Consider the following 56481-nt stretch of genomic DNA (forward strand, 5'->3'; position numbering starts at 1 on the left):
CCCGCACTCGGGCTCGGGGCGGTCCACCAGCTGGAGTCCCGGTCCGGCCTGCATCTTCGCCAGCGCTCGCATGCTTGTCATCATGGCAGCATGCCGTTCGTCGACGAACCCCTTCGCCTGCCCCCGCCCCTGCGCTGGGGGGTCAACATTTCAGAGCGGGTGACGGGGCGCCGGATGGTCCCGGCCCGGCTGCTGGCCCGGGTGCCACGCCTCGCAGTGGGCATGGGCGTGTTGGAGTCGCTCGTCGAGCACCGTCGCCCGTCGAAGCGCGTCCTGCGGTTGGTGCGACTGACCGCCTCCCTGACCGTCGGGTGCGCGTTCTGCCTCGACCTGAACTGGCACGACCACGACGCCGACGGCGTCACGGATGCCGACCTGGCGGTGCTGAGGTGGGTGGGTTCGCGGGGCGAGCCCATCACGGAGTCCGAGCTACCCGAGCGGGCGCGAGCGTGGACGCCCGGTGAGCGCCTGGCCGTCCTGTACGCGCACGGGCTGTCGGTGACGCCGGCGGCGGTGGCTCCCGAGGTCGTGACCGGGCTGCGGGGCCTGTTCGACGGCGACGACCTCGTGCGCCTGTCGGCCACGGTGGCGCAGGTGAACCTGTGGGCCCGGTTCAACATCGGACTGGGCATCCCGCCGGCGGGGTTCACCGACGTGTGTGCCGTACCGGGCACGTAGGCTCGGGGCGTGTCCATTCCCGACCCGACCCCCGCCCAGGTGGAAGCGGTGGCGTCCGCCCTGCGTGGACGCCGCTGGGTGGCCCTGACCGGCGCGGGCATCTCCACCGACTCGGGCATCCCGGACTACCGCGGACCCGACAGCAAGCCCTCGAACCCGATCCAGTACAAGGAGTTCGTCCGGCACGCCGACGCCCGTCGGCGCTACTGGTTCCGGTCGATGATGGGGTTTCGGAGCTTCGGCGCGGCCAACCCCAACGCGGGGCACCAGGCGCTCGCGGCGCTCGGAGTTCCGGTGATCACCCAGAACGTCGACCGGCTGCACTCCGAGGCGGGCTCGCGCGAGGTGATCGACCTGCACGGGCTGATCAACCGCGTCATCTGCCTCGACTGCGGCACGCTCTCCTCGCGCGCCACACTGCAGACGCGCCTGGAGCGCGCCAATCCGGGCGTGACCGCCCGCATCCCGGCGGGTGCGGCCGAGCTCCGGCCGGACGGCGACGCCGACATCGAGGATCCCGACGACTTCGTCGTGCCGCCCTGTGAGGTGTGCGGGGGCGTCCTGAAACCCGACGTGGTGTTCTTCGGGGAGCCGGTGCCCAAGCCGCGGGTCGAGGCGTCCTACCGGCTCGTCGACGAGGCGGACGCGCTGCTCGTGGCGGGCTCGTCGCTCAGCGTGATGTCCGGGCTCCGGTTCGCCCGGCACGTCGTCAAGCAGGGCAAGCCGCTCGTGATCATCAACCACGGCCCGACGCGGGCCGATGGGACCGCCCACGTCCGGGTGGACGCAGGGACCACGCCGACCCTGGTCGGGCTCGCCGCCGCGCTCTGACCCCCTTGTGCTGAGCCGCCGGGTGGGTGCATCCTGAGCGGCTGCCCACCCGGAGGAACCCCATGCAGATCCACCGCGTCCCCCGGCCCGCGAGCCGGGACGCCGAACCGCACCCCCTGACCCACGCCGCCGGGGCCGTCGACCGTGCCGGCGTCCTGGACGACTACGGCCACACCGACTTCGCCGACAGCGCCCGCCAGCTCACCGTGCGGCTCTTCGGCTCCGAACACGGCATCACCCGGGTCTGGGTCGCCCTGCCCGACGGGGTCGATCCCCAGACCTGCCGACCGGAGGACGCGCTCGGCACGGCCACGATCAGCCTGCCCCTGCGGGAGGACACCGAGAAGGCGCGGGTCTCCATCACGACGCACCCCGACCACCGCAGCCGGGGCGTCGCCCGCGCGCTGCTCCGGGCCGTCACCCCCCACCTCCTGGAGCAGGGACGCACGACCTGGCAGACCTACGCCTTCTCCCCGGAGGCGAGCGGCCCGCACGCCGTGGCCGCCCGGACGGGGGCCGGGGCCGTGGACGGACGACGTCCCGCCCACCGGTGGTTGCTGGCCGAGGGGTTCACCCTCGAGCAGTGCGAGCGTCCGTCCACGCTCGTGGTGGACGACGCGCTCGCGGCGCACACGGACGCGCTGGCCGAGGAGGCCCGGCGATCCGCGCCCGCGGCGTCCGACTTCGCGTTGCTGTGGTGGGCCGACCGGACGCCCGAGGAGCACCTGACCGAACTCGGCTGGCTCACGTCACGCATGAGCACGGACGTGCCGATGGGCGAGCTCGGCCTGGACGAACAGGTGTGGGACGCCGACCGCGTCCGTTCCGCCGAGGAGCGCATGGCGGCCGCCGGCCTGCACTGGGTGGTCACGGCCGCCCGCCACCTCCCGACCGGACGCCTCGCCGGGTTCACCCGCCTGGAATGGCCCGAGGAGAACCCCGCCGGCGTGTGGCAGGACGAGACCCTCGTCCTGCAGGAGCACCGCGGGCGACGACTGGGCATGCTGACCAAGACCGCCAACCTCGCGCGGCTGCGCGAGGTGAACCCGGCCGCCCGCCGTGTCCACACGTGGAACGCCGCCGAGAACCGGTGGATGCTGGCCATCAACGATGCGCTGGGGTTCGTGCCGGTCGGGCTCGAGGGGGCTTGGCAGAAGAAGTTCTGAGCCCCCTGGGAGGCCCCCGAATGCATTTCCGGGTGGCAGATCCCCAAGAATTCTTGGGGATCTGCCACCCGGAAGTGCGGTGGGGGCCTCGAGCGTGTCGGGTCAGCCTCGAGTGCTGAGGACGATGGTGGTCCCGGACTCCTTCGCGACCAAGGTGATCTGGCCGGCGTACTTCATGCTGGACTTCAGCAGCTTCGGCTTGATCGTGACCGCCACGTCGGAGACGCCGTCACGGACAGGAGCCGGGGTGGCGACACGCGCGGTCTTGATCGTCGCGGTTCCGATCTCCTGCCCACCCAGCTGAACGGAGAACTCGGTGTTGACCGGCGAGCCGAGGCTCGTCATGTCCACGCCCTCGATGCGAAGGACGGTCTCCTTGTTCGGGGTCACCTTGGTGGAGCCGATGACACCCACCCCACGCTTGGCGAAGTCCGGGGAGACGATGCCCTCACGGCCCATGAAGTTCATGAAGGCCTCGGTGTCGATCAGTCCGGTGTCGCGCGTGTTGGCGCCTTCCCGGAGTGCGGTGAAGTTGTCGCCACCGGCCATCAGGAACGAGCTGGAGGTGACGTTGTAGACCGCGGCCGGGTCGAGCGGCTTGCCGTCGACGGTGATCGACGTGATGCGGTCGCCCTGGGCGCGGTTCGGGTCGAAGGTGTAGCTCACGTTGTCGGAGAGGCCGAGGTTCAGGAACGCGCGCGACGCTCCGGCGGGCTGCCACTGCTGCTCCAGCGTCCTGGCGAACTGCTCACCGGTGATCTCCTTCACCACGAGCGTGTTGCCGAAGGGGTTGACCGATGAGGCCTCCTCCAGCGTGACGATGCCGTCACCCTCGCCCGCGGGGCTGGAACTGTAGAAGAGGTCCGCGCGCAGGCCACCGGGATTCATGATGCCGATGTCGGCACCCGCACGACCCGGGACGTTCAGTTCATCGAGCCAGGCCTGGGCGACCAGGTTGTTCAGGGTGGACTCGCGCATGCGGTCGTCACGGCTGGTGCCGGTGTAGAAGCCGTCGACCGGCTGGGCGTCGGAGTAGGCGGTGGTGATGTCGGCCGAGATCGTGCCGACCGGCTGGGCACCGAGCACCTTGGCCTGGGCCACGGCCTCGTCCACGACGGCCTTGGCGGCGAGGTAGCGGGGATCCGTCGTGCACTTGTTCGTGGCGTCGACCTTGACGGCCGGCACGAAGTCGTTCACGTACTCGACGAGCTGCTTGGTGGCGGGGTCGACACCGAGCTGCACGCGGGTCACGCCGGCACCGTAGGAGGCGGCCTGGCTGATGTTGCGGGTCCCGGTGCCGGTCGCGGCGTCCACCGTGTAGGTGAGGTGCGTGTGGCCGTTGAAGACCACGTCCACGTCGGCCGACAGGTCATTCACCATGCGGGTGTAGATCGGATTGGCGACCGGGACACCGTCCTTGAGCTCGCCAGCGCCGTCGTGGATCTCGGCGACGACGATGTCGGCTTCACCGTTGGCCTCGTTGCCGTCCGACAGCTGGGCGGCCACGCGGTTCACGGCGGCGATCGGGTCGCCGAAGTCGATGCCCTGGATGCCCTCGGGGCTGACCAGCGACGCGGTCTCCTGGGTGACCGCGCCCACGACGCCGATGCGGATGCCGTTGACGGTCTTGACCGCGAACTCCTGCAGGGCGGGCGTGGTGGTGCCGCGCTCGTAGACGTTGGCGCCGAGGTAGGGGAACTGGGCCTTCGTGCTCACGCGCCCGGTCAGGTCGGCGAAACCACGGTCGAACTCGTGGTTGCCGACGGCCGAGGCGTCCACCTCCAAGGCGTTCAGGTAGTCGAGCGTCGGGTCGTCCTGCTGGACGAACGAGACGAACAGGGAGCCGCCGATGCTGTCGCCTGCCGACATCAGGAGGGTCGAGTCCGCACCGAGTGCGGCCCGCTCGTTCGACACCAGGCACGCGAAGGACAGGCCCGCAGCCTGGTTGATGCGGCCGTGGAAGTCGTTGAAGTTGAGCAGGTTGACCTGCGTGAGCCCCGCGCTGATCGCGGACGGCGACGTGGCCGCCTGGGCCGTGGTGGCCAGCCCGGCTGAGGCCACGAGCCCCAGCGTGGCGATGGCCACTGTCACGCGCTTGCGTGCGTTCATGTGTTACCTCCGTGCGTCAGGGAGCGCCGTCGACCGGTCGCTGACAGCAGCCAAACACCGCGAGGTGAACGCACGGGAAACGTCATCGTCACGCGTGAGGTGTCACCTCAACAGCCTGCACCACTGCCGCATTCAGCCTGCCACCTTCGCGCGGGGAGTGGAACCCCCACGCCGGCCCTGCCACGAACGCCGGGCCGCCTTCGCGAGGACGACGAGCGGAGAGTGCTTCGAGAACAGCAGGAGGAACAGCGTCCACGCCCCGACGAGGGCGGGTACGGCCAGGCGAGCGTGGTGGGCGGCCCACCCCAGGACGCCCCACGGCTGCGACTGGCCGGACGCCGGGCCGACCTGGGCGCCGACCTGCAGCGCCGGCGTCCAGAGGTAGGCGCCGAGCAGGACGCCCAGCAGGGCCCCGGACCAGGCGACCACCCGGGCACCCCACGCCGGGCGCCCGTGGCCGGCCCTGCGCATGGCCCAGGTGAAGAACAGGTGGCTCACCCACGCGGCGGCGAGGCCGGCGAGGATCGCCCAGGGCTGGGGGAGCCGTCCGGTGTCCCATGCGAACTCGGAGTTCATCAGCATGCGACGCAGCACGTCCAGCGACCCCATCACGGACGCCGCCACCAGGACCCAGCTGGCGCCGACCGCCGCGTGCGCGAGCAGGGCGAGGAGGATGTCGATGCTCGTGCGGCCCCACGGCCTGCGGGCGGGGGTGCTCTCGGTGATCACGCACGCGATCCTAGTCGTCGGCCATCGTCCCTTCTCGACGCCACTTGGGCGAAAACCACTCGGGTCCGGCTCGGCAGGGTCAGAATGTGAGTCGTGCACATGAGTGATCCCCCCGACGAGGTCGAGGAGACGCTCTTCGACCGTGTCGGAGGGCACGACACGTTCCGCGCCATCATGAAGCGTTTCTTCGCCGAGGTCCGGGCCACGCCCGACGTGGCTGCCCTGTACTCGCACGACGACTGGGACGGCGCCGAGAGCCGGCTCCTGCTCTTCTTCGAGCAGTACTGGGGCGGGCCGATGACGTACTCCCGGACCCGGGGCGCACCCATGCTGAAGATGCGCCACATGCCGTACAAGATCACCGAGAGCGTCGCCCGCCAGTGGGCCAGCTGCATGCACACGGCGATCGGCGAGGCCACCCTCGGTGCGGAGGACGCCGCCCTCATGCACGACTACGTCGACCGTGCCTGCGTGTACCTGATCAACGCCGACTGACCCAAGGGCCTAATGGCTGGCGACCGCCCCGGCGGCCGTGGGGGTGGGAGCCGGTTCCGCGGGTGTACTCGTCGGCGCGGGCTCGGGTTGCGGCGAGGTCGTCGGCCGGGCCGCCGGATCAGCAGACACCGCGGCGGGGGTGGGCTCCGCCGAGGCCACCGGAGTGGGGGTGGCCGTCGGGGCCGCCGCGACGGCCGGGGCCGACACGGGCTCGGACGGCGTCTCCTTCTCCGTGCCCGACGGGCTCGTCCGGGCCTCGACCGCCCGGCCGACCGTGGTGCCCGGCTGGCCGCCCAGCGACGTCCCGGCTGCCTTCTCCATGCCGGTGATCGCCCCAACGGACACCACGAAGGCGACCAGCGCCGAGAGCAGCACCCCGCCGACCAACGTGGCCCGGCGCGGGGTCATCGCCGCCAGGGCGTGCCGCGTCCGCTCGAGTCCGAAGGTGTAGAGCGCGGTCGCCACGGCACCGATGGCCGAACCCACGGCGGCGCCGACCAGCGTCCCGCCGGTGCCGAGGTGCGACCCGACGACGGCCGACGTCACGGCGGCCAGGGAGCCCGAGGCGATCGCCGTCATCGACAACGAGAGGACGGGACGCTCGGCGACCGTGCTCCCGGTACCGGGCTCGGTGCCCGGCGCGGACGCGGGGGCGGTGGGAAGGGTGGAGTTGATCATCGTTCTTCCACGGTAGGTTCGTCGCCGCCGGATTGTCGCGCCGTTGCCTCGCACCGTGGTCCCTGATCAGGGCGAACGCGTACGACCGGGGTCTCGACCCCGGTCGCAGGAGCCCGCCCGACGGCCCCGGGTCTGCGTCAGCCCGCCCGCGGCTCCCCGCGGATCGCCGACGCCGGGGGGCGGTCACCGCGGATGGACGCCACCATGTCGACCACGCGCCTCGTGGCCCGGACGTCATGCGTCCGGAACACGGTGGCCCCCAGCCAGGCGGCCACGGCCGTCGCCGCGAGCGAGCCCTCCAGCCGCTCGTCGGCGGGCAGGTCGAGCGTCTCCCCCACGAAGTCCTTGCGGGAGATCGCCTGCAGCACCGGGTAGCCGAGCGCGGCTACGGACCCCGTCGCGCGCAACACGCGCAGCGAGTTCCGGGTCGTCTTGCCGAAGTCCAGGGTCGGGTCGACCAGCACACCGTCGGGCCGGACGCCGGCGTCCACCGCCCGCTGCGCCCCCTCGGCCAGCCCGCGCAGGACGGAGCGGACGACGTCGTCGGGATCGTCCCCGTACGAGATGTCGACCGGGTCCGTGCGGGGCGGGAGCCCGCCGGTGTGCGACACCACATAGCCGGCCCCGAGAGCGGCGGCGCCCCGGACGAGGTCGGGGTCGGCCCCGGCCCAGGTGTCGTTCACGAGGTCGATCCCGATGTCGGCGCAGGCCTCCAGGACCTCGGAGCGCCAGGTGTCCAGGCTGAGTGGCAGGTCGGGGAACCGCTCCCTGGCCGCTGCCAGGAAGGGCCGGACGCGCTGGACCTCGGCGGCGGCGTCCACCCACTCTCCCTGCTGACCGGCCCGGACTCCCCCGACGTCGACGATGTCGGCACCGGCCTCGACCGCGGCCGCGAGCACATCGAGGGCCGGCTCGAGGGCGCCTGCGCCCGCGGTGACCCAGAAGGAGTCCCGCGTCCGGTTCACGATCGCCATGATCGCCGGCCGCGAAGCATCGAAACGCTGCCCCCGGAGGACCAACGGCGGCGTGCGGGGCAGGTCCGGGGGGTGAACGTCGTCGATGGCCACGGCCCCCATTGTGCCCGGCGCCGTCCCACATCGGCACTGGCCACTTGTCACGACGGGTGCCGCCTTCCTACCGTGGTCTCCTGAGGCGAAGGAGACCCGACTTGCACGAGCGCCCACGCGCGTACGCACTGACCCGTGCGCAGGCCGAAGCTTGGCTCGACACCCGAGACACCACGCGCGCACGGCGTGCCGGAGCTCATGACCTCGCGCTGGTGGACGAACTGCACTCCGCCGAGTTCCCCGCGACGTACGCGACCGCACGGCACCTCGTCGAGGATCCGAACCGGTTCACGTTCGTGGTGGAACGCGACGGCGCCCCGATCGGGTACGCGTCGGGTCACCTCACCGCCGGCGGTGCCGGCCACCTGGACTACATGGCGATCACCCCGAGGGCCCGGGGGGTGGGAGACGGCAGCGTCCTGCTCGCGGCGGCCGTCAGGGCCCTGTTCGAACAGGCGCGGGTGGACGAACTGCGCCTGTTCGTGGAGGAGCATCGCACGCCGGCCATCCAGTTCTACGAGGCGCACGGCTTCACGCGCGTCCTGCCGACCGACTGACGTCGTGGGCCTCCCGGTCAGGCCGCGGGCCGGTCGACCTCGGCGATGACGACGATGTTGTAGTCGGTACGCCTGCCACCGCTGAGGTAACAGCTCACCAGGACGAGCCGTCCCGGGTTGACGTCCCACACCTCGCTGTCGTGGGCGAAGTCGTCCCTGAGGACCTTCCGTGCTTGGGTGATGGTGTAGCTCAGGGCCTCGGCGTCGGTCTGCACGAGGACCTTGCCACCCGTGGGGAGTTTCTCGAGCGCGAGACGGTTGCAGGGCACGGCCATCGCCGGCCGCGCCGCATCCGTGTGGCAGGCCAGATAGGTGGTGTCTGCGGCCCGGGAACCGGGCAGGACGCCGCGGTCCTCGATCCACCAGGCGCGGACGAAGTCGGGCGGGTCGATCACGCCCGAGTCGCCGATGGCCATGGTGCCCACGTCGGACGAGTAGCCCGCTGTGGGCAGCTCCACCCGCAGGACACGCGTGGGCTGAGGGGCCACCACCTCCGGTGTGGGGACGGCACCGGTCGGCGGCGCGACGCTCGTCACGTCCGGGATCCGGGGGGTCTCCACCACAGGGGCCCGAGGGGTCACGCCCGGGTCAGGGGCGGTGGCCGGCCACCACACGGCCACCACCCCTGCCACGAGCAGGATGGACAGGACCAACCCGGCGACCGCCAGGAGTCGGAGACGGTTCCGGGGCGGCACTGTCAGTGACGTCGACGCGAGGCCGCCAGGGCCCCCGCCGAGACGACGATGCCGGCGGCGCCGAGTCCACCGAGGACGGCCAGACCGGTGGGGTCTGATTCGCCACCCGTCTTGGCCGGGACGCCACGCGGGGTCTGGGACGCCGTGGGCTTCGCGGTCGTCGACGGCGTGGCAGGGTTCTCACCGGGTCTGGGCGTCGTGGTCGGCGTGACCGTCCTGGTCGGCTCCGGCGTCGGGGTCGGCGTGGGCTCCGGGGACGGGGACGGGGTCGGCGTGGGCTCCGGCTCCGGGGACGGGGTAGGCGTCGCGATCGGGGTCGGGGTCGGCTCGGGCGTGGGGACCGTCGGGCAATCGATGTCGGGTTCTCCCTCCTGACCACCGCCGGTGCGGGCGTCCCAGCCGATCACGAGCGAACGGCCCTGCCCATCGCCGAAGAGACTGCCGATCCTCACCGGATCCAGCGGGATGGCGTCGACGGAGACGGAGATCGGGTTGTTCCCGGTCTGGAGCCTCTCGTTCACGCCGGGGGTACCGACGTACTTGCAGACGAACACCTTGTCGGCAGGGTAGACCTCATCGGCGACAGCGGTCTGGTGCAGGAAGGCCGTGGCGGCCAGGCCCGTCGCCAGCGCCACAGCGAGCGTCTTCTTCATGGGTCGTCCTTTCGGAAAGGGACGCAGGGCGGCGCCCCTTGTCATACGACGATAGATCGCCTCATGGGGCTCCGCAATCCATCGCACCCGCCCCACCGTGACAGGATGTGAGAAGCCATCGCGTCGAAAGGGATTCCCCATGAAGTTCCGCTACCTGGGCCGCTCCGGACTGAAGATCTCCGAGATCATCTACGGCAACTGGCTCACCCACGGCTCGCAGGTCGAGAACGACACCGCGAAGGCCTGCGTGCGGGCGGCCCTCGACGCCGGCATCACGAGCTTCGACACCGCCGACGTGTACGCCAACACCGTGGCCGAGAGCGTGCTGGGCGAGGCACTCGCCGGCCAGCGCCGCGAGAGCCTGGAGATCTTCACGAAGGTCTACTGGCCGACCGGCCCCAAGGGCCCGAACGACACCGGCCTGTCCCGCAAGCACATCCTGGAGTCGATCAACGGGTCGTTGAAGCGGCTCGGCACCGACTACGTCGACCTCTACCAGGCCCACCGCTACGACCACGACACCCCGCTGGAGGAGACGATGCAGGCGTTCGCCGACGTCGTCCGTCAGGGCAAGGCCCTCTACATCGGCGTCAGTGAGTGGACCGCCGACCAGATCCGCGCCGGCCACGCGCTGGCCTCCGACCTCGGCGTCCAGCTCATCTCGTCGCAGCCGCAGTACTCGATGCTGTGGCGCGTCATCGAGCCCGAGGTCGTCCCGACCTGCACCGAGCTCGGTGTCAGCCAGATCGTGTGGTCGCCGGTGGCCCAGGGCGTCCTGACCGGCAAGTACGTCCCCGGGCGGCCAGTCCCCGACGGATCCCGCGCCACCGACACGAAGGGCGGGGCGACCATGATCAAGCGCTTCATGGACGAGCCGGTGCTCGAGCGGGTGCAGAAGCTGCGCCCCATCGCGGACGGCCTCGGCCTGTCGATGGCCCAGCTGGCCGTCGCGTGGGTCCTCCAGAACCCGAACGTCGCGGGCGCGATCATCGGGGCGTCCCGCCCCGAGCAGGTGGCCGAGAACGTGGCCGCGGCCGGCGTGGTGCTGGACGCCGACGTCCTGACCGCGATCGATGAGGCCCTGGGCGACGTCGTGCAGTCCGACCCGGGCCTGACGGCCCAGAATGCACCGGCCGGCCGGCTCACCTGACAAAGGGCTCCGCATTCCGACTGCCGCCCGTGGACAACGGGCGGCAGTCGGCCGTCGCGCGGGGTCCGGGGTGACAGACTGTGACCTGAATCGAGTGAAAGGCCCTGTATGAAGCACGCAGCCCTCGTCGGCGCGGCCACCGCTGCTGTTCTGGTCCTGTCCGCCTGCACGGCGGGCGCGGGGACCGCCACGCCCAGCGCCACACCGTTGCCCACGGCCAGCCCGCTGCCCACGGCCACCGCGACGCCGAGCGTGAAGCCTTCACCGGCGCGCACCGGGATCACCACCAAGCCGACCCCGCCCCCGCGGCCCGCCACGACCACGCCCACGACGCAGGCGAGCCCTGCGGCCCCGACGGACATCGCGGGTGACCTCGGCACCGTGCCGACCGGCTTCAAGCTGCCGGACGAGGACCGCCCGGGTGACGGTGAGACGTCCGCGTTCACCACGAGCGTGTGGCGGGCCTCATGCCCCGACCAGGTGCTGACCCTGGCCGCGGCGTCCGGCATCACGGCGACGCGGGTGAAGGAGTCCATCGGGCCGGAGCACGCCGTCCTCAACGGCCTGCTCGTGTTCGCCGACGAGGCCGCCGCACAGGCGTTCATGACCGAGCTGACGACGAAGCTCGACGCGTGCACCCCCGAGGGCCCGGACGAGGACGGCTGGCGCACGGTCCAGGCGACCAAGCCGATCGCCGGTCTCGGCGAGGACGGGCTGGCGATCAGCTCGTGGTCGGAGTGGAACTCCGGCTCGGGTTGGCTCGAGGGCCCCGGCGCCGGCGCCGAGTACATCGTCCGCAAGGCCAACTACGTGGTCCTGTCCCAGGAGGGCGGCGAGTACGTGGGCGACCCGACCAGGCTTCCGGACGTGGTGCTCGACCTGGAGAGCCGCATCACGGCGATGCTCGAGCAGCTCTGAGTCAGGCGCGTTCGGCCAGTTCCGCTCGCGGGCGGTCCTCGACGAGTTCGCGGACCGCCCGGAGACCGGTCAGGGGGTGCGTCGGGGTTCGCCGCCGCGCACGTCCCGCTCGCCGCGGAGCAGGCGCCCGGTGACGCGCTGGCCCAGGTTCTCCAGGGCGAGGCGTCCGACGAGTTGCTGGTTGGTGGAGACGCGCTCGGTGCGACCCGTGCCCAGGAAGCTGATGGCCCAGTGCAGCAAGGTCGTGACGCGCGACTTGAAGCCGGCGATGTAGAGCAGGTGCAGGAAGAGCCAGGCTGCCCAGGCGACGAACCCGGTCAGCTCGAGGCGTCCGGCCTTCACCACCGCGGCGAACTTGGAGATGGTCGCCATCGAGCCCTTGTCGAAGTAGGAGAAGGCCTCGGTCCCGACGGGGCGTCCTGCCGCGGCGTCCGCGATGCGGCGGGCCACGTACTTGGCGGCCTGGATCGCTCCCTGCGCCACCCCCGGAACGCCGGGGACGGACGCGAGGTCACCGATGACGGTGATCTCGGGGTGGCCGGGGATGGCGAGGTGCTCGTCCACGACGACGCGCCCGGCGCGGTCGAGTTCGACGCCGGTCTCCTCGGCGAGGACCCTGCCCAGCTCGCTGCCCCGGACGCCGGCGGCCCACACCTTGGCGGTGGACGCCACGGTCGTGGTCCGGCCGGCCTTGTCGCGCCACGTGACGGAGTCGGCGTCCACATCGGTGACGATGCTGTTCAGGACGACCTCGACCCCGGAACGCTCGAGCGACCGCTGGGTCTTGCGGCCCAGCCGCGGCCCGAACGGCGGCAGCACCTGGTCCGCACCGTCCACGAGGATCACCCGGGCCCGGCTCGGGTCGTAGGTGCGGAACTGACCCCGCAGCGTGCTGCGGGCGAGCTCGGCGATCTGGCCGGCCATCTCCACGCCGGTGGGACCGGCGCCGACCACGACGAAGGTGAGCAGCTTCTCGCGGACGGCCGGATCCGGCTCGGACTCGGCGGCCTCGAAGGCCAAGAAGATGCGGGCGCGCAGTTCGAGGGCGTCGTCGATGGACTTCATCCCCGGCGCGAACTTCTCGAAGTGGTCTTGGCCGAAGTAGCTCTGTCCGGCACCGGCGGCGACGATGAGGTCGTCGTAGGGCGTCACCGTCTCGGCGTCGTGGAAGCGGTGCGTGACCGTCCGCGCCCGGGCGTCGATGTGCGTCACCAGGCCGGTGAGGACCGTGGTGTGGCGTTGGTGCCGCAGGATCTCGCGCGTCGACGGCGCGATGGACCCCTCGGACAGGATGCCGGTGGCGACCTGGTACAGCAGCGGTTGGAACAGGTGGTGGCTGGTCTTGGAGATGACGGTGACCTCGACGTCGGCCCCGCGCAGCGCCTTGGCCGCGAACAACCCCCCGAAACCCGATCCGATGATGACGACACGGCGCTTGGACATGCAGGCAATGTAGTTGAAGCGACTACTAATCACAAGGCCTGGGTGCGCCGAGGGCCCCGGCCCGGTGCGCCGAGGGCCCCACCCCCCGGGGGGAGGGAGCCCTCGGCGTCCGGGACCGGAGCCCTCGGCGCGTGGGGTCAGTAACCGATCGACTTCAGGTACTCGCGGGAGTCCGCGATGCAGTCGAAGGGGTCCCGACCATAGGTGTCGTCCTGCTCGATGAAGAAGTACTCGGCACCGGCAGCACTGGCCGCGGGCAGCAGGTCGGGCCAGTTCATGTTGCCCTGGCCGACCTCGGCGAACTGCGCGATGTTGAGGAAGCCCTCGAAGCCGCCCGCGAAGTCGCCGGCGTTGAACTTGTCCACGGCCTCCTGCGCCACCGGGACGACGCGGAAGTCCTTGACGTGGATCAGCTTGCACACGCCGGCGTACGCCTTCAGCATGTCGAGCGGCGCCATCCCCCCGCGCTGGACCCAGTGCAGGTCGACCTCGAAGTTCATCGACGGAGCCACGCGGCGCACGATGTCGAAGATGCGCTCACCGTCGAACTTCGCGAGGTCGACGTGGTGGTTGTGGTAGCACAGGGTGATGCCCTCGGCCGCGAACTTCTGGGCCCACGGCTCGCACTCGGCCGCCCACGCCTCACAGGCCTCCTTGGAGACCATGGCGGTGAACGGCATCATGCCGATGCGGACGAAGCGCGCGCCGAGCCGCTTGCAGTCGGCCACGATCTTGTCGAAGTGCTCCTCGAAGTTGTCACCCGAGGAGGTCGGACCCGGCCTGAGGGCGCCCGACAGGGCACCCACCTCGATGCCGAGTTCCTTGGTGCCGCGCTCGAGGGCAGCGACGTTCTCCTCGGTCATCGGGATCTGGGAGACCTCCACCGCGTGGAGGTCCATCGCCGCCAGGCGTTCGAGCACGGGGTACATGCCCAGCTCGCCCACCTGGTTCTTCACCATCATCATCTGGACACCCAGAACGGCCATGCTTCAGCTCCTCTGCTCGAACTTGCCCTCGGCGGCGATGCGCTTGTTCAGCTCCGCCATGTACGTCTCCTCGTCGAAGTTCTCGATCGAGACCTCCTGGCCGGTCCAGCTGGACAGGTGGATCGCGTTCGCGAGGCGGACGCCGTGGATGCCGTCGGCACCGGGCGCGAGCGGCTCGGCGTCGTTGAGGATCTGGTCGGCGAAGTTCTTCATGACGTCGGAGTGCTGCTGGCCCCAGACCGACTCGTACTCCTTGGTCTCGGTCTTCATCATCGTGGAGGTGTCGAGCTGGCCCATGAAGAGCTTGCCGACCTCTTCCATGGTCATGTTCCGGCTGAGCACCTGCTCGGCCTCGGACAGCCGCGTGATGGTGACCTTCTTGGAGTTGTCGACGACGATCTTGCCCTTGTCGCACAGGATCTCGAGGCGGTCGGTGCCCATCATGTCGTGGGTGCAGGTGATGAAGGTGCCGGTGGCGCCGTCCTCGAACTCGACGAGGGCGTTGACCTCGTCCTCGACGACGATGTCACGTCGGAAGCCGTACTGGGCCTTGGCGAAGACGCTCTTGGGAACGCCACACATCCACTGCCACAGGTCGAGCTGGTGGGGAGCCTGGTTGACCAGGACGCCGCCGCCCTCGCCGCCCCAGGTCGCACGCCACTCGGACTGGTTGTAGTAACCCTGCGGACGCCACCAGGTGGTGATGATCCAGGAGGTGTGGCGGAGCTTGCCCAGCTCGCCGGAGTCGAGGAGGGCCTTGAGGTCCTTGTACAGCGGGTTGGTGCGCTGGTTGAAGAAGACGCCGAACTTGAGCTCGGGCTTGGTCGCGGCGAACTCGATGACCTCGCGGGCCTGCTGGGTGTAGACGCCGACCGGCTTCTCGAGGAGGGTGTGCATGCCGTGGTCGAGGGCGTAGATGCCCATCTCCGGGTGGAGGTAGTGCGGGACGGTGGTGACGACGGCGTCAACGTTGCCGGACGCGATCATCTCCTTGTAGTCCTCGTAGAACGGGACGCCGTACTCGTCCGCGGCCGCCTTCTTCTCGGGCAGGATGTCGCAGATGGCGCCGATGGTCATGTTGGGAACCATGCCCCCGTCGATGAACTTGGCGTACATGCCGCCCTCGGCGCCCAGGCCGATGATGCCCAGCCGGACCTTGTCCTCCGCCATTGATCGCTCCTTCGCATCGTTCACATAGGTGGTGCTTTCAGACTAGGTGCGCCGTTTGGGCGCAGGGGCGGAACGGGGAGAGTTGCCATGGCTTGCAGCGCCCATCCGGGAATGAAGACGCGGCCCCCGCGGTTGAAGTGGTTGAAATGTCAATCTCACAGGAGGCTCCCATGTCCCGCATCGTCATCTTCGGCGGCACCGGCTACTCGGGCGGCAACATCGCCCGCGAGGCGGTCCGCCGCGGCCACGAGGTCGTCTCGTACTCCCGCAACACGCCCGCCACCCCCGACGCCGGCGTCGAGTACCGCACGGGCTCGCTGACCGACCCCGCGGTCGTCACCGCGGCGGCCTCCGACGCCGACGTCCTGGTCGTCGCGGTGCACGCCGTCGACCCGGGTCGGGAGCCGCTGCTGCAGTTCGTGCCCGCGCTGGTGGAGGCCGCGAAGGCCGGCAACGCCCGCCTCTCCTTCGTCGGCGGGGCCGGCTCGTCGCTCGTCGCCGAGGGCGGCCCGCGTCTGCTCGACGCGCCGGACTTCCACCCCGACTGGAAGCCCGAGGCCCTCGCCCACGCCGAGGTCCTCGAGGCGCTGCGCTCCAGCGAGGGACTCGACTGGTTCTACGTCTCCCCCGCCGGCCTGTACGGCTCGTTCGCCCCGGGTGAGGACACCGGTCGCTACCGCACCGGCGGCGACGTCCTCGTCACCAAGGAGGACGGGTCGAGCGAGATCTCGGGCGTCGACTTCGCGCGGGCCTACGTCGACGAGATCGAGCAGCGCAACCACGTGAACCGACGGTTCACCGTCGGCCACTGAGCCACCGACGCCGAGAGCTCCGGAGGTGGATCCGGAGCTCTCGGCGTTCTGCGGACCGGGTCAGGAACCCGAGACCCGGTAGGCCTTCTTCAGGATCTGCAGCGACTTCATGGCCTCGGCCGGGCTGATCCAGAAGGGTTCCGGATCGTCCACCGACGCGTAGAAGTCACGGATCAGCAGCTCGTGCGAGACTCCCCAGTAGGAACGCCCGCCCGACGGCACCCTGCGCTCCTCGTACTGCTCGACACGCCCGTCCTTCCAGCTGACGGTCAGCCCGTTGCGCAACGAGACGTACGCGTTCTCGCAGTCGAGCTCGAACTCCACCGGACGGTGCTGCGGCGCCGTCAGCGTGGCGTAGAAGGCGGTGCTCAACCCCGACTCGTGGGTGAGCAGCATCTCGGCGGTGTCCTCCACCTCGATGATGTCGCCGAACTTGTTCGTCGCCACGTGGCCGGCGATGTCGACGACGTCGCCCATGAACCACTGAACCAGGTCGAGGGTGTGGATGGCCTGGTTGATCAGCAGGCCACCGCCCGACCGCTCCTTCGAGCCGCGCCACGGCTTGGTCCGGTAGTAGTCGGCCGTGCGCGTCCAGACGACGGACGCGTACGCGCCCTTGATCTCGCCCAGCGCGCCCGTGTCGAGCAGGCGCCGGAGCTCCTGGCTGGACACGTTGTAACGGTTCTGGAAGCAGATGCCGATCTTGGGCTTCGGGTCGCTGCCCCCGGCCGGCTCGGCCGCCCAGTCGACCAGACGCTGGCCATCCTCGACGGACGCCGCGAGCGGCTTCTCCTGGATCACGTGGACTCCCCGGCCCAGGGCCTCCAGCGTCGGCGAGATGTGCTGGTCGTGGGGGGTCGTCACGTGGACGACGTCGGGGGACGTGGCGTCCACGAGCTCGTCGATGGTCGCGAAGGCGGGGACGCCGGTCGTGGCCGTCGCCTGCTCGCGGCGGTCGGCGTCCGTGTCGACGATGCCGACCAGGTCGACCCCGTCGATGGCGGTGACGGCCTCGTGGTGGATGACGGCGACGTCACCCCAGCCCACGATGGCGGCACGGGTCACTCCCATTCGATTCCCTGCTCCTTGAGGATCCCGGTGAGGGCGTCGTACGCCTTGGTCCACAGATCGGGACCGGACAGACCGCCGAACGCGTCGAACTGGCCCAGGTGCGGCTCGATCGAGAAGAACCCGTCGTAACCGTCGGCACGCAGGGCCGCCACGAGCTCGGGCACCTGGCCGTCGCCCTCACCGGCGGGCAGGACCTTGTTCAGGCCGTTCTCGTCGACCTCGGTGGCCGAGGCGTCCTTGATGTGGACGTAGTCGGTGTACTCCTTGACCAGCGGGTAGGCCTCGTCGACCGGCTTCAGGCCGCACTGCACGTAGTTGGCCGGGTCGAAGATCGCGCGGTAGTGCGGGGAGTCCATGGTGGTGACGAGCTCGACGACGCGCTCGGGGACGTCTCCGTAGATGTCCTTCTCGTTCTCGTGCAGCATGGTGACGCCGCCGGCCTCGGCGAGGCGGACGAACGCGCGGGTGCGGTCCATGACCTCGTCGCGGTACTGCGTCGGATCCTCACCCTCGGGGATGAAGAAGCTGAACATGCGGATGTGATCGGTCCCGAAGAACTTCGCGACCTCGACTGCGTGGGCGGCGCGCTTGAGGTGCTCCTCGAACGGGTCGGTGATCTGGATCTTGCCGATGTCGGAACCGACTGAGCTCAGCTTGATGCCAGCGGCGTCCAGCTTGGCCTTGGCCTCCTCCAGCTGCTCCTGGGTCAGGTCGAGGACCTTGGTGCCCCAAGCACTGCGGAACTCCACGTGCTTGATGCCCAGCTTGGTGAGCAGTTCGATCTGCTCGTCGAGGTCACGGGAGATTTCGTCGGCGAATCCGGTCAGCTTCCACATGGCAGTGGCTCCTTCGGTGGGTCCCAGCGGGTCGTGGATGCCACTCTAACGACCGCCCAGCCGACCTGAGCAGGGTTGCCGTCAGTGGCCTTGGCCCTCGGGTGAGGGTGCCCGACTCCAGCCGGCAGCGCCGGCGCAGGTCCGCGGCGGCGAATTCAGTCGACCGGACGTTCGGACGTGACGGCCCGCCGCCGACCGACTCTCCCCACCGCGCAGGCCGCCGACCAGGCGACCAGCACCAGAAGGCCCACGTTGCGTGCGGTGAGCAGGGCAAGGGCTCGCTCGGTGAGCTCACCCTCGCGGCTCGTGATGCCGCCGTAGTGGACCGGGTACACCGCCGTCGTGAGTGCACTCAGCACCAGGACCATCGCGAAGGTGAGCAACGCCGGAGCCGCGGCTGGGGCGTCCGGGCCGGCGCGCAGGGCCAACCCGACCAGGACGGCCGTGGGAGCAGCCACCCAGAGCAGGTACTGGGGAGAAAGTGCCCGCGAAGTGATCATGAACGTCCCCACCAGCACCACGGCGATCCACGCGATGGCGGCGGGGTCGGCACCGCGGAGGTACCACCACACCAACAGTGCGAGGCAGGCCAGCGCTCCGATCACCGTGGCCGCCTGCGCGATCGCCAACCACGTCGCGACGCCGGGGCCGACGACCTCGTAGGCCCTGAAGGGCGAGTACCAGACGCGATGGGTGACGTCCTCACTCCACTGGTGCATCGGGACCGTCGCGGCGACAGCCTCGATCTGCAGCCCGCGGTCCCGCTGGTAGCCCAGCGGGCTCAGCAACCTCGACCAGCCGCCGGTGACGAGGCTGACCACCATGAGCCCGATCCCCGTGGTCGCGAGGGCGGCGGGCGGAACCCACCGCCGCCTCCCGCCCGACCGGCGGGGCCCCAGCACCATCAGCGGGGCGAGCACGATCGGCCAGACCTTCAGAGCGGTTCCGATCGCGACGAGCACGGACGCCCCGACGCGCCGGTTCTCCATCGCGAGCAGCACCGCGGCACCGGCCACGACGGCCGGCAGCATGTCGAAGCGCAGCAGCGCGAGTTGCCCGAGCGCACCGATGAGCAGCACCCAGGCCAGGACGCCGATGGGGCCCGTGCGGCGGCCGAGGAGGATCGTGAAGGCGGCGTCCGCGAGCGTCGTCATGACGAGGATCGCGGCCCGGTAGGTGTCCAGGTGGGTGGCCCCCAACTCATAGGGGAACAGCAGCAGCAACCCCGCCGGCGTCGGGTACTCGCCGAACGCCCGCGCTATCCCGCCGCCGGATCGGGAGGCCTCCTCCGCCGCCTGCAGGTAGTAGAAGGTGTCGCCGTACTCGCCGGTGACCAGCACCCAGCCCAGGATCGCCAGCACCTTCGCGACCGCCCACACCACGGCGATCGTGACCACGACCGCGGATGCTGTCGCGGGGTCCGCCCCCCACAAGGGGGGACGCGGCTCGCGCGCGGAGATCGGGGCAGCACTCACCGGACCATCATCGCGCACTGCGGCCCGGGCAGCCGGCCGGTGGGTCGCGGCGGGCAACCTGCGCGGGGATGGCGCCCTGTGGAGCCTCCTTGGTGAACGGCTCGGGTGGCACGGGTGGCCGTGGCCATAAGCTGGGTGCAGGCGAGCCGGAAGGGGTTTCACCATGCACCAGAGCCACCGTGTGGTGCCGCGGGACGGCCAGGCCGTGACGATCCACGGGGTGTGGGCCAGCGACCGCAGCTTCGACGACGGCCCCGAGGGACGGCCCGGCCAGCAGTGCACCCTGGTGGTGACGATCCGGGCCCGCCGCGAGCACCTCGACGGGGACGTCGCGCGCGTCGGATTCCAGGGGCTCGACAACGGGTTCCCCCACGGTTTCGACGTGCCCGTCGGCACCGAGTACCGGTCGGGCCTGTGGGACCTCTTGTTCCCGATCCGGCGGTCCGTGCCCGACCCGGACGCCGCAGCGGCCACTCCCGCAGCGGACGCCGGCGGGGCGGACGCTCCGGACGGAAGCCTCGTCGAGCACCGCTACGTCGGCTCCTTCTTCGTGGAGACGATCCACGGGACCTACTACTGGCTCAAGCACGAGGGGGCGTCCGACTTCACGTTCGGCTACGACGCGCTCCCCACCCTGCGCACCTGGGGCGCCGAGCTCACGTGATCCGCCTCCGAACGGACTGACCGGGCGGCCTCCCGAGGGACGCCGCCCGGTCGGTTCCGGGGGACTACTTCTTGCCCCGGCTCCCCGTGTCCAGACCGACGACGATCGGGTCGTGGTCGGAACTGGCGAAGGGGTCGGGGGCGAAGAAGTCCACGACGTTGTAGTTGCGGCGGCTGTACTGCAGGGCGATCGACTCATCACCGTTGATGTCCCAGACCGCAGCACCGGTGACCAGACGACGGGCAGCCTTGTAGGCGTTGAAGTCACCCATGAGGAACACGGCCTCGTCGGGGAACATCTCGGACGCCCACGCCGTCAGCTGGCGTGCCTGCGCCTCGCGCGACGGGTTGGCCCGGCCCTGGCCGGTTCCGTCGTCGACGCCGGAGCCCTTGCTCTTGAAGTGGTTGGCGATCGCGACGAAGGGCTTACCCGTGTTGAGCGCCTTGAACTTCTGCGCCAGCGGGTGGCGAGCGTTCGCGAAGGCCTCGTCGAGGTCGATCAGGGACGGCCCGAGCAACTGCACGGTGTTGGGGTCGTAGATGAACGCCGTGCGGATGACGTCCTCGTTGGTGGGGGTGACCAGCGGGCTTGGGGCGTAGGCCCAGCGGGTCTCTCCAGCGTCAGCGTTGAGGGCCTCGACACAAGACCGGTGCCGTCAACGGCGGCCGCGGCAGGCAGGGTGCCGAGCCCGGTCGCGACGAGGGCCATCGCCGCAACGGCGACAATCCCGCGACGCAGGCGGGTGGTGGGGTGCATGGGGTCTCCTGGGTCCGGCCACCGACGCTCGGTGGTCTCCGTGGCACGCTATCCGCTCACCAATCCCGGCAGGAACGCCTCGAGCATGCGGAACTTCAAGAGTCAGACAGAAGTTAACCCCAGCGTTATCCCTTGTCACCGCCCACCAGACCCATGTCCGTTCCCTCGTAACCGTCGGGCCGGTCGTCCCATCCCTGAGGGTCGAAGTGGAGGTCCCGGTCCAGCAGCGCGCTGCGGCTCAGAACCTCCTGCGCGGGCGCCGACGGCGCGGCCTCGGCGTCGGCCAGCAGGGCTTCCTCCCACTCGTCCCGCTCGGGTCCGGTGGAGGCCTCCGGACGGCTGCGCCGGGTGGCGAGCACCACCAGCAGCAGGGCCACGCCGAGCGCAATCCCGATGCCGACCATCAGCCACGTGCTCGCGTCCATCGCGCCCCCTTTCTTGGGTGCGGACAGCCTAGCCGCCGCGGTGGGGGCGTCGAGGCGCCCCCACGCCGGCTCCCTCGCTCAGATGAAGATGACCTGGGCGCCCTCGGACAGTTCGATGAAGTCGGTGGCGCTGATGACACCCTCGATGCCCTCGTAGAGGTCGGTGCCAGTCAGGCCGTTCATGTCGAACGTCAGCTTGCAACCCCACAGGTGGCCGCCCGACGCCACGATGATGTCGAGGAACTCACGAACGCCCGGGATGTCCAGGTCGTCCATCTGCTTCCTCATCATCTTGGTGGCCATGGCCGTCATGCCCGGGAGCACGCCCATCATCTGCGGCAGCGGCAGTGACGGTGCCTGGGGCAGGTGCATCGCCGTGTTGCCCACCATCGTGAACTTCAGGTCATCCATGGTTCGCTCGGTGACGAGGTCGAAGCCCCAGAAGGTGAAGAAGATGTGGGTCTCGATGCCCTCACCGAGGGCGGCGTTGGCCATGATCAGCGCGGGGTAGGCCATGTCGAGGTTGCCCTTGGACGCGATGAAGGCGATCTTCCGCGGTCCGCTGTAGCCGGACGCCCGGGGGGCGGCCTGCTCCTCGGTCCCCTCGACCGGGCACTCGGTGTTGTCGTCGTCGCGCACCTTGGCGCGGCTCGTGCCCTTGACGGGCTTGCTGTCCCCGAAGTCGGGGATGATCGGGGTTTCGAGAATCTCGGTCACGTTGGTCTCCTAGACGCAGCCCTTGGGCTTGGGCAGCCCGGCGATGTAGCTCATCTTCTTGGCGGGCTTCCCGGGGAACAGCCGGAACAGCTCCTTCATGTTGAAGCCACCGACCACTGCGACGCGGCGCAGGGTGGCGGTCTCCTTGCGGGCGGGGTAGTCGCTGCGCAGGAAGCGCAGGACCTTCCAGTGCTCCTCGGTGAGTTCGTCGATGCCGGCGTACCCGGCCAGGACGGGGGCGAGTTCGTCGTCCCACTGGTCGTAGACGGTGAGGAAGCCCTCGTCGTTGACGTCGATCGGACGCCCGCCGATGCGGCAGGTGGGCATGGTGTCTCCTTCGTGGTGGTGGATCAGTGGGAGCCGAGGCCGACCAGGCTCTTGAGCAGGTCGGGGGTTGAGGTGCCGGAAGCGTCATCCTCGACGTTCTTGCCCATGAGGTACATGTCGGCGGTGAAGGGAAGCGGGCGTCCCTTCACGAGGAACTCCCAGTAGATGCCCCGGAAGGCCAGCTTCGCGAGGTGGTTGGCGCGGTTCTCCTTCAGCAGGGCCAGTGGGCCGACGCCCGGCAACGGGAAGCTACCGGTGTACGGCTGCGTGCCGTAGTTGAAGTCGAGCAGCATGCCCTTGCCGTGTCCGGTCTCGATGAAGCAGTTCGCGTGTCCGTCGAACTCGTGCGACAACTGTTCGCCACGCAGGTAGTGCGGCCAGTTCTCCATGAAGATATCGACGGCGAAGTGGGCCACGGAGCCGGCCTTCGAGGTCTGCAGGGTGCCACCGTCTCCCAGGACGAAGATGTCGGGGTCACGCAGCGACTGCATCGTGTGCTGGTCGCAGGGCACGAGGTTCATCTCGTCACCCAGACCCGACCGTGCGATGTAGTCCGGGCCCATGTTCAGCGGGATCGACACGAGCAGGTCGTAGGGGATCCGGCGTTCGTCGTAGGAGACGAGCTCGCGAGCATCCGTGTCGATGCTCTCCACCGCGAAGTCGGTCTCCATGTGGATGTCCCGCTGCCCGAACATGCCACCCAGCTCCCGGGAGGCGACCGGCTTGGTGAACGCGCCGTCCAGCGGTGTCACGTAGACGATCTCGACCTTCTTCCGCGCCCCGCGGTCGCGGAACCAGGCGTCCGCCAGGAAGGTGAACTCCAGTGGGGCCACCGGGCACTTGATGGGCATGTCGGTGATGTGGACCACGAGCCGTCCACCGGGGAACATCCGCAGTGCCTCGCGCAGCCGCTCTGCCGCCTCGAGGTCGTAGAAGTGGTGGACGCCCTCTCCCTCGGCCCCCGGCGTCTGGTCGGGTCGGGGCTGGACGCCGGTGGCGATGATCAGCGTGTCGTACGGCAGCTGGCGACCACCGGCGAGGTCGACGACCTTGGCGTCGGCGTCCACCCTGTCGATCTCGCCGAGGACGAGGTTGATGCCCGGACGGAGGTACGCGCGCCGCGACTTGATCACCTGCTTGCGGGTGTAGTCCCCGAACGGGATGAACAGGTAGCCGGGTTGGTAGTGGTGCTCGTCGTCCCGGTCGACGACGGTGATGTCAAGGGCGGACGCGGGTTCCGTGGCGCGGAGCTTGTTGGCGACCATGGTGCCCGCCGTACCGCCGCCCAGGATGACCAATCTCCTCATTGAGGCTCCTCAGTAAGGCCGTTGTTCTGGCTCTGCGAAATATACCCCTAGGGGTACTACCACTACAAGTTGTAGTGGGAGCTGCGGACGGGCTCCCGGGAGAAACCCTTCCCCTCGCGGGCACGGGCGCGGGATACTGGGGAGGGAGGCGATGGACATGATGAACGCATCATCGGTCAATCCCCCGATCGTCGTCGGTGTCGACGGGTCGGAAACGGGAAACGAGGCGCTCCGTTGGGCGGCACGTCTCGGAGAGTGCATGGGCTGCTCGCTCCACGCGATCCTGGTCTGGGAGGACGTGTATGCCAGCACCCCGGAAGTGGTGCTTCCTCCCCCCGTGGACTGGCAGGCCCTCGGTGAGAGCACCCTCGAGGAGAGCCTCACGACGGTGTTCGGCACCGAGCGGCCGGCTGGACTGACGACCACCGTAGTCGCTGGACATCCCAGCCACCGGCTGGTGGAGGCCTCGCGCGACGCGACCATGCTCGTCGTGGGCAGCCGCGGCCACGGGGGCTTCGTGGGTCTCCTGCTCGGATCCGTGAGCGGGGCGGTCAGCGCCCACGCCCACTGCCCCGTGCTCGTGGCCCGCTGATCGCCGGGGCTCAGGTCCTGACCGGCGCCGAGGCGAAGGCCCAGGGGACCGAAATCACATGCCTGTAGTTTGTCCCCAGCTGTGCACAACCCTGTGGACAACTCCTCGGCAGTCACCCAGCGCAGCCGGTCCGGACGCCGTAGGGTTGGTCCATGCGGCAGGTCGTGGACGACATCGTCGTCACCAAGCTCACCGCGGGGACGCGCACGGATGACCTCGCGGCGCGGTTGAAGGCCGTCTCCTCCGACCCGGTCCGCGCGCTCTGGGCCGCGCCGCTCACGGCTGCACCGCTGGCGGCCCCGGACGGGCGCCACCTCATCCTCGAGCCGCGCATCGACCTCGCCGGCGACAGCAGTCCCATCCCGTGGCGGGAGATCGGCGCCCTGGTCGCGCGCCTCCAGGCCTGCCCGCTGCCCACGGCGCCCGCGCTGCCCGAGCACGGCGGCCGGGCCGTGCTCACGGCAGCCGTGATGGTGGCGGACAAGCTGCACCCCGGCGGCGGCACGGACATCCTGCGCGAGCTCGGCCGCACCCTGCTGCGCACCTGGCCGACGGCGACGCGCCCGGTGCTGGCGCACGGCGCGGTCCACCTGCGTTCGGTCGGACGTCTCATGGGGACACCCACGTGGCTGTTCAGCCGGCCGGCGACCCTGGGCTTCGGCTGCGCAACCTGGGACCTCGGCCGTCCCGCCGGCCTGTGGGGGGCGGGGCTGCTCGACGACGCGAGCTGGCAGGCATTCCACGAGGGGTACCGCGAGGCGGGGGGCGAGGTCCCTGCCCCCGACGAGGACTGGGACGAACTCGACCATCCCGCGCGCTGCGCCGTCTACATGGCCACCGTCCGCGAGGTCGCGGGCTGCGGAGAGTACCCCCGTGTCGAGCTCACGGAGCTGGCCAGGATCCTGCTCAGCACCTGCGTCCGCATGAACGGACGCCGTTGGCCCGACCTCCACCGGACGAAGGGGTGGACCGAACCCGGGAGCCACGCCGACTCGACCGCCCACGGCCTGCTGGATGCCTGAGCCCCCCGGGGCAGTGGAAGGATGGGGGACATGACCCATGTCCCCTCCATCACGCTCGCCGACGGTACGGCGATCCCCCAGATCGGTTTCGGCACCTGGCAGGTCCGCGACGAAGACGTGACCCCCGCGGTCCTGGACGCCCTCGAGGTCGGCTACCGCCACATCGACACCGCGCAGGTCTACCGCAACGAGGCCGGCGTCGGCCGCGCGCTGGCGTCCGCCGGCCTGCCCCGTGACGAGGTCTTCGTCACGACCAAGCTCTGGAACGACTGCCACCCCAAGGCGGACGCCCGTGCGGCGTTCGAGTCCAGCCTCGAGAAGCTCGGCCTGGACCACGTCGACCTCTACCTGATCCACTGGCCGGCGACGCTCACCTACGGCGACAGCTACATCGAGGCCTGGGAGGCCCTGCAGGAGTTCAAGGCCGAGGGCCTGGCCCGCAGCATCGGGGTCAGCAACTTCCACGTGGCGCACCTGGACGCGATCTCCGGTGAGGTGCCGGCCGTCAACCAGATCGAGGTGCACCCCACGTTCGCGCAGGTGCCACTGCGCGCGGAGTTGGCCCGGCGCGGCATCGCCGTGGAGTCCTACAGCCCGCTGGGCTCGGGCGCCGACCTGGGCGATCCCGACCTCGCCGCCATCGCGGGCGACCTCGGCAGGTCGGTCGCCCAGGTGATCATCCGTTGGCACCTGCAGCACGGGTTCGTGGTGTTGCCGAAGTCGGTCACCCCGGCACGCATCGCCGAGAACTTCGACGTGTTCGGCTTCGAGCTGGACGCCGACGCCATGGCCCGCCTGGATGCCCTGGACGCCGGCAACCGCGTCGGGGCCGACCCGGACACCGCCACCTTCTGAGCGCACCGTCGGCGCCGGGTGGCAGAGTGGGCGCACGATGACCACCGGACCCGGCGCCGACGCCCTGGAACGCTTCTCGCCCGCCACGCGGGCGTGGTTCTCCAGCAGCTTCCCCGCGCCCACGGCCGCCCAGGCCGGGGCGTGGGCGTCCGTCAGTTCGGGGCAGCACACGCTCGTCGTCGCACCCACCGGATCGGGCAAGACGCTGGCGGCGTTCCTGTGGGCGATCGACCGACTGACCGCGACCCCGCCGCCCGTGGAACCCCTCAGGCGCTGCCGGGTCCTCTACGTCTCGCCGTTGAAGGCGCTGGCCGTCGACGTGGAACGCAACCTCCGCTCCCCGCTGGTGGGCATCGGCCACGCAGCCGATCGCCTCGGCCTCCCGCGTCCGGTGGTGAGCGTCGGCGTCCGGTCGGGTGACACCCCGGCGGATGCCCGGCGCCGCTTCGCCAAGGCGCCCGACGACATCCTGATCACCACCCCCGAGTCGCTGTACCTGCTGCTGACGAGCCAAGCGCGCGAGGCCCTGCGCGGGGTCGAGACGGTGATCCTCGACGAGGTGCACGCGGTCGCCGGCACCAAGCGCGGCGTCCACCTGGCGCTCACCCTCGAACGCCTCGACGCGCTCCTGGAGCGACCCGCCCAGCGCATCGGCCTGTCCGCGACGGTCCGCCCGATCGAGGAGGTCGCGCGCTTCCTCGCGGGCGGGCGTCCGGTGACGACGGTGCAGCCTCCGAGCGAGAAGAAGTGGGACCTGCAGGTCGTCGTCCCGGTGGAGGACATGGCGGACCTGTCCACGGGAGGTCCGGCCGACCCACCGGTGGGTCAGGTGGACGCCCCCCGCAACGCCTCCATCTGGCCCCACGTCGAGGAGCGGATCGTCGACCTCGTCGAACAGCACCGCTCCACGCTGGTGTTCGCCAACTCCCGGCGCCTGGCCGAGCGGCTCACCGGACGGCTCAACGAGATCGCCCAGGAGCGCACGGGCGAGGGGGACATCGCCCGCGCCCACCACGGCTCGGTGTCGCACGACCAGCGCCGGCAGACGGAGGAGGCCCTCAAGGCGGGACAGCTCCCCGCCGTCGTCGCGACGAGTTCTCTGGAGCTCGGCATCGACATGGGAGCGGTCGACCTCGTGGTGCAGGTGGAGGCGCCGCCGTCGGTTGCGTCCGGCCTCCAGCGGGTCGGACGCGCCGGCCACCAGGTCGGCGCGACCAGCCGCGGCGTGTTCTTCCCCAAGTACCGGGGCGACCTCGTCGCGACGAGCGTGATCGTCGAGCGGATGCGCGCGGGGGCGATCGAGGCGCTGGCGGTCCCGGCGAACCCGCTCGACGTGCTGGCCCAGCAGATCGTCGCCATGGTCGCCCTCGACGACTGGACCGTCGACGACCTCCTCACCACCGTCCGCAGGGCCGCCCCCTACGCGACCCTCACCCGCGGCGTGCTGGAGGCCACGCTCGACATGCTGGCCGGCCGCTACCCCGCCGAGGAGTTCGCCGAGCTCCGCCCGCGCCTGGTCTGGGACCGCGTCACCGGTACCCTCACCGGACGCCGCGGGTCCCAGCGCATCGCCGTCACCAACGGCGGCACGATTCCCGACCGTGGCCTGTTCGGCGTCTTCATCGCCGGCGACGGCCCCGGACGCCGCGTGGGCGAGCTCGACGAGGAGATGGTCTACGAATCCCGCGTCGGCGACACGATCACGCTCGGCACCAGCACCTGGCGGATCGAGGACATCACCCATGACCAGGTCCTCGTCTCCCCCGCGCCCGGCCAGCCCGGACGCCTCCCGTTCTGGAAGGGCGACAGCATCGGGCGCCCCGCCGAGCTGGGCGAGGCGCTGGGCGGGTTCGTCCGCGAGGTCTCCGCCCTCGGCCCGGACGCCGCGGCTCACCGCCTGCAGGCCGCCGGATTGGACCCCCTCGCGACGACGAACCTGATCACCTACCTGTCCGAGCAGCGACAGGCGACGGGCGCCGTGCCGAACGACCGGCAGCTGGTCGTCGAGCGGTTCACGGACGAGCTGGGCGATTGGCGGATCGTGATCCACAGCCCCTACGGCGCCCGGGTGCACGCGCCGTGGGCCCTCGCGATCGGCATGCGCCTGCGCGAACGCCACGGGGTGGACGTCCAGGCCATGCACGCCGACGACGGCATCGTGCTGCGGCTGCCGGACATGGGCCACGCCGACGTCCCGGGGGACGCGCCCGCCGCCGGCGCGCAGCCCTTCGCCGACCTGCTGGAACACCTGCTGCCCGACCCGGACGAGGTGACGGCGCTGGTCACCGAGCAGGTGGGCGGTTCGGCGCTGTTCGCGTCGCGGTTCCGGGAGTGCGCCGGGCGTGCGCTCCTGCTGCCCAACCGGCGTCCCGGACACCGCCAGGCCCTCTGGCAGCAGCGCCAGCGCTCGGCGGCGCTGCTGGAGGTGGCGTCGAACCACCCGAGCTTCCCCATCGTGCTCGAGGCCGTCCGCGAGGCGCTCCAGGACGTCTACGACCTGCCCGGCCTGGTCACCCTCCTGCGTCGCGTGGCGACCCGGGAGGTGCAGGTGGTCGAGGTCACCACACCGCGGCCCAGTCCCTTCGCCCAGAGCCTGCTGTTCGGCTACGTCGCCCAGTACCTCTACGAGGGCGACCAACCCCTGGCCGAGAAGCGAGCGGCCGCGCTGTCGCTCGACCCGGACCTCCTCGCCGAGCTGCTGGGCACGTCGGAGGGCCTGAGCCTGCGGGATCTGCTCGACCCGGACGCCCTGGCCCGCACCCACGCCGAACTCCAGCACCTCGCCGAGAATCGCAGGGCCCGGGACGCCGACGACCTCACCGACCTGTTGCGAACCCTGGGCCCCTTGTCGGAGGCGGATCTGGCCGCGCGCTCGGCCGCACCCGACGACGTCCCCGGCTGGGTGGCCGAGCTGGCGGCGGCGGGCCGCATCCTCCCCGTGCTGCATTTCCGGGTGGAAGAACCCCCAGGATCCTCGGGTATTCGCCACCCGGAAATGCAGACGCGGTGGGCCGCGATCGAGGATGCCGGCCGGCTCCGGGACGCCTTGGGCGTGGCCCTTCCGCCGGGGGTGCCGTTCGCGTTCGCCGAGCCCGTCCCGGATCCCTTGGGAGACCTACTCATCCGGTACGCCCGCGCCCACACCCCGTTCTCCGTGGACGACGTCGCCACGTGGCTCGGCGTCGGACGGGCCGTCGCCCTGGACGGCCTGCGCCGGCTCCAGCAGGCGGGACGCGTGGTCGAGGGCGAGTTCACCCCGGGAGCGACGGGGCGCGAGTTCGTGGACCCGGGCGTGCTGCGCATCATCCGCCGGCGGTCGGTCGCCGCCCTGCGCGCCGAGGTCGAGCCCGTCCCCGCCGAGGACTTCGCGACCTTCCTGCCGACGTGGCAGGGAGCAGGCTCGACCGTCGGGGGGACCCGACCCGCCCACCGCGGGCCCGATGGCGTCCTGCGCGCGATCGAGCAACTGGCCGGGGTGGTCCTGCCCGCCTCCGCGGTCGAGTCGCTGGTCCTGCCCGCACGTGTCCGCGACTACGCCCCGGCGCTCCTGGACGAACTGTGCGCCGCCGGCGAGGTGGTGTGGCGCGGCCACGGGTCGTTGGCCGGGAACGACGGCTGGGTGTCCCTGTGGCCGGCCGACCTCGCGCACCTGGCCGGCCCGGCGGTGGCGGACCCCGAGGGGGAGGTGGAGGTGGCCGTCCGCCAGGCCCTCCATGCCGGCGGGGCGATGTTCTTCACCTCCGTGGCCGCCGCTCTCGGCGCTTCAACCGGCACCTCGACCCCCACCGCCACCCAGGCGGCGAGCGAGGCGCTCTGGTCCCTGGTCTGGAAGGGCCACCTCACCAACGACACCTTGGCCCCGCTGCGCGCCAGGCTCGGCGGCGGCTCGACCACCCACCGCGCTCGCACGGCGGCACCCCGGACGCGCTACGGCCGGCCCCGGCTCCCCCGCGCCCCCCGCCTGGACGCCCCCCGCGACGTCGGTGGCCGGTGGTCGCTGTTCCCCACCGAGGACGTCGACCCCACCGAGGCCCTCGTCACCACCGCCGAGCTCCTGCTCGACCGCTACGGGGTGGTCACGCGTGGCTCGGTCCAGGCCGAGGGCATCGACGGCGGGTTCGCGGGGGTCTACAAGGTGTTGAGCGCCGCAGAGGACGCGGGACGCGTGCGCCGCGGCTACTTCGTCGAGGGGCTCGGCGCCGCCCAGTTCGCCACCACCGGCGCCATCGACAGGCTCCGAGGGTCGGCCAAGCACGCCGGCACGCTGGTGCTCGCGGCGTCCGATCCGGCCAACCCGTTCGGCGCCGCGCTCCCCTGGCCCGCCTCGGGTGACCACAGGCCCGGACGTCGGGCGGGTGCGCTGGTCGTCCTCGACGGCGGACGCCTGACGGCCTGGCTCGAGCGCGGCGGCCGGACGGCGCTGACCTGGTCGACCGATCCCGATGCACTCGAGCGCTCAGCGAACGCGCTCGCCGACCTGGTGCGCACCGGACGCCTCGCCGCCCTGACCGTCGAGAAGGTGGACGGAACAGCCTCGCTCGGCTCCGACCACCTCTTCGTCGCGGCCCTGCTCCGTGCGGGATTCCACCAGACACCGAAGGGCGTCCGCCTGCGCCGTTGACGCGCGGACGACTCCCACCGTTCACCCCGTGGTGGGGCAACCGACCCCGGCACGTCAAACCTGGGAGGCAGGCTCGCACCGCACATCCCCAAGGCCCCGATCTCAGGAGAGACATGCGTCCCACCCGCCTCGTCGCCACCCTCGCCACCGTCGCGCTGGCGTCCACGTGCTTGGCCACCCCAGCTCTGGCAGAGACATCGGCGCCAGCTCCGAACGCCGCCCGCGCACCGCAGCCCGGATTCCGTGTGCTGCCCTACCTGCAGAAGCCTGCCGGTGACTCGATGACGATCAACTGGATCTCCGAGCTCGCCACTCCCGGCACCCTCGTCCTCACCCCGCAGGCCGAGGCCGACGGAAGCAAGCCGCAGGGCAGGAAGAGCGCCCGCACCTTCACGTCCGATCCGGTGTACCAGGACATCATGGAGTACTCCCAGAAGGAGCTCGCCCAGACGATCACCGGTCTGGAGCAGGGCTCCTGGCTGCTGTCGAACTCCAACTTCAAGCACTCGGTGCAGGTCAACCAGCTCAAGCCGGGCGTCACCTACGCCTACACCGTCACGCAGGACGGTCGGTCGTTCGAGGCTTCCTTCACCACCGCCCCGACGAGCAAGGAATGGGACGAGATCCGCATCATCGCATTCTCCGACTCCGAGACCGAACCCTACGGCCGGGTCGAGCACCGCGAGTGGGAGCTGTCCCAGGTCGCCCCCTACACGGCCGGTTCGCAGCAGCGCCCCGGCACGGGCTCGTTGTGGCACCGAACCTTCGGCAGCACCACCCGGTACGGCCAGTTCACGCTGAAGTACCCGCTCAGCCAGGACATCGCCATGCGCGAGAACATGAACACGATCGCGGAGGCCGACCCCGACCTCATGCTGGTCGCAGGAGACCTTGCCCAAGGGTCGGGCTACCAGCCGGGCTGGGACGAGTACTTCCGTTACTTCGCCGGCGAGCACGGCACGCTCGCGTCCACCACGCCGGTGATCACCGCGCTGGGCAACTGGGAGACCTATGCCGCCCTCAACGGTGGCTACGGGTCGGACACCGACCGCACGCCTGCGGTCATCTCACGGAACCGCTACCACGCCTACATGGACACTTGGGGCGACGCCGCCAACCCGCAGTTCAAGGACTCCTACCACCGCGTCGATCACGGCCCCGTCACGATCCTCACCCTCGACTCCACCAACGGCACCCCCGACGAGCGCGTCGGCCGGATGCTGTCGGGCGAGATCTTCTCCGGCAACGACCTGGCGATGGGGCCCCGGAACATCACCACCGACACCCAGGGAGAATTCACCCGGCAGAGCTACGACAGCGGCCACGTCGCCCTGTACGGGGGAAGCACCGACGACTCCGACCTGCCGAACTTCAACCCCGGGACCGAGCAGTGGGACTGGGCGGAGAAGCAACTCCGGGACGCCCGCGCCAAGGGCCAGATCATCATCGTGCAGTTCCACCACGCGGCGTACAGCAACGGCGTCCACGGCACCCCGCCGAACCGCGCGACCAGCCCTGACAACCAGTCGGGCGTCGCCATGCGCGTGTACACGCCGATGTTCGAGCGCTACGGCGTCGCAGCGGTGATCTCCGGCCACGACGAGATGTTCGAACGCTCCTTCGTGGATGAGGACGGCGACGGCGTCGGCTTCATGAGCTATGACGTCGGGGTTGCCTCCGACGGCCTGCGCGGCGAGCAGTACGAGCGAGACGCGAACGGCGCCTACCGGCCGATCCGCTTCAACACTCGTTCCCAGTGGTCGGCGTCCGCCGACGCGCCCGAGACCTGGGCGACCGACGCCAACGGCGTCCCGCAGCTGATCGACGGCGGCCTGCACTACGGTCACCTGCAGATGGACCTCAGGAAGACGGACACCGGGGCCGAGCTGACGCTGACCCCGGTCCACGTCTTCCCGGTCCTGGACTCGGAGTACGCACTGGTGCGCACCGAGCGTCGCGTGTACGACGACGTGACCACCCTTCACTTCGACAAGAAGGGTCGCGTCATCGGCTGACCCCGGGCGGACGACGGCCCGGCAACGTAGGGTCTGGGCATGGCACTGAGCGTGTTCGACCTGTTCTCGATCGGCATCGGGCCGTCGTCCTCCCACACCGTCGGTCCCATGCGTGCGGCCGGGCTCTTCCTCGACGATCTGACCGACCGCCTGGACGAGGTCGCCCGCGTCCGCTGCGACCTCTACGGATCCCTCGGCGCGACGGGCCGCGGCCACGGCACCGACAACGCGATCATCCTCGGCCTGCTCGGTGAGAAGCCCGAGACCGTCGACCCGCGATCGGTGGCCGACAAGGTGAAGGCCGCCTGGGATTCCCACGAACTCCTCCTGGCCGGACGGCACCGCATCACCTTCGAGCCCGCCCTCGATCTCGTGCTCGACGGCTCGAAGGAACTCCCCGCGCACCCCAACGGACTCGAACTGCGCGCCTGGACGTCCGACGGCGCGTTGTTGCGGGAGTCCACCTACTACTCGGTCGGCGGCGGCTTCGTCGTCTGCGGGGACGTCCAGGCGTCCGACCCGGTCGTCCCGGACGACCCCACCCTCCCGCACCCGTACCGCACGGCGTCCGACCTGCTCGAGATCAGCGAACGCACCGGCCTGTCCATCAGCCGCATCGCCTTGGAGAACGAGCTCGCGATGGGGCGCACCAAGGACGAGGTGAGGGCCGGCCTCCTGGAGATCTGGGAGGTCATGCGGGAGTGCGTCCGCAACGGCGCCCAGACCGAGGGACGCCTCCCCGGCGGCCTCCGCGTCCTGCGCCGCGCCCCTGCCCTGCACACCAAGCTGGTCACGGAGGGTGAATCCGGCGACCCGTTGCGCGGCATGGACTGGATCACCTTCTACGCGCTGGCCGTGAACGAGGAGAACGCGGCCGGCGGTCGCGTCGTGACCGCCCCGACCAATGGGGCGGCGGGCATCATCCCCGCGGTGCTGCACTACTACTGGAACTTCACCCCGGGCGCGGACGAGGACGGGGTCGTGAAGTTCCTGCTCACGGCGGGCGCGATCGGGATGATCTACAAGACCAACGCGTCGATCTCCGGCGCCGAGGTCGGCTGCCAGGGTGAGGTCGGATCGGCCTGCTCGATGGCCGCGGGCGCGCTGGCCGCGGTGCTGGGTGGCACGCCGGAACAGGTCGAGAACGCCGCCGAGATCGGCATGGAGCACAACCTGGGCCTCACGTGCGACCCCGTGGGTGGACTGGTCCAGATCCCGTGCATCGAACGCAACGCGATCGCTGCGGTGAAGGCCATCGCGGCGGCCAGGACGGCGCTGCGCGGCGACGGATCCCACATCGTGAGCCTCGACAACGTGATCAAGACCATGCGCGACACGGGCAAGGACATGCAGGCCAAGTACAAGGAAACGGCCCTCGGCGGTCTCGCCGTGAACGTGATCGAGTGCTGAGGCCCACACGGCGGGGCAGTCAGCGCACACCAAAGGGGTGCAGATGGGGCACCATGGGATCGTGGAACGGCTGATCGAGGGCACACCCGGCGAACAGGCGGCTGTGTGGGTCCAGGACCGCGGCGGCGGCCCGCTGCGCCTGCGAGGGCACGTCGTGATCGAGGACCTGAGCAATGTGCTCACCTCCATCTCGTCACGGACGGGCGCCAACGGACCCCTGAACCCGGTGACGCAGTACATGTTGTCCCGGGCCGCGAGCCACCTGGCCGACCGCCTGATCGACGACGCCGGCCCCGCCCGCGACGGCCGCGACGCGGTGCCGCGCATCCTCTCCAGCTCGCTGGGCCACCAGCCCTTCGTCGAGTCGGTGCTCGAGATGAGCCAGCACCAGATGCTGCGCCGGTGGCCCCTGGCCACGGACTGGTACACCGACGTCATCAACTACGTCATGCGGCCGGCCCGCTTCGATCCGAAGTACGCCGGGCTGACGGTGACCCTCGGCGAGAAGGCCACGGCGACGCTGGGGGGCCTGATCCGCCGGTTCGCCTACGAGGCGTCCACCTACGCCGACAACACCAAGGTCGTCCGGGTCGCCGAGGCACTCCAGGCCCTGTGGCCGGACTACCCACCGGTCCAGAAGGCGATGGGTGCCTACCGCAGGCACCTGCTGGAACGGTACGTCCCCATGTACCGGGCCACGATGAACGCGTACGGCCTCGTGCTCCGTCCCGGCATAGACCTCAAGGACGTGGCCTGGGCCTTCAACGCCCTGCACGCGCGCGAGGGTCTGGAGTTCCTCGCGGGGCAGACGATCACGCACACCACCCCGGACGGCACCGAGTGGTCGATGACCGCCTGGACGGTGCTCGTCATCATCGCCGGCGCGACCACGGACGAGGAGGGCAACACCTTCCACCCGTGTGAGCTCGCCGGCCGGCTCCCCGTCCGCCCGTTGACCATGCCCTACCAGGAGGGGACCGCATGAGGGCCATTCCCGCCGGAACGCGCGGGTCGGTGACGATCACCGTCGACGAGTCGCTGACCGTGCCCGCCGTGTCCGACCAGTACCCGCGCTTCGACACCATGCCGCAGGTCTTCGCGACCGCCTACATGGTCGGCCTGGCCGAGGCCGCGGCCATGGATGCCCTGCACCCCGCCCTGGACGAGGGCGAGTCCAGCGTGGGCATCGAGGTGGCCTTCCAGCACACCGCCGCAACCCCGGTCGGCCTCCAGGTGACCGCGGAGGCCGAGGTCACCGCCGTCGAGGGCCGTGTCGTGACGTTCCGGGTCGTCCTGCGCGACGACGTGGAGCAGATCGGCGAGGGCACCCACCGGCGCGCCGTGATCGACCGGGCCAAGTTCGACGCCCGGGTGGGGACGAAGCGCTCCCGCTAGCAGGATCACCCCGCCCCCCCGGGACGACGAGGGCCCGGTCAGAGCTCCAGGCCGAGGCGCTCCAGCAGCGGCTCCACGTGCGGGTCGCGCCCGCGGAAGGTGCGGTAGCTCTCCAGCGGGTCCACCGAACCACCCGGCGCGAGCAGCGTCCGGCGGAAGTGGTCGCCGTTCTCGCGCGTACCACCGCCGTTCTCCGAGAACCAGGCCACGGCGTCGGCGTCCATCACCTCGGCCCACGTGTAGCCGTAGTATCCGGCGGCGTAACCGCCGCCGAAGATGTGGCTGAAGTAGGTCGAGCGGTAGCGCGGCGGCACGAGGTCGGACGCCACCCCCCACTTCTCCAGCGCCCGTCGCTCGAACTCCTCGACCTCCTCACCCGACACCGGCAGCGCCTCCAGCGGGGTCTGGTGCCAGGCCTGGTCGAGCAGGGTGGCCGCCATGATCTCCAGCGTCCCGAAGCCCTGGTTGAACGTCTGGGACGCCTTCAACTTGTCCAGGAGTTCGGCCGGCAGGACGCGGCCGGGCTCCCACGCCCAGTGCTCGTTGACCTGGGACGGGAACTCCACGAAGTCCCGCGGGGTCGCCGTGCCGGACCTCGAGGGGTACTTCGAGTCGGCGAACAGCCCGTGCAGGGCGTGCCCGAACTCGTGGAACATCGTGATGACGCCGTCCCAGGAGATCGCCGAGGAGCCCTTGGTGTAGTTGCAGTTGTTCGTCACGACGGGCAACTGCCTGGTGAGGTGGTTCTGCCGGACGACCGAGGTCATCCACGCGCCACCCTCCTTGGTGGGGCGGGCCCAGAAGTCCATCAGGAACAGGCCCAGGGGCGACCCGTCCGCGTTGTGCACCTCGTAGACCTCGGCCTCGGGGGTGTGGCCCACGAGGTCCTCGCGCGGGGTGAAGGTGATGCCGTAGAGGTCGTGCGCGGCGGCGTAGGTGGCGTCCAGCACCTGGGCGACAGCGAGGTACGCCTCGACGTCGGCGTCGGAGAAGGCGAACGTCTCGGCCCGGACGATCTCGGCCACGTACTCCCAGTCCCACGCGGCGAAGTCGTCGCCCTGCCCGAGCTGCTCGAACCGCTCGGCGAAGCCCACGGCGTCCGCCTCGGCCTGCTTGAGCGCAGCCCGTCCGAGCGGACCCATGAGCGTGTTGACGGCGTCCGTCGTCTTGGCGCAGCCCGACTCGGCGACCAGCGCCGCGTGGTGCTCGTGGCCGAGCAGCTCGGCCCGTTCGGCGCGCGTGCGTGCGATGTCGACGATGATCTGCCGGGTGTCGTGCTCACCGCCCAGACCCCGGGCGATGGACGCCTCGTACACCCGGCGACGCAGGTCCCGGTCGTGGAGCTTGGCCAGGACCGGCTGCCGGGTGGTGTTCACCAGTTCGATCGTCCATTCGCCCTCGCCGGTGGCCAGCGCGTCCACCTCGGCGTCGGTGAGGCCGTCCAGCTGGGCGCGGTCGGTGACGACGACCTTGCCGGCGACGCGGGCCTCGCGGTTGGCCCTCTGGAACGCGGCGCCGAGCTCGGCGAGCCTGGTGTTCAGAACGCGTAACCGCGCCTGGTCGGCCTCGTCGAGGGCGACGCCGGCGCGGGTGAACTGGCGGATGGTCTCCTCGAGCAGCCAGGCGTCCTCGGCGTCGAGGGTGACCTCGCCGGCCCCGGCGCGGACGGCCAGCTCGGTGAACCGGTCGAACAGGCGCCGGTCGAGCCAGATGGCGTCCCCGTGCTGGGCGAGCCGGGGCGCGAACTCGGCCTGGAGTGCATCCAGTTCAGGGGTGGTGTCGGCCGCGCGGACGGCGTGGAACACCATCTGGAGGCGGGCCAGCAGGTCGCCGGAGGTGTCCCACGCGTGGAGGACGTTCTCGACGGTGGCGGGCTCGGTGGTGCGGGCCAGGGCGTCCAGCGCCTCGAGCTGCTGGGCGGTTCCGGCCTCGAAGGCCTCGCGGTAGTCCTGGGGCCCCAGCGCCGCGAAGTCAGGCAGCTGGTAGGGCAGGTGCGAGCGTTCGAGCAGCGGGTTCGCAGAAGTCATGGGGACCAAGGTAGTCGGGGTCGCATCTCACAACGCGGCGTGCACCGCCGACAGCGCGAGCTCCAGCGCGGCCGCCTGGAACCGGTTGAGGTCGCCCTTCTCGCGCTGCTTGGCGATCTCCCTCCTCATGGTGTCGACCGCGTCCCCGGCGTCGGAACCCTTCTGGATGTCCTTCCTGGCCTCGGCCCAGGCCCTCGTGAGGGCCTTCGTCGACTTGGCGTCGCTCGGCAGCGCCGCGATCGCGGAGTCCATCCCCTTGAGGGCCGCCTGGAGGGCGATCTCCTCCCCCGACGGCAGGGTGGGGCGCTTCGTCGGGGTGGTCGTGCGGGGAGCCGTGGTCCGCGGTGCGGCCGTGGGGTTCGGGGAGGTCGCGGGCTGGCCGGCGACGGGGGTGGCGGACGGTGCGGGGGTTCCTTGGAGACCCCGCAGGAGCTGCGTCCCGAGGGCCGACGCCACCATGAAGACCAGGATCGCCGCGATGAGCACCCCCAGCCCCAGCGCCGCCTTCCTGAACCTGTGGTGGGCGGGGTCCTGCGACCCGCCGCCGTCGGCAGCCGGCAGCACGGCCGTGGCCGCCGGAAGGACCGCGGTGGCCACCGGCGCTCCGACCGCCGCCGCGGGCAGGACGGCCGTCGGCGCCGCGCCCGGTTCGGCCGCGAGCTCGGCCAGCGCCCGCGCGACGCCGGACGCGGTGGGCCGCGCCAGCGGGTCCTTGGCCAGCATGCGGGTGACGAGGGCGTCCAGCGCCGGAGAGAGGTCCGGACGCCGGGAACGCACCGACACCGGCGGCTCGTTGACGTGCCGCTGCGCCACCTGGATGGGATGGTCGCCGGGGTACGGCGGCTGCCCCGTCAGCAGCGCGACCAGCACGCCGCCCAGCGCGTACACGTCGGACGGCGCGGTCGCCCGCAGCCCTTGGGCCTGCTCCGGTGACATGTAGGCGGCGGTGCCCAGCGTGGTGGCCGCAGCGGTGAGGTGGGCCTCGGCGTCCAGCTGCACCAACGCGATGCCGAAGTCGAGCAACGTGACCGCGTCACCGTCGACCATGATGTTGGCCGGCTTGATGTCCCGGTGGACGACCCCGATGGCATGCGTCGCGACCAGGGCGTCGGCCACCTTGCGCGCGATCGCCACCGCGTCCACCTCGGGGGCGGCCCCATGCCGACGGATCATCGTCGCCAGGTCCTGGCCGCGGAGGAGTTCCATGACGAGCCAGGCCGTGTGCCCGTCCAGTCCGGCGTCGAAGATCGTGACGATGTTGGGGTGGTTCAGCTGCGCCGTGGCGACGGCCTCGCGGCGGAAGCGGTCGGCGACCGAGGGATCCGCGGCCTGGGTGAGGTCGACGACCTTGATCGCGACCTCGCGACGCAGCCTCTCGTCCTGGGCGCGGAACACCTGCCCCATCGCGCCACGTCCGAGCGGGGCCATGAGGCGGTAGCGTCCACCGACCAGTTGCCCCTCATGCATGGCACCCATCGTAGGTGGGGCCGCTCCCGGCGGACCCTCGCGGCCGGCGTCAGTGCAGCAGGTTGCGCAGGTAGGCGGCGTCCGCGGAGTAGTTCTCGGCATCCAGCAGCAGCTTGTCGCTCTTGCGGGCCAGGCCGTGGGAGTGCGTGAAGGCCGCGAGGTCCTCCAGCCGTTCGACGATGACCGCCAGCAGTTCGGGGACCGTGACGTCCGTCCCGTAGGCCGCCAGCGCCAGCTGGACGCGCGCGGCGAGGTCGATGGGCAGGTCCGGGGCATCCGGGTTGGCGGGACGCATCAGGGGAACCGTGCGGTAGCAGAGGTAGGCCAGGTCCCACAGACGAGGGCCGGGGGTGGCGAAGTCCCAGTCGATGACGCCGACGAGCTCCTGGTCGCGGAACACCATGTTGTACGGGGCGAAGTCGTTGTGGCAGATGACCTCGGCGGGCTTGTGGGGGGCGGTCCGCCAATGCGCGTCGGCGTCCTCGTAACCCTCGGTCGCATCGTGCAGCCTGCGCAGCCACTTCGCGGCGCGCTTGAGGGTGGCGTCGGAGTACACCCACTCGGGCAACGGGTAGGTGGGGACCTTGCCCTTCAGGTAGCTGAGCGCCTCGCGGCCGTCGTTCGTCCAGCCCTGCGGCTCGGGCACCCAGTCGAGTCCCTGCTCGCGCAGATGGGTGAGCAGCCGCTGGATCGTCGGCGTCCACGGGCCTGCCTCGCGCAGCACCTGATCTCCGCGACGGGACACTTCCGTCATGGTGCTGCCCTCGAGCGGGCGTTCCAGCTTGGCCATGCTCCCAGCCTAACCGTCCCATCCCTCGAACACGGGTGTCGGCGACGGCAACCTCAGGCGATCGGGGCACCGCCCAGGATCACCGCACGAACCACGTGGGCGGCGGACGCCGTGGTGGCGACACCGAAGTCGCCGCCGCTGACGATCGCGGCGTGCCCCGCCGGGATCTCGACGTCGCCGACGCGCAGGGCAGCGCCCTCGGCGATCACGACGTACTCCCACCCCTCCTCGGCCGGCACGCGGAGCGGGTCGTCGGAGGCGAAGCGCACCTCGCAGGCCAACGCCGGCGCGTGGGTGAGGACCGGTGAATCCTCGAAGCCGAACTCACCGATGATGATCGCGACCTCGTGGTCGCCCACGCGCACCGGCTCGGGCCAGAACTCCTCCACCGACGGCTCCGCCTCGGACGCCCCGGGCGCGGCCAGGCGCAGGGCGATGCCGGTGACGGGCTCGTCGGCCACGGCTCCCCCGGCCACGTCGATGCCCGTGCCCGCAGTCACGACGACGGCCTGGCCGGGCCCGTACTCCACGTCCAGCCCGGTGGAATCGGTGTGCTGCAGGCGACCGGCGAACAGCCAGGTCAGCGACTGCGTGTCGGCCTGCCGACGGGACGGGTGGCGCAGGATGCCCGGGCCGAACCAGTCGACGTACGTCCACGGCCCGACGGAACGGACGCCCTCGGTGGGCACCAGCCGCAGGATCGGCTCACCGCCCACGGTCGTGCTGGACGGCTGCAGGACCCGCACGTGGGTCATTCCTCGACGTCCTCCACGGTGATGTCCACCATCAGCTCCATGGCGAGCCGCTCGAGGTCGGCGCGCAGGGCGTCCGTGTCGGTGTTCTCGGTGATGGGGACGACCAACAGTGCCTCGAAGAGGCGTCCGCCGGCCATGGGCGCGTCGTAGGCGCCCGTCTCGACCTCCTGGATGGAGAGGCCGTGCGCGGTGAAGACCCCCGACAGCTCCTTGACCAGACCGGGTCGGTCGTTGCCGAGCAACTCGACCGTGATCCGGGCGGCCGGCTCATCGGCGGCGGCGGCGTCCGCGTCGTGAACGACGACCGTGAGGCCCTCGAGCGCGGTCACCGCCGAGCGGAAGGACTCGGTCCTGTCGCTGGGGAGCGTGACCACGACGATGCCGGCGAAGGCACCGGCGAGCTCGGCCAATTGGCTGCGCTCCCAGTTCCCGTCGTGGGAGGCCACGACCTCGGCGAGCGCGTTGACGATGCCGGACCGGTCGTCGCCGATCAGGGTGAGCACGAGAGTGACCATGCCCGTCACGCTACCCCGGCCCACCCATGGGGCAACAGGGGCACCGATGCGACGTGGGACGACCCCGGGGCGTAGCCTGCTGGGGTGGATTACGTCGTGCTGTGGGGGTGGGCCTGCGCCGTCGTGGGGTCGGCGCTGTCCGTGCCCCAGGTGGTGCACCTGCTGGCGACACGCACGAGCGCCGGAGTGAGCCCCCTGCTGTGGCAGCTGAACGTCGCCAACGGCATCGGCTGGACGGCCCACGGCCTCATCTCGGGGCACCTGAACGTGACGGTCCCGAACGCCCTGAGCGGCCTGCTCGCCGCGCTGGTCCTGCTGCTGGTCCAGCGTGATCGGCGGCTCCCCCTGCTCGGCACCTGGGCCCTCCCCCTGGCCGTGGGGCTCGTCGGTGTCCTGGTGGCCCTGCTGGCGCCCGCGGGTGGCTTCGGCGTGTTCGCCGTCGTCCCGCTGGCCATCGGCTTCGGGGACCAGACCCGCGACCTGCTCACCTCGCCCGACATCAGCGGCGTCTCCCCCGTCTTCGTCTTCGGCGCCCTGGTCGTCCAGGTGATGTGGTGGACGTGGGCCCAGATGGCCGGAGACCTCTCGATCTTCATCTGCGCCTCCGCGATCGGGCTGATCTGCCTTCTCAACGCCGCGTTGTGGCTGCTGCGCCACACCGGACGGCTACGCCCGCGCGTCCGCACCGCGGCGTCGATCGCGGAGGCCGCGTGACGGGTACGGCCGCGCCCGCGACCCGGGTTCCTGTGCCCCGTGAGATCTGGGTGCTGGTCACCGCCGCGTTCGTGATCGCGCTGGGTTTCGGCATCATCGCACCGATCCTCCCCCAGTACGCCGCCAGCTTCGACGTGGGTGTGGCTGCGGCGTCCGCCATCGTGACGGTGTTCGCGCTGGCCCGGATGGTCTTCGCCCCCGCGGCTGGCTCGCTCATCAGCAGGTTAGGCGAGCGGTGGATGTACATCGCCGGCCTCGCCGTCGTCGCCGCCAGCTCCTTCCTGTGCGCGGTCGCCGTGGGCTACTGGGACCTCCTGCTGTGGCGCGGCCTCGGCGGCCTCGGCTCGGTGACCTTCACCGTGTCCTCCATGGGCCTGATCGTCCGGCTGGCACCCCCGACCGCGCGGGGGCGGACGTCCGCGCTCTACGGGTCGGCGTTCCTGCTCGGCAACATCATCGGCCCGATCCTGGGCACCTTCCTGGCGGTGCTCGGCTACCGGGTGGCGTTCGCGATCTACGGCGGCACCGTCGTGGTGGCGCTGCTGGTGGTCCTGGTGTTCCTGCGCGAGCCGCCCAAGGACCCGGCCGTCCAGGACGTCCGGCCCCGCATGGTGCTCAGCGAGGCCATGGCGCTGCCTGACTACCGGGCGCTCCTGGTCTCCGGCTTCGCCAACGGCTGGGCGACCTTCGGCGTCCGGATCGCGCTCGTGCCGCTGATGGCCGCCCACGTGCCGACGATCGGCGCACCCATGGCCGGCATCGCGCTGACGCTCATGGCGGTCGGCAACGTGATCGCGCAGCAGTTGACCGGCCGCATGGTGGACGCGCTGGGCCGACGACCGGTGCTGATGGTGGGCCTGCTCGTCACCGGGCTCACGACGCTCGTGTTCGGCTGGGCCGTGTCGCTCCCGGTGTTCCTGGGCCTGTCGCTGCTGACGGGCGTGGGCGCTTCGATGATCCAGCCCGCCTCGCAGGCCATGCTCGCCGACATCATCGGCTCCGACCGCAACGGCGGCCAAGCGCTCTCGACGTTCTCGATGTCCACCGACCTGGGTTCGATCGCCGGCACGCTGCTGGCCGGCCTCATCGCTGACGTCTTCGGTTTCGGATGGGCGTTCTTCATCACCGGCTGCATGGTGCTGCTGGCGATCGGCCCGTGGTGGCGCCTCCGGGCGTCCGCCGGCGGACCGGTCAGTCCGTGACGTCGGCGCGGGGTACCCGCATGGACGCCGCGTCCTCGACCTCCTCGCGGCTGAAGCCCAACAGGTAGAGGACGGCGTCCAGGTAGGGGAGGTTCAGTGCCGTGTCGGCGGACGCCCGGACCGCCGGCTTCGCGTTGAACGCGACACCCAGGCCCGCGGTGGCCAGCATGTCGAGGTCGTTGGCACCATCGCCGATCGCGACGGTCCGCGACAGGGGCAGGCCCTCCTCCGCCGCGAAGCGCTGGAGGGTCTCGGCCTTGGCGGCACGGTCGACGACGGGGCCGTCCACGCGACCGGTGAGGACCCCCTGGCGCACTTCGAGCCGGTTGGCGTGGACGTGCGTGATGCCGAGCGAGGCGGCGAGCGGACCGACGACCTCGATGAACCCGCCCGAGACCAGGCCGACGGCGAAGCCCAGGTCCTGCAGCGTGGCGACCAGCGTGCGGGCGCCGGGAGTGAGGCGCACGGCGTCCAAGACCTCGTCGAAGACGCTGACCGGCAGGCCCGCCAGCGTGGCCACCCGCTCGTGCAGGGACTGGGCGAAGTCGAGTTCCCCCCGCATGGCCCGCTCGGTCACGGCGGCGACCTCGGCCTCGCGGCCGGCGTGCCGGGCCAGCAGTTCGATGACCTCGTCGCGGATGAGGGTGGAGTCGACGTCCATGACCACCAGTCGACGCCCCTGACGCGCGAGGCCGGCCGGGGAGACGGACACGTCGAAGCCGGTCTCGGCGGCCGTCGCCGCGAGCGCGGGGCGCAGCGCCCCGACCTCGGCGTTGGACACCATGAACTCCAGCGTGGTCATCGGGGTGCGGGACAGGCGGCGCACCCGGTCGATGTTGCCGCCGTGCTCGCTGATGACCTGGCCGACGGCCGCGAGGTGGGTGGCGCGCAGGGGGCGTCCGAGGATGGTGACGACCACACGCTTGGGGCGCGGCGGGTTGTCACCCAGGCCCTCCTCGATGGTGAGCCGGTAGCCGAGCCGGGCGGCTGTGCCGGCGAGGCGGTCTTCGAGGCGGGCGAGGTCGTCGGGCAGGGAACCCAGCAGCAACGCGATCGTCGCCTGGCCGCGGACCACCACCTGTTCGAGGTCGAGCACCTCGGTGCCGAGCCCGGCGACGGCGTTCATGAGCGCGTGGGTGATGCCGGGGCGGTCCGGGCCGGCCAGCGTCGCGGCCAGTGTCTGCATCTCGGTCACGCCGCCATCCTTGCACCTGTCCCGCCGCGGTCGGGCCGTCCCGTGCGCCGCCCCGGGACAGGTGCTCCGGACCAGGGTCAGCGCTTGGCCTCCCAGAGGCCGCCGCACCAGACGAGCTCGTTGGGCGTTCCCTTGAACTCGGAGTTGCCCATGATCTTCTGGATCGTCTGGCGGATGACCTCGCGCGTGGGCTTGTACGCGTTGATGAAGGTCTTCACCATCGGGACGTCGTAGAGGTGCGTCGTCCAGTTCAGGCCGATGAAGACCACCGGCTTCTCGTAGACCTGCCAGGGGATGTCGGCCGACATCGGGTTGGCCCAGCGGATGCGATAGGCGTTCTCCGACGCGTAGCCGCGCTGGTCGCACCAGGTGAGCGTCGCGTCGAAGTTGGCGTTGTAGTCGGCCACCTTGCCGCTGATGCGCTCGTCACCCCTGCCCATGGTGACCTGGAAGCCGACGGCCTCCAGCTCCTCCTTGATGAGGTCCGCGGTGCCGCCGCTGGCGTAGATGGCGCCGGGCTCGTTGGACGACAGGACGCGCAGCTCGATCCGCGGGTGGGTCTCCGGACGGATCGGGAGCTCGTTCTTCGTGTTCTTCACCAAGGTGATCGCCTTGTCCGCGGCGTCCGCGGCCATGCGCTGGTGCTCCTCACCGTTGATGACCGCGAGGCCCTCCTCGGTCGGCCGGTGCTCCCCCTTGTGGAGTCCGATGGCCGCCTTGACGCCCAGGATGCGGCGCAGCGCGTCCATCAAGCGCTCCTCGGTGATGACGCCGTTCCGGTAGCCCTCCATCATCGACTCGTAGTCCTCGTCCTCGTCGCGGAAGAAGAGGAGCATGTCGCAACCGGCGGCGATGCAGCCGGGGACGGCGTCGGAGCGCTTCATGGCGGCGGCGAAGCCTATCATGTGCGAGGCGTCCGTGATCGTGAGGCCGTTCCAGCCCATGTCCTTCTTGAGGAGGTCGGTCAGGAGCTCGGGGGCCAGGGTCGCCGGCATGATGTCGTCGTCGGTGAACGCCGGACGCAGCTTCTTGGAGTAGTGCGGCAGCGCGATGTGGCCGACCATGATCGAGTGGAGGCCGTCGTCGATGAGGGTCTGGTAGACCTTGCGGAACGACGCGTCCCACTCCTCCACCGTGAGCTCGTTGACGCCGAGGAGCAGGTGCTGGTCGCGCTCCTCGGTGCCGTCACCGGGGAAGTGCTTCACACAGGTGGCGAGGCCGTTGTCGGTGATGCCCTTGAGATAGGCGCGCGTGTACTTGAGCACGGTGTCGGCGTCGGTGCCGTAGGCACGGGTGTTCACGATGGTGTTGCGCCAGTTGTAGAGGATGTCGACGCACGGGTCGAAGTTCCAGTTCACGCCGAGCGCTCGGCAGGTCTGGCCCGAGACGAAGCCCGCGTTGTAGGCGACCTGCTCGTCACCGGACGCCTCGCACGCGGCACCCGAGGCGATGTAGGTGCCCTCCTCGCACGCACCGTCGCCACCGTTGTCACAGTTCGCCGCGACGAGCATGGGGATCTTGGCGACCTCGCGGAGGCCCTGGGTGAAGCGGAAGACGTCCCTGGCGGCCGAGCCCGAGTCCTTGTACCGCTGGCCGCCGTAGTGGTACTTGTCGATCTTCTCCTGCGCCTCGTCGACGTCGAGGTCGCGGTTGTGGCTGATGAACAGTTGGCCGATCTTCTCTTCGATCGTCATGCCGGCGATGGTGTCCTCGACCCACTGGATGTCGGCATCCGAGAGGTGGTAGGGCTTGGCCTTGAGGTCCACGAACTCAGCCACGGTCTGCTCCTTCGCGCTTGCCGGGGTGTGCCCCCGGACGAGGTCATGTCACCTCACGCTAACCAGCGGAGGCCGGGCGCGCGCGTGAAATCACAAACCGGTTCGTTGTTGCCGTCAGAAGTCGAAGCCGTCGAAGAACCCTCCGCCGTCTCCGCCCCCGCCGAAGAATCCGCCACCGTCGCCACCGACGTCGCCACCGCCCATGTCGCCGGCCGGGTCACCGCCGTCCCCGAGGCCACCCAGGTCGCCCCCGTCCAGCTCGGAGAGGCCGGTGGCGTCCCCGACGTCGGTGCCGAAGTCGCCGAGCCCGCCGAGGGCGTCCAGGCCGCCGCCCATGAGGAAGTTGGTCCACAGCATCATCGAGACCATGTCGTAGCCCGCCCACAGGAACCAGTCGGGGGCGTACTCCGCGTCCTCGTACGCGTGCTTCACGACCTCGGACCACTGCGGCAGGATGCCGAAGACCACCGCGTACGGGAGCAGCCGCTCGTGCAGCTTCGCGATCTCACCCTTGTCCTGGCCATCGGTCCCGGCGAGGGCCGGGACGCGCTCGGCCGTGTCGGGGGCCTGGAGGACCTTGAGGCGGTCGCTCTCGGCCATGGTCATGTAGAGCTTGAGGCCGTCGAGTTCGTCGTTGATGCGCCGCCCCTCGGAGGTGAGGCGCCAGGGCTTCGGCTTGATGAACTGCGTGGTCACGCCGCCGATGATGGTGATGGCCAGCAGCGGCAGGGCGCCCGCGACCGTGCCGTTGATGAGGGTCATGAAGCCGACGGCCGCCAGGCCGAGGCCGCCCCAGCCCGCAGCGAGCAACCGGGTGGACGACCCGTGCTCCACCCAGCCGCGACGCGCGACGGCGCCGTGGGCCTCGGCCGTGGCGGCCTGGAATGCGAGGGTGCGCTCACGGTCGGGGCCGAGTTCGACCCGGGTCAGCGCCGATCCCGGCGGGAAGACCGCGCGATGGACCGCCAGCGGCACCTCGGGCAGGTCGGGCTCCTCGAGCCGGTTGCGCTGGACGAACCAGGTCTTCGCCTTGCCCTCGCCGGCCACTCCCACCTGCCAGACGCCACGGACCGCCAGGTCGAGGATCTCGGCGGGGACGATCGAGGAGTCCTTCACCTCGCGGCGCAGGGCCGCCGCCAGACCGGGGGTCACCGCGCGCGGAGGAGCGAACGCGACCGCGACCGTCTCGTTGCCCGGCGCGTCCCCTTCACGCCGGACCAGGACGATGCGCGCCACGAGGGCAACCACGGTGAGAACGGCGAGCAGTGCGGGCCAGATCATGCTCCCAGACTACGGACGCGGCCAACCCTGCGAGCCGTCCGCGGCAGTGGGCAGGACACGCACGTCGGTGGAGCGCCTCAGGCCATCCTCCGGAAGGCTCGCCACCGCCTGCGGGGCACGGACTACCCTGAAAGGACACCGCAGGAAGGACGAACGATGGGTCACCTTCGCTCCCGCACGACCACCCACGGCCGCAACATGGCAGGCGCCCGTGCGCTCTGGCGCGCGACCGGTATGACGGATTCCGACTTCGGCAAGCCGATCGTGGCGATCGCGAACAGCTTCACGCAGTTCGTGCCGGGCCACGTCCACCTCAAGGACATGGGCCAGCTCGTCGCGGGCGCGGTCAAGGAAGCCGGCGGCGTCGGGCGGGAGTTCAACACCATCGCCGTGGACGACGGCATCGCCATGGGCCACTCGGGCATGCTCTACAGCCTCCCGAGCCGTGAGGTCATCGCCGACTCGATCGAGTACATGGTGAACGCCCACCAGGCCGATGCGCTCGTCTGCATCTCCAACTGCGACAAGATCACCCCGGGCCACCTGCTCGCGGCGCTCCGCCTGAACATCCCCACCGTGTTCGTCAGCGGCGGCCCCATGGAGGCCGGCCGCGTCCTCGGTGAGCGCGTCGTCTCCGGTGCGCCGGACGAGGGCACCAGCGACCAGCGCCTCGACCTCATCGACGCGATGATCAAGGCGGTCGACTCCACCGTCTCCGACGAGCAGATCGAGCAGATCGAGGCCAACGCCTGCCCGACGTGCGGTTCGTGCTCCGGCATGTTCACCGCCAACTCGATGAACTGCCTCACCGAGGCCCTCGGCCTCTCCCTGCCCGGCAACGGCTCGACCCTGGCCACGGCGTCCGCCCGCCGCGACCTCTTCCTGCGCGCCGGCCGCCTCGCGGTCGACCTGGCGAAGCGCCACTACCACGAGGACGACGACTCCGTCCTGCCGAAGAGCATCGCGACCAAGGCCGCGTTCTCGAACGCCATGCGCCTCGACATCGCCATGGGCGGCTCCACGAACACGGTCCTGCACATCCTCGCCGCGGCCCGGGAGGCCGGCGTCGACTTCACCCAGGACGACATCGACGCGCTGTCCCGCGTGACGCCCTGCCTGTCCAAGGTGGCCCCGAACTCCACCGAGTTCTGGATGGAGGACGTCCACCGTGCGGGAGGCATGCCCGCCATCCTCGGCGAGCTCCGCCGGGGCGGCCTGCTGGACGAGTCGGTCCACGCCGTCCACTCCCCCAGCCTCGCCCAGTGGCTCGACGACTGGGACCTCCGCGGCGGGAAGGCGACCCCCGAGTCGATCGACCTCTGGTACGCCGCGCCCGGCGGCGTCCGGACGACCGAGGCGTTCAGCTCGACCAACCGCTGGGCCGACCTCGACACGGACGCCGAGAAGGGCTGCATCCGCAGCGTGGAGCACGCGTACACCGCTGACGGCGGCCTCGGCGTCCTCAAGGGCAACATCGCCCCGGACGGCGCGATCGTGAAGACCGCCGGCGTGCCCGAGCACCAGTGGGTGTTCCGGGGCCCGGCGAAGGTCGCCGAGAGCCAGGAGGAGGCCGTCGAGATGATCCTCGGCGGCAAGGTCGTCGCGGGTGACTGCGTCGTCGTCCGCTACGAGGGCCCCAAGGGTGGCCCCGGCATGCAGGAGATGCTCTACCCGACCTCCTACCTCAAGGGCGTCGGCCTCGGCCCGAAGTGCGCGCTGATCACCGACGGTCGCTTTTCGGGTGGCTCATCCGGCCTGAGCCTGGGCCACATCTCTCCGGAGGCGGCCTCGGGCGGCCCGATCGGCCTGATCCGCGACGGCGACATCATCTCGATCAACATCCCCGAGCGGACCATCGACGTCGAACTCTCCGACGAGGAACTCGCCCGGCGCCGCGCCGAGCAGGAAGAGCGGGGCTGGAAGCCCGTCAGCCGTGAACGGACGGTCTCCAACGCGCTGAAGATCTACGCCTCCCTGGCCCTGTCGGCCGACAAGGGCGCCGCCCGCCGCGCGCTCGACTGACTCAGCGTCCCCGGCGCCGCCGCTCGCGCAGAGCGTCGAGTTCCTTGCGCTCGGCCTTGGTCAGGCTGTGGATGCCCTGGGCGGAGATCTTCTCCAGCAGGACGTCCATGCGTTCGCTGTCGGACGCGTGCCGCGTGGTCGCACGCCGCCCGGCCCGCGCCGGCCGCGGCTCCCGCTGCTGCCCGCCGGGGGCCGAGCCACGGGGCCGCAGGCGTCCGGGCAGCCACGTCAGGTCGCCCAGGAGCCCGAAGGCCCGACCGAGGAACACGGCGACGACCGCCGTGAGGGCGAGGCTCACCAGGCCGGCGATGTTGCGGAGGGCGATGTACCCCAGAACCTCGATGGCCACCAGGACCGCGCCCACCACCCAGGCCGGGATGCCGAAGAAGAACGGACGCCGTGGGTTCTCGGCGATCCACAGCAGCAGGATGATGAACTGGATCGCCCCGAGCCCGAACATCATCCCGCCGCCGAGGGCAGCCCCGACGACGAAGTTGACCACCGTCAGGGTCGCCCACAAGCCGACGTACAGCGACGCCATGGAGGACCGCCCGATCTGGCGCTCCAGATCCCGCCCGAAGTACCACAACAGGGCGAGCGTGATGACGCTCCACAGGGAGATGCCGTCCACGAACGGCCACGTCACCATGCGCCAGACCTGGCCGCCGAGCACCTTGGCCGGGATGAACGCCCCCGCGTCGAGCAGGATCGGCATGAACGCCGACAACACCGCCCCGACCGCCCCTCCCACCACGAGCAGGACCGTGGAGGTCACCTCGAGGCGGCCCAGACGGAACCAGGCTTCGCCGGAGTGATCGCGGGAGAGGTTGAATCCAGACACGCCCCTAGCGTGCCAGATCACCGAAGGTCCGGGTCCACCATCGGGTGGGTGACCGCGTGTGGGGGGCGGCCCTCAGATCTGCAGGTACTCCGCGATCTCGTCACCACGGACGGTCCACAGCGCGTCGACCAGCGCGATGCGGAAGGAGGCGGGACCGTTGCTGTTCGGCTCGGCACGGTCGGCGGCGAGGGCGAGCCAGGCCGCGCCGGCGAGGGCGGACTCCACCGGGCCGGTCACGGTGGCGCAGGCCGCGATGAGGGCCGACACCGCGGCGCGGACGCCCGGGACCTGACCCAGCATCGCGGATCCCGCGAGGACCGCCACGTCGTTCCCGGCGTGGTGCACCAGGATCTCCGCGTCCCCGAGGGCGAGCGCGCCGTCGGCCGCCTCGAGGCGGACGCCGTCCACCACGGACTCGGAGGCGCGGATGACGGTGGGGCGGTGGCCCAGCAGCCCGCGGACGCGATCCGCCCGCAGGGATTCGCGACCCAGCGGGGTGGCGTCCAGCACCCAGGGAATGCCGCTGGCGCGCAGCTGGGCGACCGTCGGGTTCACGGCGTCCGACCACTCCGACACCAGCGTGCCGAGGTCCAGCATGACCGCGTCAGCCGAGAGGCCGGCGGCCAGCGCGTCCGGGGAGGTTCCCGTGACGACCGAACGGGCACCGGCACCGTGGAGCACCTCGGCCACGAAGGAGGTGGCCGCCCGCGGCGCCACGCAGTGCACGAGGGGCGCCGACTCCCGGACCGCCTCAGCGGCGAAGCCGATGGTCAGGGCGAGGCCTGAACGTGGCATCTGGTTCTCCTCAGCAGGCGACGACGACGTGATGCGCCCCAGTATGTCAGGCAGTGGCACCGGGCTTGCGCACAGCCATCGTGACGAGAGCGACGGCGGCCAGCAGGTAGGCGAAGCCGAGCACGATGTGGAGCATCGTCAGGTGCATCTCCCCGAGGGCGATCTGGATGATCGCCAGGACCGGGAGCGACAGGGCGTGCATCATCAGGCCCTTGTTGCCCGAGGCGCGGCCCCACAGGACGCCCGCGACGCCGGCGGCCAGGGCCAGGACGAAGTTGAGGTTGCCGACCGTCCCGTGGAGGGCGTTCAGGGGGCCGGTGCCCGACAGCGGCCCGGTGGCCAGGAGGGGGGAGAGGATCGATCCGATCGCGGCCAGCAGGGCGGCGACGCGGAGGAAGGTGAGCTTGCCGTTCGCGTTCGTTGCAGTGTTCACGCGCACCAGCATAGTGCAGCCCTTCAGACGCTGAACTTCTCGCCATCGCGGCATCGGGTGGACGGCGGTTGTCCTGCCGAGGGCCCCGGGATGAAGATGATCCCATGACATCGGCCGGTCGGGAATCGCACTTCGCGGACGCTTTCACCTCCTTCCGGATCCCGGCCACCAACCGGGCCGAACGCGTGGACCACGGCAAGTCACTCCGCGACGAGACCCCGCACGCCGCACTGGGCACGTGGACCCCGACCGACGACCGGCCCGACCCCGTGGCCATCATCGAGCAGTCACACGCGGGCCGGCTGCAGTGGCTGTTGGGCGTCCGCACCGCTCGCATGGCGGCCTCCCCGTTCGGATTCCTGCGCGGCACCGCCAACCTGATGGCCCACGACGTCGCCCACCTGCCGGCCACCGGCGTCCACACCACCGCCTGTGGGGACGCGCACATCGGCAACATCGGCTTCTACCGCTCCCCCGAGGGCAACCAGGTCATCGACCTCAACGACTTCGACGAGGCGCACACCGGCGCCTGGGAGTGGGACCTGCGGCGGCTCACGGCGTCCATCTGGGTCCTGGGGCGCGTGAACGGGGCGTCGGAGGAGGAGTGCGCGGACGCCGTCCGCGCCTGTGTCGCGGCCTACCGCGACGAGGTCTCGTTCCTGTCGAAGCAGCCGCTGCTGTGGCGCGCGTTCAACCACCTCGACGTGGACCTCCTCCACGAGACGGCCACCGAGTCCACGCTGCGCGACGAGATCCAGCGTGCGGCGAAGGCCGCGCGGCGACGGACGTCCGACCGCAAGCTGCCCAAGTTGGCCGGGGGGTCGACGAGTGCCAGCCGGATCGTCGACGACCCGCCCCTGGTGACGCACCCCAGCGGGGAGAAGCAGGAGGCGATCGCCGAGGCCCTGGACGCGTACCTGCCCACCCTCACCCCGCAGTGGCGCCGCATCGTGGGGGGCTACTCGCTGGTCGACATCGCCCACAAGGTCGTCGGCGTCGGGTCGGTCGGCCTGCGCGCATGGGTGGCCCTGTTGGTCGGGTCGCGCCCCGATGACGTGTTGTTCCTCCAGCTGAAGCAGGCCCAGCGCTCGGTGCTGGCCCCCTACGTGCACGGCGAGACGGCCTGGCACGCCCACCAGGGGCAGCGCGTCGTGGAGTACCAGCAGCAGCTGCAGACGGTGTCCGACCCGCTGCTCGGCTGGACGACCGTCGGTGAGCACCAGTACTACGTTCGCCAGTACCGCAACATGAAGGGCGGCGTCCCGCTCGAGGACATGTCGCCGAGCGCGCTGGTCGACTACTCCGGCATCGTCGGGCACCTGCTGGCCAAGGGCCACGCACGGACGTCCGGGGCATCCATCATCTCCGGCTACCTCGGCAAGAAGGACGCCGCGGTCGAGGCGTTCACGCGCTGGGCGTGCGCCTATGCCGACCAGACCGAGGCGGACCACGCCCTGCTGCTGAAGGCCGTCAAGGCCGGACGCCTCCCGCACGAGCCAGGGATCTGAGTCCCCGGCCTGCGCGGATCAGCGCAGCCAGGGCGCCGGGTCGGCGTTGGCGCCGTTCAGGTAGAGCGAGAAGTGCAGGTGCGGGCCGGTCGAGAGACCGGTGCTGCCCATCGTGCCGATGACCTGGCCGCGCTTGACCTTCTGGCCGGCCCTCACGCTGATGGTGTGCAGGTGCAGGTAAGCGGTCTCGACCGCCTTGCCCGCGAGCCGGCCGTGGTCGATCCGGATGTTGTTGCCCGATCCGCCGTTGTAGCCGCTGGCCGCCGTGGTGACCACGCCGTCCTCGGCCGCGTAGATGGGCTGGCCGGTTCTCCCGCCGATGTCGACACCGCCGTGCATGCGCTTGTACTTCAGGATGGGGTGCATCCGCATCCCCCAGGGCGAACCGAGGGAGCCCTGCGCGGGGCGGGCCAGCCGGCCGCCCGACGCGGCCGCCGGCTCGGTGCGCGCGGCCGGGGTCGCGACCACGGGGCCGGGGGCCTTCGCGCCGAGTTGCTGCGTGCGGACCCACCCGATCTTCGTGCCCGAGGCGACCTGCGTCCACCCGTCCACGACCTTGTCGTTCACCTTGACCTCGGTGCCCTTGGACAGCGTGGCCAGGACGGCTGCGTCACCGGCGGCCGTCGCGCGGACCTCGACGGCCTCCTGCGTGAATCGGGTGCCGCTCGGGGCCCCGAAGGAGTCGGACCAGGCGCCGACGACGAATGCGTCCGCAGCGGCCTGGGGGGTGGCGTCGGAGGCCTGGGGGGTGGCACCAGCAGCCCCCTCGCCGAGCTCGGTGGTGGCGACGAGTGCCGCGCGATCCTCGCTGCGGCTCGTCGAGTCCTGGCCACGGACGGGGGCGGGTACCGCCGAGGTGGCGGGAACCTCGCCCTGGGCCGCGTCGGCGGTCAGGGCGACACCACCGGCGCCGACGAGGACCCCGAGGGAGACCACGGTGGGAACGGCCTTCGAGAGCAGCGCGCTGCCGGGACGCCGGGCGGCCCGTCGAGGCCCACCCTCGAACGCGGTCGCCGCTGGGCGCTCCACGGAGACGGGGAGCGACGCGCGACGGGGTTGGTACATCAAGACTCCGAACCTGAGAACTGGTTGAACAAGACGCCAGTTTACTGAGAAATTCTCAGATTCCCAATCAGGTGCGGCAACCTCAGGGGGCGAGCCGCTCCCGCACCCACGAGCCACCCTCGCGCCGGTACCGCACACGGTCGTGCAGGCGGGACTTCCGCCCCTGCCAGAACTCCCACACGTCCGGCACCAGGCGGTAACCGCCCCAGTGGTCCGGACGCGGTGGGTTCAACCCGTGCTCGGCCGCGGCCTGAGCGGCGTTGGCGACCAGGACGCCGCGGTTGGCGATGACCTCCGACTGCGGTGACGCCCACGCGCCCAGCCGGGAGTCGAGGGGACGGACGGCGTAGTAGGCGTCCGACTCGGCGGCCGACACCCGCTCGACGGCACCCTCCACCCGGACCTGCCGCTCCAGCTGCGCCCAGAAGAACAGCAGGGCGGCCCGGGGGTTGGCGTCCAGCTCGCGGCCCTTGCGGGAGGTGTAGTTGGTGTACCAGACGAGCCCGGCCTCATCGTACTCCTTCAACAACACGATGCGGGCCGACGGGCGGCCCTCACCGTCCGCGGTGGCGAGCGTCATCGCGTTGGGCTCGAGGCCCTTCACACGACGGGCGTCGCCGAACCAACGGTCGAAGAGCTGGAGCGGGACGTCGGCCGCGTCGCGCTCATCCAACTCGCCCTGTTCGTAGCTCTTCCTGAAACCCCTGATGTCCACGCCGACCACCCTAGGACCGTCGCCGGTGGAATACTGGCCCGATGACCCGCCGGCCCGACCTCCCCCGCCTGGGCGGCAAGGGCGCCAACCTCGTCCGCCTCCGCGAGGCCGGACTGCCCGTGCCACCGTTCGTCGTCCTCGAGACGGACGAGTACGAGGTGTTCGTCTTCGAGCACGGGCTGGCTCCCACCATCACCGCGGCGCTGCACGAGCCCGCGGCCGTGGCGTCCGACGCGATCCGGGCGGCCTTCGCGGCAGCGAGGCCTTCGGCCGAGCAGCGCGCCCGGTTGCTCCGGGTGCTGGCCCCGCTCCTGGCCGATGGTGACCTGATCGCCCCCGTGGCCGTCCGCTCGTCCGCGACGGCCGAGGACCTCCCGGGCCACTCCTTCGCCGGCCAGCAGGACACCTTCCTGGGGGTCACCACCCTCGAGGAAGCCCTCACGCGCGTCGTGGAGTGCTGGTCGTCGCTGTGGACGGAGCGCGCCATCACCTACCGCCGGCGCAACGCCCTCGACCACGCGGACGTGGCCATCGCCGTGGTCGTCCAGCAGATGGTGGATGCCGATGCCTCCGGCGTCCTCTTCACCGCCAACCCCTCCACGGGGCGCCGCGACGAGTCCGTCGTGGAAGCCGTGGCCGGCCTGGGCGACGCGCTGGCGTCGGGCCGCGTCACCCCCGTCACGTCCACCGTCGAGACCGCCACCGGGAACCTGCGGTCGCAGACGCTGGCCGGTGGGGCCGCCCCGCTGGCCCCGACACACCTGCAGGCGGTCGTCGCGCTCGGACGCCGCATCGTCGAGTTGTACGGCGAACCCATGGACATCGAGTGGGCGCGGTCCGGCGACTCCATCCACGTCCTGCAGGCCCGGCCCATCACCTCGCTGTACCCGCTTCCGGCGCCCAACCCCGACCGCCATGACGAGCCCGAGGTCTGGTTCAGCCTGGGGGCCTTCCAGGGGATGCTCGAGCCGATGACTCCCCTGGGCCAGGACGCCCTGCGCATGGTCCTGGCGGGCGCACCCCGGCTGGTCGGACGCCGGGTCGACTGGCGCACCAACCGGTTCGTGCAGCCCGCCGGCGAGCGCCTGTGGGTCCGCTTCGACGGGCTGATGCGCACGCGGGCGACCCGCAAGTTCCTCCTGGACTTCCTGCCGATGGTCGAGCCGGGTTCCATCGCGATCCTGACCGACCTGGCCGACGAGCCCGGGCTGCGCCCGACGCGGGTGACCCCCACCCCGCGCATCGCGGCGGGACTGGCCACCCTGGTGCCCCGGGTCGCCCCCCGCGTCCGCGCCGCCCCGACGAACCCTGCCGCTGCGCGGCGGGCCCTGGACCGGGCGGCCGAGCACCTGGTGGAGCAGGTCGAGCGCATGATGACCGCCGCCGCCGGGCGCCCGACGCCGCAGGCCCGGCTGACGGCCCGCGTCCAGGCGCTCGAGGACTATGCGAACCGGGCGTTCCCCGTCCTGCTGCCGGCATTCGCACCGATCATGCTGCCGACCATGCTCGAACTGCGTTCGCTGCGCGAACTGGCCGCCCGCACCGGGCTGCCGGACGCCGACGCCCTGGCCATGGCCGCCCTGCGGGCCCTGCCGGGCAACGTCACCACGGAGATGGACCTCACCCTGGCCGATGTGGCCGCGGAGATCCGGCGCGACGCCACCTCGTGGGGCTGGGTGGCCGAGACCCCGGCGTCCGACCTGGCGCGGCAGTTCCTGACCGGCCGGCTGCCGCGGGTCGCCCAGGCGTCCAT

The 56481-nt window shown here is 70.9% G+C and carries 53 protein-coding genes (2 of these 53 only partly in view); 22 read left to right on the forward strand and 31 right to left on the reverse strand.

The window, feature by feature from the left end:
- Nucleotides 1–72: the beginning of an L-threonine 3-dehydrogenase gene (tdh, locus tag AC5YDA_RS08585; protein ID WP_496188977.1), read on the reverse strand. 966 nt of this gene lie to the left of the window's left edge; the window shows 72 of its 1038 coding nt (coding positions 1–72); the start codon lies at nt 70–72; its stop codon lies beyond the left edge, outside the window.
- Between the two features lie 18 nt (nt 73–90).
- Here tdh and AC5YDA_RS08590 point away from each other — a divergent pair, with 18 nt between their 5' ends.
- From AC5YDA_RS08590 to AC5YDA_RS08600, 3 genes are all read left to right on the forward strand, one after another.
- Nucleotides 91–678 carry a carboxymuconolactone decarboxylase family protein gene (locus AC5YDA_RS08590; protein WP_496188978.1) on the forward strand — a complete coding sequence of 196 codons (588 nt, stop codon included), beginning with the start codon at nt 91–93 and terminating at the stop codon, nt 676–678.
- A gap of 9 nt (nt 679–687) precedes the next feature.
- Entirely contained in the window at nt 688–1509 is an 822-nt protein-coding gene (locus tag AC5YDA_RS08595) for an NAD-dependent protein deacetylase (protein ID WP_496188979.1), read from the forward strand.
- A gap of 62 nt (nt 1510–1571) precedes the next feature.
- Nucleotides 1572–2675: a hypothetical protein gene (locus AC5YDA_RS08600; protein WP_496188980.1), complete on the forward strand. Its 1104-nt coding sequence runs from the start codon at nt 1572–1574 to the stop codon at nt 2673–2675.
- A gap of 102 nt (nt 2676–2777) precedes the next feature.
- Here the strand turns inward: AC5YDA_RS08600 and AC5YDA_RS08605 are convergent, their stop codons facing one another.
- Nucleotides 2778–4784: a bifunctional metallophosphatase/5'-nucleotidase gene (locus AC5YDA_RS08605; protein WP_496188981.1), complete on the reverse strand. Its 2007-nt coding sequence runs from the start codon at nt 4782–4784 to the stop codon at nt 2778–2780.
- Nucleotides 4785–4916: 132 nt separating this feature from the next.
- Nucleotides 4917–5513 carry a hypothetical protein gene (locus tag AC5YDA_RS08610; RefSeq protein ID WP_496188982.1) on the reverse strand — a complete coding sequence of 199 codons (597 nt, stop codon included), beginning with the start codon at nt 5511–5513 and terminating at the stop codon, nt 4917–4919.
- Between the two features lie 99 nt (nt 5514–5612).
- On the opposite strand from AC5YDA_RS08610, the gene AC5YDA_RS08615 reads away from it, so the two are divergent.
- The gene (locus tag AC5YDA_RS08615; protein ID WP_496188983.1) at nt 5613–6008 is read left to right on the forward strand and encodes a globin domain-containing protein; all 396 of its coding nucleotides are present in this window, start codon (nt 5613–5615) and stop codon (nt 6006–6008) included.
- A 9-nt stretch (nt 6009–6017) separates the two neighbouring features.
- Here AC5YDA_RS08615 and AC5YDA_RS08620 read toward each other — a convergent pair whose 3' ends face one another.
- On the reverse strand, nt 6018–6686 hold the full coding sequence (locus AC5YDA_RS08620; RefSeq protein WP_496188984.1) for a hypothetical protein: 669 nt from the start codon (nt 6684–6686) through the stop codon (nt 6018–6020).
- A gap of 137 nt (nt 6687–6823) precedes the next feature.
- On the reverse strand, nt 6824–7753 hold the full coding sequence (folP, locus tag AC5YDA_RS08625) for a dihydropteroate synthase (RefSeq protein ID WP_496192923.1): 930 nt from the start codon (nt 7751–7753) through the stop codon (nt 6824–6826).
- Between the two features lie 101 nt (nt 7754–7854).
- Here folP and AC5YDA_RS08630 point away from each other — a divergent pair, with 101 nt between their 5' ends.
- Entirely contained in the window at nt 7855–8310 is a 456-nt protein-coding gene (locus AC5YDA_RS08630) for a GNAT family N-acetyltransferase (protein WP_496192924.1), read from the forward strand.
- Between the two features lie 17 nt (nt 8311–8327).
- Here the strand turns inward: AC5YDA_RS08630 and AC5YDA_RS08635 are convergent, their stop codons facing one another.
- Both AC5YDA_RS08635 and AC5YDA_RS08640 read right to left on the reverse strand, forming a co-directional pair.
- Nucleotides 8328–9005: a class F sortase gene (locus AC5YDA_RS08635; RefSeq protein ID WP_496188987.1), complete on the reverse strand. Its 678-nt coding sequence runs from the start codon at nt 9003–9005 to the stop codon at nt 8328–8330.
- Between the two features lie 2 nt (nt 9006–9007).
- The gene (locus AC5YDA_RS08640; protein WP_496188988.1) at nt 9008–9658 is read right to left on the reverse strand and encodes a hypothetical protein; all 651 of its coding nucleotides are present in this window, start codon (nt 9656–9658) and stop codon (nt 9008–9010) included.
- Nucleotides 9659–9797: 139 nt separating this feature from the next.
- On the opposite strand from AC5YDA_RS08640, the gene AC5YDA_RS08645 reads away from it, so the two are divergent.
- Nucleotides 9798–10808, forward strand: a complete 1011-nt coding sequence (locus AC5YDA_RS08645; RefSeq protein ID WP_496188989.1) for an aldo/keto reductase family protein — start codon at nt 9798–9800, stop codon at nt 10806–10808.
- Nucleotides 10809–10916: 108 nt separating this feature from the next.
- Nucleotides 10917–11726 (forward strand): hypothetical protein, encoded by an 810-nt coding sequence (locus AC5YDA_RS08650; RefSeq protein ID WP_496188990.1) that lies wholly within the window; start codon nt 10917–10919, stop codon nt 11724–11726.
- 69 nt (nt 11727–11795) lie between these two features.
- On the opposite strand, the gene AC5YDA_RS08655 is transcribed toward AC5YDA_RS08650, so the two are convergent.
- From AC5YDA_RS08655 to AC5YDA_RS08665, 3 genes are all read right to left on the reverse strand, one after another.
- On the reverse strand, nt 11796–13169 hold the full coding sequence (locus tag AC5YDA_RS08655; RefSeq protein ID WP_496188991.1) for an NAD(P)/FAD-dependent oxidoreductase: 1374 nt from the start codon (nt 13167–13169) through the stop codon (nt 11796–11798).
- Nucleotides 13170–13306: 137 nt separating this feature from the next.
- Complete coding sequence (locus AC5YDA_RS08660; RefSeq protein ID WP_496188992.1) at nt 13307–14155, reverse strand: sugar phosphate isomerase/epimerase family protein; 849 nt, start codon at nt 14153–14155, stop codon at nt 13307–13309.
- A 3-nt stretch (nt 14156–14158) separates the two neighbouring features.
- Entirely contained in the window at nt 14159–15325 is a 1167-nt protein-coding gene (locus AC5YDA_RS08665) for a Gfo/Idh/MocA family protein (protein ID WP_496188993.1), read from the reverse strand.
- 170 nt (nt 15326–15495) lie between these two features.
- Here AC5YDA_RS08665 and AC5YDA_RS08670 point away from each other — a divergent pair, with 170 nt between their 5' ends.
- Nucleotides 15496–16137, forward strand: coding sequence for an NAD(P)-dependent oxidoreductase (locus tag AC5YDA_RS08670; RefSeq protein ID WP_496188994.1), 642 nt, complete (start codon nt 15496–15498; stop codon nt 16135–16137).
- 60 nt (nt 16138–16197) lie between these two features.
- Here AC5YDA_RS08670 and AC5YDA_RS08675 read toward each other — a convergent pair whose 3' ends face one another.
- The 3 genes from AC5YDA_RS08675 to AC5YDA_RS08685 all read right to left on the reverse strand — a co-directional run bounded on the left by AC5YDA_RS08675 (nt 16198) and on the right by AC5YDA_RS08685 (nt 19519).
- Nucleotides 16198–17208, reverse strand: coding sequence for a Gfo/Idh/MocA family protein (locus tag AC5YDA_RS08675; RefSeq protein ID WP_496188995.1), 1011 nt, complete (start codon nt 17206–17208; stop codon nt 16198–16200).
- Nucleotides 17199–18044 (reverse strand): sugar phosphate isomerase/epimerase family protein, encoded by an 846-nt coding sequence (locus AC5YDA_RS08680; protein ID WP_496188996.1) that lies wholly within the window; start codon nt 18042–18044, stop codon nt 17199–17201. Before AC5YDA_RS08680 ends, AC5YDA_RS08675 begins: the two co-directional genes overlap by 10 nt.
- A gap of 155 nt (nt 18045–18199) precedes the next feature.
- Nucleotides 18200–19519: a glycosyltransferase 87 family protein gene (locus tag AC5YDA_RS08685; RefSeq protein WP_496192925.1), complete on the reverse strand. Its 1320-nt coding sequence runs from the start codon at nt 19517–19519 to the stop codon at nt 18200–18202.
- A 163-nt stretch (nt 19520–19682) separates the two neighbouring features.
- On the opposite strand from AC5YDA_RS08685, the gene AC5YDA_RS08690 reads away from it, so the two are divergent.
- Entirely contained in the window at nt 19683–20183 is a 501-nt protein-coding gene (locus AC5YDA_RS08690) for a hypothetical protein (RefSeq protein WP_496188998.1), read from the forward strand.
- A gap of 64 nt (nt 20184–20247) precedes the next feature.
- On the opposite strand, the gene AC5YDA_RS08695 is transcribed toward AC5YDA_RS08690, so the two are convergent.
- From AC5YDA_RS08695 to sqr, 5 genes are all read right to left on the reverse strand, one after another.
- Nucleotides 20248–20706 (reverse strand): hypothetical protein, encoded by a 459-nt coding sequence (locus AC5YDA_RS08695; RefSeq protein WP_496188999.1) that lies wholly within the window; start codon nt 20704–20706, stop codon nt 20248–20250.
- A gap of 358 nt (nt 20707–21064) precedes the next feature.
- Entirely contained in the window at nt 21065–21364 is a 300-nt protein-coding gene (locus AC5YDA_RS08700) for a hypothetical protein (RefSeq protein ID WP_496189000.1), read from the reverse strand.
- A gap of 78 nt (nt 21365–21442) precedes the next feature.
- Nucleotides 21443–22081, reverse strand: a complete 639-nt coding sequence (locus AC5YDA_RS08705; RefSeq protein WP_496189001.1) for a DsrE/DsrF/DrsH-like family protein — start codon at nt 22079–22081, stop codon at nt 21443–21445.
- Between the two features lie 9 nt (nt 22082–22090).
- Nucleotides 22091–22408 (reverse strand): TusE/DsrC/DsvC family sulfur relay protein, encoded by a 318-nt coding sequence (locus AC5YDA_RS08710; RefSeq protein WP_496189002.1) that lies wholly within the window; start codon nt 22406–22408, stop codon nt 22091–22093.
- A gap of 23 nt (nt 22409–22431) precedes the next feature.
- The gene (gene sqr / locus AC5YDA_RS08715; protein ID WP_496189003.1) at nt 22432–23715 is read right to left on the reverse strand and encodes a type III sulfide quinone reductase, selenoprotein subtype; all 1284 of its coding nucleotides are present in this window, start codon (nt 23713–23715) and stop codon (nt 22432–22434) included.
- Nucleotides 23716–23872: 157 nt separating this feature from the next.
- Here sqr and AC5YDA_RS08720 point away from each other — a divergent pair, with 157 nt between their 5' ends.
- From AC5YDA_RS08720 to AC5YDA_RS08755, 8 genes are all read left to right on the forward strand, one after another.
- Nucleotides 23873–24307 (forward strand): universal stress protein, encoded by a 435-nt coding sequence (locus AC5YDA_RS08720; RefSeq protein WP_496189004.1) that lies wholly within the window; start codon nt 23873–23875, stop codon nt 24305–24307.
- Nucleotides 24308–24459: 152 nt separating this feature from the next.
- Nucleotides 24460–25329, forward strand: coding sequence for a phosphotransferase family protein (locus AC5YDA_RS08725; RefSeq protein ID WP_496189005.1), 870 nt, complete (start codon nt 24460–24462; stop codon nt 25327–25329).
- Nucleotides 25330–25359: 30 nt separating this feature from the next.
- Entirely contained in the window at nt 25360–26184 is an 825-nt protein-coding gene (locus tag AC5YDA_RS08730; RefSeq protein WP_496189006.1) for an aldo/keto reductase, read from the forward strand.
- A gap of 37 nt (nt 26185–26221) precedes the next feature.
- On the forward strand, nt 26222–30805 hold the full coding sequence (locus tag AC5YDA_RS08735) for an Lhr family helicase (RefSeq protein ID WP_496189007.1): 4584 nt from the start codon (nt 26222–26224) through the stop codon (nt 30803–30805).
- Nucleotides 30806–30918: 113 nt separating this feature from the next.
- On the forward strand, nt 30919–32820 hold the full coding sequence (locus tag AC5YDA_RS08740) for a metallophosphoesterase family protein (protein ID WP_496189008.1): 1902 nt from the start codon (nt 30919–30921) through the stop codon (nt 32818–32820).
- Nucleotides 32821–32859: 39 nt separating this feature from the next.
- Nucleotides 32860–34230: an L-serine ammonia-lyase gene (locus AC5YDA_RS08745; RefSeq protein ID WP_496189009.1), complete on the forward strand. Its 1371-nt coding sequence runs from the start codon at nt 32860–32862 to the stop codon at nt 34228–34230.
- A 61-nt stretch (nt 34231–34291) separates the two neighbouring features.
- Nucleotides 34292–35215, forward strand: a complete 924-nt coding sequence (locus AC5YDA_RS08750) for a hypothetical protein (RefSeq protein ID WP_496189010.1) — start codon at nt 34292–34294, stop codon at nt 35213–35215.
- Nucleotides 35212–35625 carry a thioesterase family protein gene (locus AC5YDA_RS08755; RefSeq protein ID WP_496189011.1) on the forward strand — a complete coding sequence of 138 codons (414 nt, stop codon included), beginning with the start codon at nt 35212–35214 and terminating at the stop codon, nt 35623–35625. Before AC5YDA_RS08750 ends, AC5YDA_RS08755 begins: the two co-directional genes overlap by 4 nt.
- Nucleotides 35626–35663: 38 nt before the next feature.
- On the opposite strand, the gene AC5YDA_RS08760 is transcribed toward AC5YDA_RS08755, so the two are convergent.
- The 5 genes from AC5YDA_RS08760 to AC5YDA_RS08780 are packed head-to-tail and all read right to left on the reverse strand — an operon-like array spanning nt 35664 to nt 41179.
- Nucleotides 35664–37652: a M3 family metallopeptidase gene (locus AC5YDA_RS08760; protein ID WP_496189012.1), complete on the reverse strand. Its 1989-nt coding sequence runs from the start codon at nt 37650–37652 to the stop codon at nt 35664–35666.
- A gap of 27 nt (nt 37653–37679) precedes the next feature.
- The gene (locus tag AC5YDA_RS08765) at nt 37680–39119 is read right to left on the reverse strand and encodes a serine/threonine-protein kinase (RefSeq protein WP_496189013.1); all 1440 of its coding nucleotides are present in this window, start codon (nt 39117–39119) and stop codon (nt 37680–37682) included.
- A 49-nt stretch (nt 39120–39168) separates the two neighbouring features.
- Nucleotides 39169–39909: a phosphotransferase gene (locus AC5YDA_RS08770; RefSeq protein WP_496189014.1), complete on the reverse strand. Its 741-nt coding sequence runs from the start codon at nt 39907–39909 to the stop codon at nt 39169–39171.
- Nucleotides 39910–39962: 53 nt separating this feature from the next.
- Nucleotides 39963–40664, reverse strand: coding sequence for a pirin family protein (locus AC5YDA_RS08775; RefSeq protein WP_496189015.1), 702 nt, complete (start codon nt 40662–40664; stop codon nt 39963–39965).
- Nucleotides 40661–41179: a glycine cleavage system transcriptional repressor gene (locus tag AC5YDA_RS08780; RefSeq protein ID WP_496189016.1), complete on the reverse strand. Its 519-nt coding sequence runs from the start codon at nt 41177–41179 to the stop codon at nt 40661–40663. Before AC5YDA_RS08780 ends, AC5YDA_RS08775 begins: the two co-directional genes overlap by 4 nt.
- 84 nt (nt 41180–41263) lie before the next feature.
- Here AC5YDA_RS08780 and AC5YDA_RS08785 point away from each other — a divergent pair, with 84 nt between their 5' ends.
- Nucleotides 41264–41893 carry a hypothetical protein gene (locus AC5YDA_RS08785; protein ID WP_496189017.1) on the forward strand — a complete coding sequence of 210 codons (630 nt, stop codon included), beginning with the start codon at nt 41264–41266 and terminating at the stop codon, nt 41891–41893.
- Complete coding sequence (locus AC5YDA_RS08790; RefSeq protein ID WP_496189018.1) at nt 41890–43095, forward strand: MFS transporter; 1206 nt, start codon at nt 41890–41892, stop codon at nt 43093–43095. The genes AC5YDA_RS08785 and AC5YDA_RS08790 overlap by 4 nt, the downstream gene beginning before the upstream one ends.
- On the opposite strand, the gene serB is transcribed toward AC5YDA_RS08790, so the two are convergent.
- From serB to AC5YDA_RS08805, 3 genes are all read right to left on the reverse strand, one after another.
- Entirely contained in the window at nt 43085–44281 is a 1197-nt protein-coding gene (serB, locus tag AC5YDA_RS08795; RefSeq protein WP_496189086.1) for a phosphoserine phosphatase SerB, read from the reverse strand. The two genes, AC5YDA_RS08790 and serB, sit on opposite strands and share 11 nt — an antisense overlap.
- 86 nt (nt 44282–44367) lie before the next feature.
- Nucleotides 44368–46068: a glycoside hydrolase family 3 protein gene (locus AC5YDA_RS08800; RefSeq protein WP_496189019.1), complete on the reverse strand. Its 1701-nt coding sequence runs from the start codon at nt 46066–46068 to the stop codon at nt 44368–44370.
- A gap of 114 nt (nt 46069–46182) precedes the next feature.
- Nucleotides 46183–47349, reverse strand: coding sequence for a DUF2207 family protein (locus AC5YDA_RS08805; protein ID WP_496189020.1), 1167 nt, complete (start codon nt 47347–47349; stop codon nt 46183–46185).
- A 156-nt stretch (nt 47350–47505) separates the two neighbouring features.
- Between AC5YDA_RS08805 and ilvD the strand changes: the two genes are divergently transcribed.
- The gene (ilvD, locus tag AC5YDA_RS08810) at nt 47506–49371 is read left to right on the forward strand and encodes a dihydroxy-acid dehydratase (RefSeq protein WP_496189021.1); all 1866 of its coding nucleotides are present in this window, start codon (nt 47506–47508) and stop codon (nt 49369–49371) included.
- Between the two features lies 1 nt (nt 49372).
- Here ilvD and AC5YDA_RS08815 read toward each other — a convergent pair whose 3' ends face one another.
- The 3 genes from AC5YDA_RS08815 to AC5YDA_RS08825 form a co-directional block, all read right to left on the reverse strand.
- Nucleotides 49373–50212, reverse strand: a complete 840-nt coding sequence (locus AC5YDA_RS08815; RefSeq protein WP_496189022.1) for a rhomboid family intramembrane serine protease — start codon at nt 50210–50212, stop codon at nt 49373–49375.
- 72 nt (nt 50213–50284) lie between these two features.
- Nucleotides 50285–51007, reverse strand: coding sequence for a hydroxyethylthiazole kinase (locus AC5YDA_RS08820; RefSeq protein ID WP_496192926.1), 723 nt, complete (start codon nt 51005–51007; stop codon nt 50285–50287).
- A gap of 46 nt (nt 51008–51053) precedes the next feature.
- Nucleotides 51054–51440, reverse strand: coding sequence for a hypothetical protein (locus AC5YDA_RS08825; RefSeq protein WP_496189024.1), 387 nt, complete (start codon nt 51438–51440; stop codon nt 51054–51056).
- A gap of 104 nt (nt 51441–51544) precedes the next feature.
- On the opposite strand from AC5YDA_RS08825, the gene AC5YDA_RS08830 reads away from it, so the two are divergent.
- Nucleotides 51545–52948: a DUF2252 domain-containing protein gene (locus AC5YDA_RS08830; protein WP_496189025.1), complete on the forward strand. Its 1404-nt coding sequence runs from the start codon at nt 51545–51547 to the stop codon at nt 52946–52948.
- An 18-nt stretch (nt 52949–52966) separates the two neighbouring features.
- On the opposite strand, the gene AC5YDA_RS08835 is transcribed toward AC5YDA_RS08830, so the two are convergent.
- Both AC5YDA_RS08835 and pdxH read right to left on the reverse strand, forming a co-directional pair.
- Nucleotides 52967–54013: a peptidoglycan DD-metalloendopeptidase family protein gene (locus AC5YDA_RS08835; RefSeq protein ID WP_496189026.1), complete on the reverse strand. Its 1047-nt coding sequence runs from the start codon at nt 54011–54013 to the stop codon at nt 52967–52969.
- Between the two features lie 82 nt (nt 54014–54095).
- Complete coding sequence (gene pdxH / locus AC5YDA_RS08840; protein ID WP_496189027.1) at nt 54096–54728, reverse strand: pyridoxamine 5'-phosphate oxidase; 633 nt, start codon at nt 54726–54728, stop codon at nt 54096–54098.
- Between the two features lie 41 nt (nt 54729–54769).
- On the opposite strand from pdxH, the gene AC5YDA_RS08845 reads away from it, so the two are divergent.
- Nucleotides 54770–56481: the 5' portion of a PEP/pyruvate-binding domain-containing protein gene (locus tag AC5YDA_RS08845; protein WP_496189028.1), read on the forward strand. Its footprint extends 859 nt past the window's final position; the window shows 1712 of its 2571 coding nt (coding positions 1–1712); it begins with the start codon at nt 54770–54772; its stop codon lies off the right edge, out of view.

This window comes from Propioniciclava sp. LT294, from assembly GCF_059516005.1.

Bases quoted from the DNA above. Each gene is read 5' to 3' on its own strand.
- AC5YDA_RS08590 (WP_496188978.1), top strand. From the start codon at position 91: ATGCCGTTCGTCGACGAACCCCTTCGCCTGCCCCCGCCCCTGCGCTGG.
- AC5YDA_RS08600 (WP_496188980.1), top strand. From the start codon at position 1,572: ATGCAGATCCACCGCGTCCCCCGGCCCGCGAGCCGGGACGCCGAACCG.
- AC5YDA_RS08605 (WP_496188981.1), bottom strand. From the start codon at position 4,784: ATGAACGCACGCAAGCGCGTGACAGTGGCCATCGCCACGCTGGGGCTC.
- AC5YDA_RS08615 (WP_496188983.1), top strand. From the start codon at position 5,613: ATGAGTGATCCCCCCGACGAGGTCGAGGAGACGCTCTTCGACCGTGTC.
- AC5YDA_RS08620 (WP_496188984.1), bottom strand. From the start codon at position 6,686: ATGATCAACTCCACCCTTCCCACCGCCCCCGCGTCCGCGCCGGGCACC.
- AC5YDA_RS08640 (WP_496188988.1), bottom strand. From the start codon at position 9,658: ATGAAGAAGACGCTCGCTGTGGCGCTGGCGACGGGCCTGGCCGCCACG.
- AC5YDA_RS08645 (WP_496188989.1), top strand. From the start codon at position 9,798: ATGAAGTTCCGCTACCTGGGCCGCTCCGGACTGAAGATCTCCGAGATC.
- AC5YDA_RS08650 (WP_496188990.1), top strand. From the start codon at position 10,917: ATGAAGCACGCAGCCCTCGTCGGCGCGGCCACCGCTGCTGTTCTGGTC.
- AC5YDA_RS08655 (WP_496188991.1), bottom strand. From the start codon at position 13,169: ATGTCCAAGCGCCGTGTCGTCATCATCGGATCGGGTTTCGGGGGGTTG.
- AC5YDA_RS08660 (WP_496188992.1), bottom strand. From the start codon at position 14,155: ATGGCCGTTCTGGGTGTCCAGATGATGATGGTGAAGAACCAGGTGGGC.
- AC5YDA_RS08665 (WP_496188993.1), bottom strand. From the start codon at position 15,325: ATGGCGGAGGACAAGGTCCGGCTGGGCATCATCGGCCTGGGCGCCGAG.
- AC5YDA_RS08670 (WP_496188994.1), top strand. From the start codon at position 15,496: ATGTCCCGCATCGTCATCTTCGGCGGCACCGGCTACTCGGGCGGCAAC.
- AC5YDA_RS08675 (WP_496188995.1), bottom strand. From the start codon at position 17,208: ATGGGAGTGACCCGTGCCGCCATCGTGGGCTGGGGTGACGTCGCCGTC.
- AC5YDA_RS08680 (WP_496188996.1), bottom strand. From the start codon at position 18,044: ATGTGGAAGCTGACCGGATTCGCCGACGAAATCTCCCGTGACCTCGAC.
- AC5YDA_RS08690 (WP_496188998.1), top strand. From the start codon at position 19,683: ATGCACCAGAGCCACCGTGTGGTGCCGCGGGACGGCCAGGCCGTGACG.
- AC5YDA_RS08700 (WP_496189000.1), bottom strand. From the start codon at position 21,364: ATGGACGCGAGCACGTGGCTGATGGTCGGCATCGGGATTGCGCTCGGC.
- AC5YDA_RS08710 (WP_496189002.1), bottom strand. From the start codon at position 22,408: ATGCCCACCTGCCGCATCGGCGGGCGTCCGATCGACGTCAACGACGAG.
- sqr (WP_496189003.1), bottom strand. From the start codon at position 23,715: ATGAGGAGATTGGTCATCCTGGGCGGCGGTACGGCGGGCACCATGGTC.
- AC5YDA_RS08720 (WP_496189004.1), top strand. From the start codon at position 23,873: ATGATGAACGCATCATCGGTCAATCCCCCGATCGTCGTCGGTGTCGAC.
- AC5YDA_RS08725 (WP_496189005.1), top strand. From the start codon at position 24,460: ATGCGGCAGGTCGTGGACGACATCGTCGTCACCAAGCTCACCGCGGGG.
- AC5YDA_RS08730 (WP_496189006.1), top strand. From the start codon at position 25,360: ATGACCCATGTCCCCTCCATCACGCTCGCCGACGGTACGGCGATCCCC.
- AC5YDA_RS08735 (WP_496189007.1), top strand. From the start codon at position 26,222: ATGACCACCGGACCCGGCGCCGACGCCCTGGAACGCTTCTCGCCCGCC.
- AC5YDA_RS08740 (WP_496189008.1), top strand. From the start codon at position 30,919: ATGCGTCCCACCCGCCTCGTCGCCACCCTCGCCACCGTCGCGCTGGCG.
- AC5YDA_RS08745 (WP_496189009.1), top strand. From the start codon at position 32,860: ATGGCACTGAGCGTGTTCGACCTGTTCTCGATCGGCATCGGGCCGTCG.
- AC5YDA_RS08755 (WP_496189011.1), top strand. From the start codon at position 35,212: ATGAGGGCCATTCCCGCCGGAACGCGCGGGTCGGTGACGATCACCGTC.
- AC5YDA_RS08760 (WP_496189012.1), bottom strand. From the start codon at position 37,652: ATGACTTCTGCGAACCCGCTGCTCGAACGCTCGCACCTGCCCTACCAG.
- AC5YDA_RS08765 (WP_496189013.1), bottom strand. From the start codon at position 39,119: ATGCATGAGGGGCAACTGGTCGGTGGACGCTACCGCCTCATGGCCCCG.
- AC5YDA_RS08770 (WP_496189014.1), bottom strand. From the start codon at position 39,909: ATGGCCAAGCTGGAACGCCCGCTCGAGGGCAGCACCATGACGGAAGTG.
- AC5YDA_RS08775 (WP_496189015.1), bottom strand. From the start codon at position 40,664: ATGACCCACGTGCGGGTCCTGCAGCCGTCCAGCACGACCGTGGGCGGT.
- AC5YDA_RS08780 (WP_496189016.1), bottom strand. From the start codon at position 41,179: ATGGTCACTCTCGTGCTCACCCTGATCGGCGACGACCGGTCCGGCATC.
- serB (WP_496189086.1), bottom strand. From the start codon at position 44,281: ATGCAGACACTGGCCGCGACGCTGGCCGGCCCGGACCGCCCCGGCATC.
- AC5YDA_RS08805 (WP_496189020.1), bottom strand. From the start codon at position 47,349: ATGATCTGGCCCGCACTGCTCGCCGTTCTCACCGTGGTTGCCCTCGTG.
- ilvD (WP_496189021.1), top strand. From the start codon at position 47,506: ATGGGTCACCTTCGCTCCCGCACGACCACCCACGGCCGCAACATGGCA.
- AC5YDA_RS08820 (WP_496192926.1), bottom strand. From the start codon at position 51,007: ATGCCACGTTCAGGCCTCGCCCTGACCATCGGCTTCGCCGCTGAGGCG.
- AC5YDA_RS08830 (WP_496189025.1), top strand. From the start codon at position 51,545: ATGACATCGGCCGGTCGGGAATCGCACTTCGCGGACGCTTTCACCTCC.
- AC5YDA_RS08835 (WP_496189026.1), bottom strand. From the start codon at position 54,013: ATGTACCAACCCCGTCGCGCGTCGCTCCCCGTCTCCGTGGAGCGCCCA.